This window comes from Methylobacterium sp. AC690, from assembly GCF_979256535.1.
In genome coordinates, this window is the sequence record NZ_CEEDOX010000012.1 from 109655 (window position 1) to 164347 (window position 54693).

Annotated in this window: 53 protein-coding genes, 1 tRNA gene and 4 pseudogenes (2 of these 58 only partly in view); 28 read left to right on the forward strand and 30 right to left on the reverse strand. The window is 66.0% G+C overall.

What is annotated here, in order from left to right; translation table 11 throughout:
• Positions 1-904, forward strand: a pseudogene (locus AC0IY1_RS15395) (chloride channel protein); it begins 842 nt to the left of the window's first position.
• A 225-nt stretch (positions 905-1129) separates the two neighbouring features.
• On the opposite strand, the gene AC0IY1_RS15400 reads toward AC0IY1_RS15395, so the two are convergent.
• The 3 genes from AC0IY1_RS15400 to AC0IY1_RS15410 form a co-directional block, all read right to left on the reverse strand.
• Complete coding sequence (locus tag AC0IY1_RS15400; protein WP_156394212.1) at positions 1130-1297, reverse strand: hypothetical protein; 168 nt, start codon at positions 1295-1297, stop codon at positions 1130-1132.
• A 552-nt stretch (positions 1298-1849) separates the two neighbouring features.
• Positions 1850-2506, reverse strand: a complete 657-nt coding sequence (locus tag AC0IY1_RS15405; protein ID WP_162242128.1) for a sensor histidine kinase — start codon at positions 2504-2506, stop codon at positions 1850-1852.
• 34 nt (positions 2507-2540) lie between these two features.
• Positions 2541-3290, reverse strand: coding sequence for a Crp/Fnr family transcriptional regulator (locus AC0IY1_RS15410; protein ID WP_056218041.1), 750 nt, complete (start codon positions 3288-3290; stop codon positions 2541-2543).
• 181 nt (positions 3291-3471) lie between these two features.
• Between AC0IY1_RS15410 and AC0IY1_RS15415 the strand changes: the two genes are divergently transcribed.
• Positions 3472-4563 (forward strand): IS630 family transposase, encoded by a 1092-nt coding sequence (locus AC0IY1_RS15415; RefSeq protein WP_471770623.1) that lies wholly within the window; start codon positions 3472-3474, stop codon positions 4561-4563.
• Between the two features lie 24 nt (positions 4564-4587).
• On the opposite strand, the gene AC0IY1_RS15420 is transcribed toward AC0IY1_RS15415, so the two are convergent.
• The 3 genes from AC0IY1_RS15420 to AC0IY1_RS15430 form a co-directional block, all read right to left on the reverse strand.
• Positions 4588-4953: a response regulator gene (locus AC0IY1_RS15420; RefSeq protein WP_471770625.1), complete on the reverse strand. Its 366-nt coding sequence runs from the start codon at positions 4951-4953 to the stop codon at positions 4588-4590.
• Positions 4950-6467: a sensor histidine kinase gene (locus tag AC0IY1_RS15425; RefSeq protein WP_056218038.1), complete on the reverse strand. Its 1518-nt coding sequence runs from the start codon at positions 6465-6467 to the stop codon at positions 4950-4952. The genes AC0IY1_RS15420 and AC0IY1_RS15425 overlap by 4 nt, the downstream gene beginning before the upstream one ends.
• A 400-nt stretch (positions 6468-6867) precedes the next feature.
• Positions 6868-7107 (reverse strand): DUF2188 domain-containing protein, encoded by a 240-nt coding sequence (locus AC0IY1_RS15430; protein ID WP_082504639.1) that lies wholly within the window; start codon positions 7105-7107, stop codon positions 6868-6870.
• Positions 7108-7512: 405 nt separating this feature from the next.
• On the opposite strand from AC0IY1_RS15430, the gene AC0IY1_RS15435 reads away from it, so the two are divergent.
• On the forward strand, positions 7513-8052 hold the full coding sequence (locus tag AC0IY1_RS15435) for a hypothetical protein (RefSeq protein WP_244479683.1): 540 nt from the start codon (positions 7513-7515) through the stop codon (positions 8050-8052).
• Positions 8053-8337: 285 nt separating this feature from the next.
• Positions 8338-8457, forward strand: a tRNA-OTHER gene (locus AC0IY1_RS15440).
• A gap of 206 nt (positions 8458-8663) precedes the next feature.
• On the opposite strand, the gene AC0IY1_RS15445 is transcribed toward AC0IY1_RS15440, so the two are convergent.
• A complete protein-coding gene (locus tag AC0IY1_RS15445; RefSeq protein WP_056218032.1) occupies positions 8664-9428 on the reverse strand; it encodes an abortive infection family protein in 765 nt (254 codons plus the stop codon).
• A 241-nt stretch (positions 9429-9669) separates the two neighbouring features.
• Between AC0IY1_RS15445 and AC0IY1_RS15450 the strand changes: the two genes are divergently transcribed.
• The 7 genes from AC0IY1_RS15450 to AC0IY1_RS15480 all read left to right on the forward strand — a co-directional run bounded on the left by AC0IY1_RS15450 (position 9670) and on the right by AC0IY1_RS15480 (position 19355).
• The gene (locus AC0IY1_RS15450) at positions 9670-10161 is read left to right on the forward strand and encodes a hypothetical protein (protein ID WP_056218030.1); all 492 of its coding nucleotides are present in this window, start codon (positions 9670-9672) and stop codon (positions 10159-10161) included.
• 545 nt (positions 10162-10706) lie between these two features.
• Positions 10707-11225, forward strand: coding sequence for a hypothetical protein (locus AC0IY1_RS15455; protein WP_056218027.1), 519 nt, complete (start codon positions 10707-10709; stop codon positions 11223-11225).
• A 104-nt stretch (positions 11226-11329) separates the two neighbouring features.
• Positions 11330-12937 (forward strand): AAA family ATPase, encoded by a 1608-nt coding sequence (locus AC0IY1_RS15460; RefSeq protein WP_056218022.1) that lies wholly within the window; start codon positions 11330-11332, stop codon positions 12935-12937.
• Between the two features lie 376 nt (positions 12938-13313).
• Positions 13314-13691 (forward strand): hypothetical protein, encoded by a 378-nt coding sequence (locus AC0IY1_RS15465; protein ID WP_056218019.1) that lies wholly within the window; start codon positions 13314-13316, stop codon positions 13689-13691.
• Positions 13664-14041 carry a hypothetical protein gene (locus tag AC0IY1_RS15470; RefSeq protein WP_056218015.1) on the forward strand — a complete coding sequence of 126 codons (378 nt, stop codon included), beginning with the start codon at positions 13664-13666 and terminating at the stop codon, positions 14039-14041. Before AC0IY1_RS15465 ends, AC0IY1_RS15470 begins: the two co-directional genes overlap by 28 nt.
• A gap of 608 nt (positions 14042-14649) precedes the next feature.
• On the forward strand, positions 14650-17616 hold the full coding sequence (locus tag AC0IY1_RS15475) for a PAS domain-containing protein (protein ID WP_471770630.1): 2967 nt from the start codon (positions 14650-14652) through the stop codon (positions 17614-17616).
• A 215-nt stretch (positions 17617-17831) separates the two neighbouring features.
• Positions 17832-19355: a sensor domain-containing diguanylate cyclase gene (locus AC0IY1_RS15480; protein ID WP_471770633.1), complete on the forward strand. Its 1524-nt coding sequence runs from the start codon at positions 17832-17834 to the stop codon at positions 19353-19355.
• Positions 19356-19407: 52 nt separating this feature from the next.
• Here the strand turns inward: AC0IY1_RS15480 and AC0IY1_RS15485 are convergent, their stop codons facing one another.
• Positions 19408-19554, reverse strand: coding sequence for a hypothetical protein (locus AC0IY1_RS15485; protein ID WP_471770635.1), 147 nt, complete (start codon positions 19552-19554; stop codon positions 19408-19410).
• A 398-nt stretch (positions 19555-19952) separates the two neighbouring features.
• On the opposite strand from AC0IY1_RS15485, the gene AC0IY1_RS15490 reads away from it, so the two are divergent.
• Genes AC0IY1_RS15490 through AC0IY1_RS15505 form a run of 4 tightly spaced genes read left to right on the forward strand, consistent with a single transcriptional unit; the run spans position 19953 to position 22499 of the window.
• Positions 19953-20297 carry an ArsR/SmtB family transcription factor gene (locus AC0IY1_RS15490; RefSeq protein WP_471770638.1) on the forward strand — a complete coding sequence of 115 codons (345 nt, stop codon included), beginning with the start codon at positions 19953-19955 and terminating at the stop codon, positions 20295-20297.
• Positions 20284-20730, forward strand: coding sequence for an SRPBCC family protein (locus AC0IY1_RS15495; protein WP_471770641.1), 447 nt, complete (start codon positions 20284-20286; stop codon positions 20728-20730). The genes AC0IY1_RS15490 and AC0IY1_RS15495 overlap by 14 nt, the downstream gene beginning before the upstream one ends.
• A 22-nt stretch (positions 20731-20752) precedes the next feature.
• Positions 20753-20989, forward strand: a complete 237-nt coding sequence (locus tag AC0IY1_RS15500; RefSeq protein ID WP_471770644.1) for a hypothetical protein — start codon at positions 20753-20755, stop codon at positions 20987-20989.
• 46 nt (positions 20990-21035) lie between these two features.
• The gene (locus tag AC0IY1_RS15505) at positions 21036-22499 is read left to right on the forward strand and encodes a sodium:solute symporter family protein (RefSeq protein ID WP_471770646.1); all 1464 of its coding nucleotides are present in this window, start codon (positions 21036-21038) and stop codon (positions 22497-22499) included.
• A 265-nt stretch (positions 22500-22764) separates the two neighbouring features.
• Here the strand turns inward: AC0IY1_RS15505 and AC0IY1_RS15510 are convergent, their stop codons facing one another.
• The 3 genes from AC0IY1_RS15510 to AC0IY1_RS15520 all read right to left on the reverse strand — a co-directional run bounded on the left by AC0IY1_RS15510 (position 22765) and on the right by AC0IY1_RS15520 (position 25125).
• A complete protein-coding gene (locus tag AC0IY1_RS15510; RefSeq protein ID WP_471770648.1) occupies positions 22765-23970 on the reverse strand; it encodes a winged helix-turn-helix domain-containing protein in 1206 nt (401 codons plus the stop codon).
• A gap of 350 nt (positions 23971-24320) precedes the next feature.
• Positions 24321-24689 carry an antibiotic biosynthesis monooxygenase family protein gene (locus AC0IY1_RS15515; protein WP_471770650.1) on the reverse strand — a complete coding sequence of 123 codons (369 nt, stop codon included), beginning with the start codon at positions 24687-24689 and terminating at the stop codon, positions 24321-24323.
• Position 24690: 1 nt separating this feature from the next.
• Complete coding sequence (locus tag AC0IY1_RS15520; RefSeq protein WP_471770652.1) at positions 24691-25125, reverse strand: MarR family winged helix-turn-helix transcriptional regulator; 435 nt, start codon at positions 25123-25125, stop codon at positions 24691-24693.
• A gap of 46 nt (positions 25126-25171) precedes the next feature.
• Between AC0IY1_RS15520 and AC0IY1_RS15525 the strand changes: the two genes are divergently transcribed.
• Positions 25172-25489, forward strand: a complete 318-nt coding sequence (locus tag AC0IY1_RS15525) for a metal-sensitive transcriptional regulator (RefSeq protein WP_471770654.1) — start codon at positions 25172-25174, stop codon at positions 25487-25489.
• Here the strand turns inward: AC0IY1_RS15525 and AC0IY1_RS15530 are convergent.
• From AC0IY1_RS15530 to AC0IY1_RS15545, 4 genes are all read right to left on the reverse strand, one after another.
• A complete protein-coding gene (locus AC0IY1_RS15530) occupies positions 25449-25979 on the reverse strand; it encodes a PDC sensor domain-containing protein (RefSeq protein WP_471770657.1) in 531 nt (176 codons plus the stop codon). The genes AC0IY1_RS15525 and AC0IY1_RS15530 overlap by 41 nt on opposite strands.
• Positions 25980-26128: 149 nt before the next feature.
• Positions 26129-27307 (reverse strand): zinc-dependent alcohol dehydrogenase, encoded by a 1179-nt coding sequence (locus AC0IY1_RS15535; protein ID WP_471770660.1) that lies wholly within the window; start codon positions 27305-27307, stop codon positions 26129-26131.
• A gap of 211 nt (positions 27308-27518) precedes the next feature.
• Positions 27519-28511 (reverse strand): patatin-like phospholipase family protein, encoded by a 993-nt coding sequence (locus AC0IY1_RS15540; RefSeq protein ID WP_471770662.1) that lies wholly within the window; start codon positions 28509-28511, stop codon positions 27519-27521.
• 363 nt (positions 28512-28874) lie between these two features.
• Positions 28875-29036 carry a hypothetical protein gene (locus AC0IY1_RS15545; protein WP_471770664.1) on the reverse strand — a complete coding sequence of 54 codons (162 nt, stop codon included), beginning with the start codon at positions 29034-29036 and terminating at the stop codon, positions 28875-28877.
• 185 nt (positions 29037-29221) lie between these two features.
• Here AC0IY1_RS15545 and AC0IY1_RS15550 point away from each other — a divergent pair.
• Positions 29222-29419 (forward strand): annotated as a pseudogene (locus tag AC0IY1_RS15550) (hybrid sensor histidine kinase/response regulator); the annotation flags it as partial.
• 173 nt (positions 29420-29592) lie between these two features.
• Here the strand turns inward: AC0IY1_RS15550 and AC0IY1_RS15555 are convergent.
• A pseudogene (locus tag AC0IY1_RS15555) lies at positions 29593-29937 on the reverse strand (outer membrane protein assembly factor BamB family protein); the annotation flags it as partial.
• Between the two features lie 152 nt (positions 29938-30089).
• On the opposite strand from AC0IY1_RS15555, the gene AC0IY1_RS15560 reads away from it, so the two are divergent.
• Genes AC0IY1_RS15560 through AC0IY1_RS15575 form a run of 4 tightly spaced genes read left to right on the forward strand, consistent with a single transcriptional unit; the run spans position 30090 to position 33836 of the window.
• Positions 30090-30587 carry a MarR family winged helix-turn-helix transcriptional regulator gene (locus AC0IY1_RS15560; protein WP_471770666.1) on the forward strand — a complete coding sequence of 166 codons (498 nt, stop codon included), beginning with the start codon at positions 30090-30092 and terminating at the stop codon, positions 30585-30587.
• Entirely contained in the window at positions 30584-32626 is a 2043-nt protein-coding gene (locus tag AC0IY1_RS15565) for an FUSC family protein (protein ID WP_471770668.1), read from the forward strand. The genes AC0IY1_RS15560 and AC0IY1_RS15565 overlap by 4 nt, the downstream gene beginning before the upstream one ends.
• On the forward strand, positions 32623-32832 hold the full coding sequence (locus tag AC0IY1_RS15570; RefSeq protein WP_056217607.1) for a DUF1656 domain-containing protein: 210 nt from the start codon (positions 32623-32625) through the stop codon (positions 32830-32832). The genes AC0IY1_RS15565 and AC0IY1_RS15570 overlap by 4 nt, the downstream gene beginning before the upstream one ends.
• Before the next feature lie 56 nt (positions 32833-32888).
• Positions 32889-33836 (forward strand): efflux RND transporter periplasmic adaptor subunit, encoded by a 948-nt coding sequence (locus tag AC0IY1_RS15575; RefSeq protein WP_471770671.1) that lies wholly within the window; start codon positions 32889-32891, stop codon positions 33834-33836.
• A 37-nt stretch (positions 33837-33873) separates the two neighbouring features.
• Here AC0IY1_RS15575 and rnk read toward each other — a convergent pair whose 3' ends face one another.
• Entirely contained in the window at positions 33874-34278 is a 405-nt protein-coding gene (gene rnk, locus AC0IY1_RS15580) for a nucleoside diphosphate kinase regulator (protein ID WP_471770674.1), read from the reverse strand.
• 1178 nt (positions 34279-35456) lie between these two features.
• Here rnk and AC0IY1_RS15585 point away from each other — a divergent pair.
• From AC0IY1_RS15585 to AC0IY1_RS15600, 4 genes are all read left to right on the forward strand, one after another.
• Positions 35457-36890 (forward strand): homospermidine synthase, encoded by a 1434-nt coding sequence (locus AC0IY1_RS15585; RefSeq protein ID WP_471770677.1) that lies wholly within the window; start codon positions 35457-35459, stop codon positions 36888-36890.
• 14 nt (positions 36891-36904) lie between these two features.
• Positions 36905-38167 carry a hydroxysqualene dehydroxylase HpnE gene (gene hpnE / locus AC0IY1_RS15590; RefSeq protein ID WP_471770680.1) on the forward strand — a complete coding sequence of 421 codons (1263 nt, stop codon included), beginning with the start codon at positions 36905-36907 and terminating at the stop codon, positions 38165-38167.
• A 328-nt stretch (positions 38168-38495) separates the two neighbouring features.
• Entirely contained in the window at positions 38496-39425 is a 930-nt protein-coding gene (locus tag AC0IY1_RS15595) for a universal stress protein (protein ID WP_471770682.1), read from the forward strand.
• A 218-nt stretch (positions 39426-39643) separates the two neighbouring features.
• Positions 39644-39802 carry a hypothetical protein gene (locus AC0IY1_RS15600; RefSeq protein ID WP_471770685.1) on the forward strand — a complete coding sequence of 53 codons (159 nt, stop codon included), beginning with the start codon at positions 39644-39646 and terminating at the stop codon, positions 39800-39802.
• Between the two features lie 89 nt (positions 39803-39891).
• Here the strand turns inward: AC0IY1_RS15600 and AC0IY1_RS15605 are convergent, their stop codons facing one another.
• Positions 39892-40977 (reverse strand): calcium:cation antiporter, encoded by a 1086-nt coding sequence (locus tag AC0IY1_RS15605; RefSeq protein WP_056217591.1) that lies wholly within the window; start codon positions 40975-40977, stop codon positions 39892-39894.
• A 404-nt stretch (positions 40978-41381) separates the two neighbouring features.
• Here AC0IY1_RS15605 and AC0IY1_RS15610 point away from each other — a divergent pair, with 404 nt between their 5' ends.
• Entirely contained in the window at positions 41382-42269 is an 888-nt protein-coding gene (locus AC0IY1_RS15610; protein ID WP_471770687.1) for a VOC family protein, read from the forward strand.
• A gap of 228 nt (positions 42270-42497) precedes the next feature.
• Here AC0IY1_RS15610 and AC0IY1_RS15615 read toward each other — a convergent pair whose 3' ends face one another.
• The 3 genes from AC0IY1_RS15615 to AC0IY1_RS15625 all read right to left on the reverse strand — a co-directional run bounded on the left by AC0IY1_RS15615 (position 42498) and on the right by AC0IY1_RS15625 (position 46593).
• Positions 42498-43880 (reverse strand): TadE/TadG family type IV pilus assembly protein, encoded by a 1383-nt coding sequence (locus AC0IY1_RS15615; protein ID WP_471770690.1) that lies wholly within the window; start codon positions 43878-43880, stop codon positions 42498-42500.
• An 878-nt stretch (positions 43881-44758) separates the two neighbouring features.
• On the reverse strand, positions 44759-45751 hold the full coding sequence (locus AC0IY1_RS15620; protein ID WP_471770692.1) for a zinc-dependent alcohol dehydrogenase family protein: 993 nt from the start codon (positions 45749-45751) through the stop codon (positions 44759-44761).
• 35 nt (positions 45752-45786) lie between these two features.
• Positions 45787-46593 carry an NADPH-dependent F420 reductase gene (locus AC0IY1_RS15625; protein ID WP_471770760.1) on the reverse strand — a complete coding sequence of 269 codons (807 nt, stop codon included), beginning with the start codon at positions 46591-46593 and terminating at the stop codon, positions 45787-45789.
• A 45-nt stretch (positions 46594-46638) separates the two neighbouring features.
• Here AC0IY1_RS15625 and AC0IY1_RS15630 point away from each other — a divergent pair, with 45 nt between their 5' ends.
• On the forward strand, positions 46639-47025 hold the full coding sequence (locus AC0IY1_RS15630; protein WP_471770693.1) for a winged helix-turn-helix transcriptional regulator: 387 nt from the start codon (positions 46639-46641) through the stop codon (positions 47023-47025).
• 336 nt (positions 47026-47361) lie between these two features.
• Positions 47362-47589, forward strand: a pseudogene (locus tag AC0IY1_RS15635) (LLM class flavin-dependent oxidoreductase); the annotation flags it as partial.
• A 296-nt stretch (positions 47590-47885) separates the two neighbouring features.
• Here the strand turns inward: AC0IY1_RS15635 and AC0IY1_RS15640 are convergent.
• The 9 genes in view from AC0IY1_RS15640 to AC0IY1_RS15680 are tightly spaced (at most 8 nt apart) and all read right to left on the reverse strand, a layout consistent with a single transcriptional unit that may run on beyond the window.
• Positions 47886-48524: a response regulator transcription factor gene (locus AC0IY1_RS15640; RefSeq protein ID WP_471770695.1), complete on the reverse strand. Its 639-nt coding sequence runs from the start codon at positions 48522-48524 to the stop codon at positions 47886-47888.
• Positions 48521-49051: a hypothetical protein gene (locus AC0IY1_RS15645; RefSeq protein WP_471770697.1), complete on the reverse strand. Its 531-nt coding sequence runs from the start codon at positions 49049-49051 to the stop codon at positions 48521-48523. The genes AC0IY1_RS15640 and AC0IY1_RS15645 overlap by 4 nt, the downstream gene beginning before the upstream one ends.
• Positions 49048-50004 carry a YncE family protein gene (locus AC0IY1_RS15650; protein WP_471770699.1) on the reverse strand — a complete coding sequence of 319 codons (957 nt, stop codon included), beginning with the start codon at positions 50002-50004 and terminating at the stop codon, positions 49048-49050. Before AC0IY1_RS15650 ends, AC0IY1_RS15645 begins: the two co-directional genes overlap by 4 nt.
• Positions 50001-50534, reverse strand: a complete 534-nt coding sequence (locus tag AC0IY1_RS15655) for an SRPBCC family protein (RefSeq protein ID WP_471770701.1) — start codon at positions 50532-50534, stop codon at positions 50001-50003. Before AC0IY1_RS15655 ends, AC0IY1_RS15650 begins: the two co-directional genes overlap by 4 nt.
• Positions 50535-50537: 3 nt before the next feature.
• Positions 50538-51527, reverse strand: a complete 990-nt coding sequence (locus AC0IY1_RS15660; protein WP_471770703.1) for a vWA domain-containing protein — start codon at positions 51525-51527, stop codon at positions 50538-50540.
• Positions 51524-52168 (reverse strand): MxaK protein, encoded by a 645-nt coding sequence (locus tag AC0IY1_RS15665; protein WP_471770704.1) that lies wholly within the window; start codon positions 52166-52168, stop codon positions 51524-51526. Before AC0IY1_RS15665 ends, AC0IY1_RS15660 begins: the two co-directional genes overlap by 4 nt.
• Positions 52165-53220: a vWA domain-containing protein gene (locus tag AC0IY1_RS15670; RefSeq protein WP_471770706.1), complete on the reverse strand. Its 1056-nt coding sequence runs from the start codon at positions 53218-53220 to the stop codon at positions 52165-52167. The genes AC0IY1_RS15665 and AC0IY1_RS15670 overlap by 4 nt, the downstream gene beginning before the upstream one ends.
• Positions 53217-54140, reverse strand: coding sequence for a nonribosomal peptide synthetase MxaA (locus AC0IY1_RS15675; protein ID WP_471770708.1), 924 nt, complete (start codon positions 54138-54140; stop codon positions 53217-53219). The genes AC0IY1_RS15670 and AC0IY1_RS15675 overlap by 4 nt, the downstream gene beginning before the upstream one ends.
• Positions 54141-54148: 8 nt before the next feature.
• On the reverse strand, positions 54149-54693 hold the 3' portion of the coding sequence (locus AC0IY1_RS15680) for a DUF58 domain-containing protein (RefSeq protein WP_471770710.1). It continues 310 nt past the right edge of the window; the window shows 545 of its 855 coding nt (coding positions 311-855); its start codon lies off the right edge, out of view; its stop codon occupies positions 54149-54151.

Sequence of the window (54693 nt, forward strand, 5' to 3'; positions counted from 1 at the left end):
TCTCCTGACCGGCGATCTCGCCGCCCGGGCCGTCCTAACGATCCTGGCCGTCAAGGCCGCGATCTGGCTGGTGGCCCTCTCGTCCGGCACGTCCGGAGGCGTGCTGGCACCCCTGCTCATCCTCGGCGGTGCCCTCGGCTGGGTCGTCGGTCTCGCCCTGCCCGGTACACCCGGCTTTTGGGCATTGCTGGGCATGGCCGCCATGCTGGGCGGCACCATGCGCGCGCCCCTGACCGGGGCGCTCTTCGCGGTGGAACTCACCGGCGACGTTCACATCCTGGCCCCGTTGCTGGCCGCCACCGTCGCGGCCTACGCGGTGACCGTGCTGCTGCTGAAGCGCTCGATCCTGACGGAGAAGATCGCCCGGCGCGGGCAGCACGTGACGCGCGAGTACGGGCTCGATCCCTACGAGCTGACGCGCGTGGGCGCGGTCATGACCCGCACGGTCGATGTGTTCGATGCGGAGCGGTCGATCGCCGACACCATGCGGGCGATCGAGACCGGGCCGCATCACGCCTACCCGGTCGTCGACGGGCAGGGACGCCCGGTGGGCCTGGTCACCCGCGGCGATGCCCTGCGCTGGACGGCGGAGGGCGGGCATGCCGGGCAGCGCCTCGGGTAGCGGGTCTCCGATGCCGCCCTGGCCGTCGTTCATCCGGAGGATGTCGTCGCCCGCGCCCTCGACATCATGATGGCTGCCGCGCAGGGCCGGGTTCCGGTAACGGATGCGGCGAGCGGCGCCCTGGTGGGCCTGCTCACCCGCAAGGATCTTCTGCAGGTCCGTGCCACGGTCGTTCAGTCCGAGCGGGAGCGCCGGGCCTTCCTCGGCCATCGCACTCTTCGGCACGCGAAGACCCGATACGCGCGAAAGCGTGCGCAAGCCGCAGCGCGGCCTGATAACTAAGTGCTCGCCACCACTTTATTTGCAGTTCTCGTTACGGGCTCGATACCTGGTCCAGTCTGCAGGCATGCGGTGAGATAGAAGTTAGTCTAGCTTTGTTTGGAGATCCCGATGTTATGGGTCACACGCCTTTTCGATGATGCTGATTGGACCGACATCCGCGCAACATTCGAGGACCAGTTCGAGGCGTTTGGCCGTCCACGGGACATGATGCTCGTGGCTGCCTGCTTAGGCGATGGAAGGCACCGCCTCTGCATTGGCGTACCAGAACCCGAGCTCTTGGCTACCTACTATGGCTTTGACCCGGTACTTCGCGCCCGCCTGCCGCCAGCACCAACCTTTCTGGTTGGGCACCAGGAAGTCTTTCAAGCCATGTTCCAATGTGGTGGCTGACATGATCGCGCGCATCGTGCACAGTAAAGGACTTCGTACGAATACAAGCTGGACAGCCCACCAACGCGCTGCTCTATCGGCGGATCACCACATCGGCACATGGGACTGACTGGCGAAAACGATCGCCTAAAAATTTTTCCGCCGTCGGCGCAGTCGTACCTACACGCCCCATTTAGCGAACGCGCTGACATTTAATCCAGCGTTGAGACCTAATCAGCCATGCTTGCGGACGCATAGGTGAGACACGTTTACTGTGTTCTAAATTTAGCGAGGTAAAACTTGGAGTGCATCCGCTATGCAGGCTCCTCACGCCTACAACGTTTTCCGGCGTAAGCAGCAATCAGCGCTGCGATGCGCTGTGCCTCAGGATCAGCCTGTGCCGACCTTCCTTCATGGCGGGGATTGGGAATTCGGAGGCACGATCAAGGGTCATGAGCCAACACCTGCCGGCTTCCGGCCAGAGGCTGCAAGCGACGCGGTGCGACTGAACGGCTTCTATCTATATCACGCGCTGCGAGCACAATGACCGCAACACCAACATTTCTTCATAGCCACCTAGACTGCGGATGGGTCCGTGTCGTGGAGAACGCGCTCGTTCAGCGGTAGCACCATACGAAAGCTCATACCGCTCGATGCGAAAGTGAAGCTCACCTGTGCCTTCAGATTGTGGGACAACATCTCCTGTAGGACCACTGTGCCAAAGCCACGACGAGATGGGGCTTGATCGTGCAGGACAACGCCACTCTCAACCCAATCGAACACAAGTTGGAGGCCTCCGAACTGCTCCTCAATCTGCCATGTCACCGCTAAGCGGCCTGACGGACTTGCCAAAGCTCCAAACTTGAGTGCGTTCGTTGCCAACTCATGCAGCGCCAACGCCAGTGGTTCAGCCGCTCGCAGATGCAGCCGTACTTCTGGACCTTCAACGCGCGCGCGCCCGTCCTGATAGGCGTGAACACTTGTGAGTTCGTCGGTTACGAGGTGGCCGAAATCAACCCCGGCCGTGGCGTTCTGAATGATGACGTTCTGCACCCGCGCTAGGGCAGCTAAGCGCCCGTCAAGATGCGCGGCATAGTCCTCCAAGTTCTCGCTGAGTTCGGCCGATCGCCGGGCAATGAGCCGTGTTGTTGCCAGGGTGCCACGCACCCGGTGCTGCAATTCAGCCAGCAAAGCCGCTTGCGCCTGAACGCTCAAGTCAGATCCCATCGTCATCGAAGCTCCAGGGTACTCTTGGGCCAAACCCATTTTAGGAGAGCTCAGGTTCGCCGGCGTCGAAGTCACGGCCTTCATAGTTAAGGTGCAGGTAGTTCGGGCTGAACAGCGAGGCGGCCTGCAGTGCGGCGAAGTCCGGGATCTGCAAATATCTACCTTTCAGCATGATCAGCCCAGTCCTGCGCAGTTCCTGCACCGTACGATTGGTATGTACGTTTGAGAGCCCGAGAACCTCGCCGAGCTCCCCTTGTGTCAGAGGCAAAGCATAGGAGTTCCCTTGCGTTAAGCCGATACCGCGCAGGCGCACAAACAGCTCGCACAGCAGATGGCCAAGTCGCTCGGTTGCGGTACGTTGGCCCAAGCTTACCGTCAATTCACGCTGGATCGCTGCGGTAACCAACGCGTTCCAGCACAAAGCCTTCCTAATGCGCGGATGTTCCTCCATGATTTGACCGAGCATAGGACGTGTAATTTCGGCTACGTTCACGGGCGAAAGCGCTGCGACGGAGTGGTCCATCTCACGCAAGGAATAAACGTGCTCATCGCACAAGTCGCCCGGCACAAAGAGCGAAATAACCTGGCGTCGGCCGTCATCGAGCTGCTTATAGCGGCAGGCCCAACCTTCCAAAATAAGGTTGATATGTAAAGGCGCGTCGCCCTCGCTGATGATGTCGGTTCGTGCTCCGAACCTGCGTTGCGCGCTGGCCGCGTTCTTCAGTGCCTGCTTGTCGCTAGCGGAGAGCTTGGTGAACTGCTCAAGCTTGCGGATCAGATGATGAGGCATGTGACCCTTTGCGAAGCGCGGACAGGGAGGATATCGACCAAAAACTTTAGGGTTTCTACCGGTGAGACATCCTGAAGCTGCTCTCGTTAGGCCAGAAGACTCTAGTAGTCTGAGTTAGAAGTTCTGTTGCAGATTTTGAGCTTGCACCTACGTGTGGGGGATGTCCGCACGGAGGTGACCGATGGCCCGTGGTCCAAAACCTGCTCCTCTCCATTTGACTGAGGACGAGCGCACGCGCCTAGCGGGGCTCATCCGCCGTCGCAATGTCGGCCAAGCCTTGGCTCAGCGCGCGCGGATCGTGCTGGCCTGCGCCGAGCCGGGATCGACCAACAGTGGCGTTGCCCGTGATCTCGGCGTCAGCCGGATGAGCGTCACGACGTGGCGCGCCCGTTTCCTCGCTCATCGCCTCGACGGCCTCGTCGACCTGCCCCGCTCCGGTGCGCCACGTGCCGTCACGGACACGGCCATCGAAGGGATGGTCACCCTCACGCTGGAGAGCCAGCCAGAGAACGCCACCCACTGGTCGACCCGCGCCATGGCCCGGCGGGTCGGCATGAGCCAGAGCATGGTCTCGCGAGTCTGGCGTGCCTTCGGGCTGCAGCCGCACAAGACCGACACCTTCAAGCTCTCGACCGATCCCGCCTTCGTCGACAAGGTCCGGGACGTGGTCGGCCTCTACATGGCTCCGCCGCATCGTGCCGTGGTGCTGTGCGTCGACGAGAAGCCGCAGATCCAAGCGCTGACGGGCACGGCCCCCGTGCTGCCGATGCGGCCCGGCCAGCCGGAGCGCCGAACTCACGATTATCGTCGCCAGGGTACGACCGACCTGTTCGCCGCCCTCGACGTCCAGGCCGGGACGGTGATCGGCCACTGCACAGGCCGGCACCGTTCGGTCGAGTTCCGCGACTTCCTCGATCAGATCGAGGCGGCCGTCCCAAGCGATCTCGACGTGCACCTCGTGCTCGACAACGCGGCCACCCACAAAACCAAGCTGATCCACGACTGGCTCGTGAAGCGTCCGCGTTGGCACCTTCATTTCACGCCGACGTCCGCATCATGGCTCAATCTCGTCGAGGGTTGGTTTGCCCTGCTCACCCGTCGACGTCTGCAGCGTGGTGCCTTCCAACAGACCAGCGATCTCGAAGCTGCGATCCACGCCTACATCGCTCAGACCAACGCCGATCCAAAGCCCTTCGTCTGGACCAAACCCGCTGATGCGATCCTCGCAAGCGTCGGACGCTTCTGTCAGAGAACTTCTAACTCAGACCACTAGCGCGGTCCAGACCTGTTCTCCCTGTCAGCTAAAGAGCGCGCCGATGATCTGCGCGGCGTCGACTGGTTTTTCGAAATGACGCACACCTGCATAGCAGGCCGGAAGCGCGGACTTCTCGTATCCGGTGGTGAACACGAATGGCATACCACGGATCTGCAGAGCGTCAGCCACGGGATAGCTCAGCCCATCGTGTAGGTTAATGTCGAGCACCACTGCCTCGAGATCGGTTGTGGCCGCAATCAACTCCAGGGCCTCTTCAATGCTCGGCACAGGCCCCAGCACCTCAGCTCCGACTTCCTCGAACGAGCGCTGCATGTCCTGCGCGATGAAGTAGTCGTCCTCGACGATCAGCACACGACGACCAGCCAATGGATTTGCTGCAGAGGTCATCGGCGCCGCGCCTTTGCACCCTCGGTGAGTGGGAGGTCGATGGAGCAACGCAGCTCCGTCTCTCCCAGCACGTAGCTGGTTCGAGCTTTGAGAGCATAGGGTAGCGCTTTCTCGATCAGCTCACGCCCATAACCATTCCGGATCGCGCTGCCCTCCTGGAGCCCGCTTATGCCCTCCTCCAACCACAGCAAGGACAGCCAAGGCTCTCCGCAATCTCCCCTATAAGTGTCCCAGCCTACCCAGAGCTCCCCCTGTGCGCTGGCCAAAGCCCCGTATTTGCGGGCATTGGTGGCCAACTCGTGCAGAGCCAATGCAAGCGTCTGCACACTAGCCTTGCGAAGTTTCACGGACGGACCTTCAAGCGTTACACGTCCGTGCATGCCGGCTCCGAGGGCGTCGAGTTCTGTCTGGATCAGCACCTGCAGGGTGATTGGCTCTTGATCCGAACGGGAGAGGAGACCCTGAACACGGGAGAGCGCGGCGAGCCGATCGTAGAACGGCTCACGAAACTGCTCGGTTGGGCCTGTCTGGGCCATCGTTTGCTGCGCAATTGCACGCACGACCGTGATGAGGTTGCGGGTGCGGTGCTGCAGCTCGTCGACCATTACGGCTTGCCGTTGCTGCGACTCATGCAGCTCCTGAATGTCGGTGACAGCTCCATAACACTGCGTGATCTGCCCTGCCGCATTACGAATGGGCTCAGCGCGGTCCAGGAACCAGCGGTATGCGCCATCGTTGCCGCGGATGCGGTACTCACAACTATACGGCTGCCCCTGTTTCATCGCTGATCGGAAGGCCGTGAGCGGCCGCTCGCGTTCGTCAGGGTGAATCACTTCCTGCCAACCATAGCCAAGGGCATCGGCTTCAGCTTGACCGGTGTAGGCATACCAGCGCTCGCTAAACCAACTAGCACGCCCTGAGGCGTCACCGCTCCAGAGGAAGCCGGGCACGAGGTTAGCCACAGCCCGAAATCGCTCCTCATTAAGCTGCAGCGCCGTTCCTGTTCGCTCAGCCCTCACACGCCGGAGCTCCATCTGAGCCATGGCTTGGCGCGCAAGCACCCCGAGGCTGTTAGCCTGCGCATCGGTGAGGCCGTCGGGCCGGGGATGGGTGTCGATCACACAGAGTGTGCCAAGTGCCACGCCTTCTGGCGTCTCAAGTGGCGCTCCAGCGTAGAAGCGTATGTGGGGCTCGCCCGCTACAAGGGGATTGTCGCGGGTTCTCGGATCGAGAGCCAGATCTGGGATGATGAGGAGTCCAGTCTGCATGAGAGCATGGCGGCAGACAGACTGCTCCAGAGGCGTCTGCGGACAGCCGAAACCGTGGCTTGCCTTGAACCACTGTCGGTCAGCCGCAACGAGGCTGATCAACGCAACAGGGGTCTCGCAGATCTGTGAGGCGAGGTGCGCAAGGTCGTCGAAGGCTGGCTCAGGGTCAGTGTCGAGGATGGCATAACGATCAAGTGCGATCAGGCGCCCGACTTCACCTTGGTCTGGTACACTCTGCCTTAACATGGGCGTTCTTCCAGAGCAGCTGCTTAGATCATACGCCAACCTGCACGGCCTTCATATAGGCCTTGAGACAAAGCTACGACGCGGCTCCATGTCCCCGCTGGGTACCGACCGACACCCGATTCCGAACGGGACCGGCAGCTTCGCAAGCCCGGAGTCCCAATGGCGCTTGCTCAAGCACGTCACATCAAAAACGACAGCACTTACCGAAAAAAGACATTGTGAATTACAAAGCGAAACAAGTTACCGAAATGACACCTGCTGGACAAGCGTTATATGACGTATTTAAGCTTTTCTAGAGCCTCCCCGCCTGGCACGCTCGTCTCGATTAGCTCGAATAACCGTCGCACCGCCTCGAACGGACAAAAAGCATTACCGCCGCGGCTAATCATAGGCAGCAAGATCAGTCCTCTACAGCTGTTTCAGGCCTATCGCTGCCGCGAGCAGTCTCATCGTGCCACCGATACTTCTCATCTTCGTAGCTGATCACCGTGTCTTTGTCGGGCGCGCGCTGCTCAGCAGCTGCACGTTCAGCGGCAACATGAGCATCACTACGGGTTGGGAACGTCTCGGAGAACACATCCGCAACCTTATAAGCCCAGCCTCCATCGTGCTCGACGACCTGGTACGTGACACGTGTCATAGCAGACCCTCGCTTCAGTATGAGGTTGAGCAGCACTTTGCTCTTCCAGTCCCGAGAGACGCAATCCCGTGCCCCGGAGTGATCACAGCATGGTCCGAACCATCTGCGCAAAGTGGCACTGATCAGCACTGCCAAGTGGTCCTCACGCCCCCATGCATCCACGCCCATGTTCGTCACCCGCTACAGATCAAAAAAAGCGAGGCAGAATACAAAATCCAGGCGCCAAAACACGGTTGCGCGCAATCAGCAATCGCATACTACAATCTAGCACGAGCGTATGAATAACATCTGATAATAACAGCATCACCACACAGGTTCTGCATAGTTCCGCTTGTCAATCAGTCTTTGATGTGAAAGGAAAGCCTTAGCCGGATGCGACAGCGAAGTCGCGGATGGAGGCACCCAATGTTCTTCGACGAGTACGAGTTCTCGCCGCCTGATCCCGGCTGGAACTATGAGCCTACGCGTGCCGACCTGCTGCAGAAGATTGCAGCTCCTGTCTACACCACCGATGCCGATGGTTGGCTAACTTACTACAACGATGCAGCCGCCGAGCTGTGGGGTCGCCGTCCGGTCCTTGGTGAAGAGCGCTGGTGCGGCGCCTGGCGCATCTATGACACTGACGGCACAGCACTGCGTCGTGAGAACTGGCCGCTAGCGGTCGCTTTCCGGCAGGGTCGTGCAGTGCGAGGTCTGCAAGTGCTGCTCGAACAACCCGGTGGCACGCGCGTACCGGTCATGCCGCATCCGACGCCGTTGCGTGACCGTTTCGGGAAGGTGGTGGCGGGCTCAAACGTCCTTGTAAGGATCACGCACCTGTCACACCGACGCCTTGCAGGAGCTCCTCCGCATAACAGAGAGCTACCAGAGACTTTTAAGCTGACGAGGGCCTCCACGCATGGCAGCGATCAGGCGCGAAACCACGCTGTACGAGACACGGTCTGAGGTGCAGCGGATGGATAGGAGCCACTCAGCTGTGGCGCAGGAGTTTGTAGAGATTCTGACACAACGTGCGCAGCGCAGTGGGATCTGCCCAGCGCGAAAGTTGCGCGTACACCATAAGCACTTCGATCAGATGGCCACGTTGCTTCCGGACCTGCACCTCCAGGCTGTTCTGGCTGAACTTGACCACCAGTCGGCAATACTGGAGCTGGATCTCGGATCAGAGCTCCAGCATCCGGTGAGCGCTTGATCTAGCTCGATGAGCGGGTAGGGCAGGGGCACCTGAGCAGCAGGTAGCACAGAGCTAGCGCAGCGCATCAGAGACGCGTGCGCGATCAATGACTTAGCCACGCTCGCGCGCAGATCATAATCCTTGTGTCGGCGGTTCAAATCCGTCCCTCGCTACCAACAATTCCAAGCACTTAGCTTGAAAGCCCTGGCCAGGACGCCGGGGCTTTTTCGTTGCCGGGGCGGAACTGGGGCGGCACCCTGGGGGTCCGACCACCGTGTCCCGGTCCAGGCAGCCGCCCCGGTGCGGCTCGCGGCCGCTCCCCGGTTTGTCCACAGGCCAGACTGCTACTGGTCACGTGTCCCGTTCCAGGCCACGCCGCGGATCAGTCCTTGCCCCGCTCCTGGTAGGTCTCGACGAGGAACGTCGCGATGGCGCCAGCCGCGTTGACCGCGAGGCTCGCGTGCCGGGGCGACGGCCGGACCCGGGGACGCTCCTCCGTCGGCGGGTCGTCGGCATGCGCGTCCGAGAACCGGTTTCGCAAGGTGCCGAGGCCGTTCACCAGGTTCATGGCGCCGCCGAGGATGGCCCTGATCGGCTCCTCCCGGTGCTGGTCCGGGGCGAGCTTCAGCCCGCGGGCGACGGCGCCGTACAGCTTCGGCAGGTCGTCCTTCGGGGCATAGGCGATCCCGAGCCCGTCGAGGATGTGCTTGCATACCGCCTCCAGCAGCGTGCGCGCGACCGTGATGGCGCCCTCGGGATCGGCGGTCCGGCGCGCCAGGGCCTTGGTCCAGACTGCATGTACGCCGTCGGCGTCGAACGAGGCGAGCGCGTCCCCTACGACGGCGTCCCCAGGAGCCCGGTTGCGCCCTTCGAGGTGGTCCATGACCGGTGCGAAGGCATCTCGGATGTAGGTCCGCCGCTCCTCGTACCGGTCAAGCCGAGGCTTGATGTGGGACCAGAACGCCCCGAGATCCCGGCAGGTCCGGACGAACTCAGGAAGCATCGGCTTGAGCTCGCCGTCGGCGAGGACCTCCCGGCGCAGGTACTCGTAGGCGTGTCCGTCGGGCGAGCCCCCGGTCGCCCGCGAGATGAGGATCCCCTCCATCATCGCGACCTGCTCGATGCGGGTCTCGGGTATGTCGTCCATTGGGTCCCCCAGTCTTGGGCCCGGGCTATCGTCGTGCCGCGAGGGGTGCACGTGCGCACTCACCATCTCTCCACCGCCGATGGATACCGTGACGGAGGTTGCCGGGCACTCAACGACCCTGTCGTCCCCTTACCAGGGGGTTAATCCACACCCCCCGACATTCTGAGATCCATTTTGCCAATCTCGAATTCGGCACGGGCACGGTGCCCTCCATTGGCTCGGGTGATCCCCGGGCCTCAACATGGAGGAGCACATCATGGAGAGGTACCAGGCCCGGCGACAAGCATGGGATCTGCTGACGGGCATCTACCAGGAGATGTCGCGATTCCACACACCAGAGGCGCGTGAGCTCCTGCCGTTGCTACCGGCTGCCCGCGAGCATCTCCTAAGTGGAGGTGAGAAGCCATGGCCGTTGCAGCATCCGGATGCTGTCGCCTACGACGACGAGGCCTGGAACGAGCTGCATCGTATCGTCGAGCCACTCGGGCTTCGGTCTTGGGACCCCCTCATTCGCGAGTGTGAGGACTACGTCGGCCGTGAGTTCACGCGGTCGAAGGAAGGCACATGGTGGAACACGGGAACATACCGTGCAGCTCACACAGCAGCCGCCTACGCCGCCGAAAAACTCTACGCGCACCTCGGTGTCGAGTGGCCCCCCGTCGGGATGGACCCGCCGCCGGGGACGCTCCCCGAGGGGTATCCCGAGGACGACGAGCAGCCCCGGTTCGCGTAGGCCCGCATCAGGTCCTCGTAGGACCGGACGCCCCGGCCCCAGACGAGGGGCTCCCGCATCGCGGCCGGTAACCTCGGCGCGGCGATGCGGACCGTCCGGGGCGGCTTCGGGGTCACCCTTCGCACGGGGGTTCCTCCCGGGGCGGCGTGGAGAACATCACCCGCGGGCGGAACAGGTTGACCCGCACGCCGTCGGCGCCAACGTCCACCCCGCCGACGAGGTACGGCCCCTCCAAGGGCACGTCACCCGGTTCTATGTGGATCGCTCGATTCATCTACGGGAACCCACTTGACGGAAAGGGCGCCGTCGATAATGTTTTGCATAACGCTAAGTCGCGGCGCCTCCAGCAATGGAGGGCAGACCTGCCAGCTTCGCACGAATGCCTGCTTGGGCTTCGGAAAGTCTCCTCCAGCGATGGAGGGCAACCCCGGCGGTCTGACTATTTTGTACGCAGAAGGTTCTCCTCCCGCCTGCGGGAGGGCAAACAAGGCCCCGGCATCGTGCCGGGGCCTTCTTCGTTTCGAGAGTGCGCGCTATGCCGGGGTATGCGCGTCGTCCTCTGCCCCGTTCCCAATCATCCCGATGCCGTCGGCCTCGTCGACGGCCTGCCCCTGACCTATGAGGGGCGCGTACCGCATGTCGGCGGCCGCCCCGTCGAGCACGCCGACATCGCCGAGGATCTCGCCGCCGCGGTCGAAGCCGCCGCGACCGTGCTCTGGGGCGGCGACCACACGAACAGCCTTGCCCGGGTGTCCGATCTCAACAGGAGGACCGTGACCCGCGACCGGTATGAGCGGAATGGCTTGCCAACGTGGTTGCTCCGCCTGCTCGGACGCGCCGCGGCGACGACGACCCCGCGGGCGACGGGCCACATGCTCCTCGCCGCATGCGAGCTCGTCGACCGGGGGCCGTACTCCAAGGGCAGCGTCGTCATGCGCACGTCGCCGGCGGACCGCGACGACCTCGGCGTTGTAGCCCGCCGCGACGTGGACGAAGCCCTGGCGCTGATCCTCGGCGCCCGAGACGCACGCGAGCGGCCAGTCGATAAAAATGAGGGGACCTGAATCGCCTCGCGTTAGGAATTCGTTGACGAGTTCTTAAGGAACCCCCGATAGGGTCCGCATACGTGCCCAAGGCTTTCGCCTGTGGCCGGTGGAAGGACACCCCGATGACTAGCAACGCCCGCCTCGGGCGCGCCACGGACCTGCGCGCGCTCCTGCTCGGTGAGGAGCCCTACGGCGGCTCTCCCCAGCGAGACATCTACGCTCTCCTCGCAGCGCAATACCGACCGCTTCTAACCGGCGACCGCGCCGATCTTCTGCTCGATTGCGGCGGCAACCGCGAATGGGCGGCGGTCATCCTCTCTATCTGGCACACGGTCTCCGACCGGCTGGGCCGCCAGGGGAAGTACGCCGACAAGTGGCTGGTGATCAGGCTGACTACCGCATGGCGCGAGGTCGCGCGGATGCTCGACCTGCGCCCTGCCACCGAGATCGACTTGTCCTACTCCGCCGGTGACACCGAGGAGGACGAGCTCCGCGACCGCCTCATCTGTCACCTCACGCGCTTCGGGCAGCCCGACGCCATCGCGGCGCTGCGCCCCATCGTGTGGCGGCACGCCCGGTCTTACGGGCCCGGCGAGGAGCGCCTGCTCTACGCCGCCATCGGGTCGCAAGTCACCGAGGGTGAGGTCTGGCGCCACGGCACGTGGGAAGCCAACGGGCCCTACCTCGATATCGTCGCCGATTGGGCGAAGGCCGGCGCGCAGGCGCTCCGGGGCCTGCCGGTCCAGGCGGCGGTCGCGGCTACGCAGCCCCCGCGTTCGGTCCCCTCGCACGTCCAGGCCATCCTGGATGCCCGGCAGGGCCCGGTCGACGACGGACCGAGCCTGATGGTGCTGGCGTCGACCGACCACCTGCCGGGGACAAAGGCCAGCTCCGACCGACCGAGCTCGGCCTCCACGCCCAAGGCTGAGTGGTCTCCCTTCGCCGGCCGGCGCTGGCCGCTCGTCCGCGTTGGGGACCTCACAGCGGCGCGGGCCGAGCTCGTTTCCGAGTTCCCGTATGCCGAGGGAATCGTCGATGCCGTCCTTCGCGACCTCGCGGGGCGGCCACACGTCCATGTGCGTCCGGTCCTGCTCGTCGGCCCCCCGGGCTCCGGCAAGACCCGGTTGGCGCGGCGGATCGCCGAGGTCTTGGGGCTTGGTTACCAGGTCTACAACGCGTCAGGGGCAGCGGACGCCAGCTTCCTCTCGACGAGCAGGCAGTGGTCTACAGGGCGCGCCTCGGTACCCATGCAGATGCTGAAGCGGCTTGGCTCGGCGGCTGGTCTCATCGTCATCGACGAGATCGACAAGGTGGGAACGGGCACGACCAACGGCTCGCTCCTGGATGGGCTCCTGCCGCTGTTGACGGACGATGCGCGGCGGTTCTTCGACACCTACGTCGAGGCCGAGGTCGATCTCAGCGGCGTCTCCTACATCGCGACGGCGAATGACGTCACCGGCCTTCGCCGGTCCCATCCCGCCCTCGTCGACAGGTTCCGCGTCTACGAGATGCCGTCGCCCCGGCGAGAGGACCTTCCCGTGCTGCTGCGCGGCGTCATGCGGGAGATCCGGCAGGAGCGCGGCCAAGACGAGAATTGGCTGGCCGACCTCGACGGCGAGGAGGCCGAGCTCGTCGAGGCCCACTTCACCGAGGGAGGCAGCGTCCGTGTCGTGCGGCGCCTCGTCGAAACCGTTCTGGCGGGCCGCGAGGCCCTGGCGACCCGGATGTGATGGAGGCGAACATGACGACCACGCATGCCCCCATCTTCGAGGCCTCCAGGCATTCTCTGCGAGGCCATCGCGTCGCCGGCACGGTTGACTACCGCATCGGTCCCGCGGTGGACGCCTACCTCGGGCACATTGCCCGGTGCGTGGCCGACAGGGAGGTGACGCTCTCGGAGGGCCTCGTACTGGCCAACGCCGCTGTGAAACTGGCGACGCGCTGCGTCCCCTTGCCAGAGGCGCGCATGGAGCCCCGGGCCGATTCGGCGCCGGCTCCGCCCGTCCCGGCGCAGGCCTTCCCCTCACGGGCAGACACGCTGGTCCGCGACGTCGATGGCGGCGGCGGTTCGTGGCGCCGCCCCCGCGAGCCGGTGGCGAGGCCGCGATGCCCGACGTGTACCGGAACCTGAACACGGCCTGCTGGAGCATCCGCGAGCGCGGCCGCGTCGTCGGGCACGCGGTCGCGCTCACGCTTCGGGACGTCCGGTTCGTCGTCTCGGCCGCCGGGTGCGCCCGCATCCGGGCCCGCCGCCAGCGCGAGGTAGTCGCCTGCGCGCGGGGCGTTCTCGTCGAATCCGCGGCGGTCCCGGCCGGCGCGCAGCGGGTCCGCTTCGACCCCTACCTCGCCTCCGCCTTCACCCTTCCGGACGGCTCTCCCATCGCTGCGGCCGCCCTCGTTGTGTTCCTCGCCGACGGCTCGTGCTGGGCCGCCCCCCCATGCCTCGGAGTGTCCCCATGCGTAGCCTCGTCGTCCTCGCGCTGATCAGCGCGGCCGCCCCCGCCGTCGCCGATGATGGCCCGTGGTCGGCCTCTTCCTGGTACCTCGGCACGACCGAGCGCCACGGTGACACCGTGCTGACGACTGCAATGTACGTCTCGCGCGGGCCAGGCCACGACGTCGTGGATCTCCACTGCACCCGGCAGGACCTCCGCACGAAGGCGGTCGCCCGGCGCCGAGGCCGGGCCGCCGCGCAGATGGCGCAGGGGCTGTGGTGCGGGGACGGGCAGGCCCTCGGCCGGTGGTGCGTCGACCTGCGCGAGGGCGCGCGCCTGACGTGGTACGGGCCGACGCCGTGCGCCTCGGGGCCGGCGCAGTTCGGCACCGGTGACTGACCAACGAAGAAGGCCGGCCCCGAGGAGGGAGCCGGCCCGAAACGTAGCGATGCGCGCTTGGCTACGGATTAGTGTCCCTGCGACGAGGGCGTGTCGCGGGCGCTGCAGCCCTGGGCAGCTTCGTGACACGGGCGTAGGCTCCCTGGCTTCCCATCCGTACAGAACGCCGTTCGCAGCCTGTTTATCGGAGCAAGCCGCCAAGTATGCGGAGATTGACCGAGTCGTGCACATATGCACCGCCGTCGGTCATGACGAGCTTCACATCCTTCAGGGCGCACCCGAATGTCGGCTCCTGACCTCAGGTGTCTGCCATTGGAGAAGGGTGTCTCGTTTCAGCGCCTGATGACCGACCTAGTCGAGGGCCACCTGGAGGTTGAGGCACGTAAGGCACCGGTGCGGCTCGCCGAAGTATCCTCGGGCGCCCGCGCTTTCACACAACCTGCACCCAATCCAGTCGGAGAGCGGACAGACGGGTCTTGACCTAGCTTCGTGACAGCGAGGGTTCTGGCCGCTGCCTGGAAGCGGACAATTGCCGCGCTGTTCGATGAGGTCGGGCGTGTTACGTCGCGAATGGCAATCCCCTGGTTTCGCCGTGCTAGCTAGCCTTGATGATGCAAACCGATTCACAGGCCGCCCCGGCCGAAGAGACGTGGTCCGAAACCCTTACAGAGGCTGATCTTCCCGCTTTCCGCGGCTCATTCTTCGCCCATGTCGGGACTGGCGAGACTTCCCAACGTTTCCGTTCGCATGACTGGACCGCCACCGCGCTCGGACATCCTGCGGATTGGCCCGCCAGCCTGCACGCCCTCGTCGACGTGATGCTCGGCGCCACCCAGCCGATGTTCATCGCCTGGGGCCCCGAACGGGTGCTGCTCTTCAACGACGGCTACGCCGAGATCCTCGGCTCCAAGCGAGGGAGCTCGCTAGGTCGTCCGTTCTTCGATGTCTGGCCCGAGATCCGGTCCGCCATCGAGCCGTTGATCGACCAAACCTTCGCCGGCGAGCCCGTCCACATGGACGACATCAGCTTGGTCCTTGAACGCAACGGGCGCGCCGCCGAGGCCCACTTCGCCTTCTCGTACACGCCCGTGCGGGACGCGGACGGCCACGTCTCGGGCATGTTCTGCCCCTGCACCGAGACCACGGCCCAGGTCCATGCCGAGCGGCGCAGGGCCTTCCGCCTCGCCTTGGAGGAACGCCTGCGCGCCCTGTCCGACCCCCGTGCGATCATGCAGGCCGCCGTCGATGCCCTCGGACCTCACCTGCGCGCTAGTCGGGTCGGCTACGGCGAGGTCCAGGAGGACGACGTCACCGTCACCTTCGAGACCAACTACGTCGCCGGGGTCGACCCCATCCTTGGGTCGTTCCCTCTGGACGGCTTCGGCAAGGCCGCAATCGAACGACAGAGACGCGGCGAGACGGTGTGGTCCGACGACGTCACGCTGGAGGCCATCTACGATCCCGCCACATGGGCTTCCGTCCAGGCCCGTGCCTTCGTCTCGGTGCCGCTGGTGCGCGAGGGCCGGCTACGCGCCACGCTCTACGTCAATCACACGGAGCCGCATTCCTGGTCGCCCGAGGAGATCACCCTCGTCGAGGGCGTTGCAGCACGGACCTGGGACGCCTTGAACCGCGCCCGTGCCGAGGCGGAGCTACGGCAACTCAATGAGACGCTGGAGCAGCGCGTCACCGAACGCACGGCCGAACGCGACCGGCTATGGCGGAATTCGCAGGACCTGCTGGTCGTGATCGACCACGCCGGCGTCTTCCAGGAGGTCAGCCCGGCCGTCACGAAGATCCTTGGCTGGGCGCCCGAGGAGATGCTCGGTCATCCCGTCTTCGACTTCGTCCATCCGGAGGACCACCCGAAGACCGACGGGGCTCTGGAGCATGCCAGGCACGACGAGCTTCCGGTCATCCTCAACCGTTACCGGCACAAGGACGGCGGGTACCGCTGGCTGTCCTGGGTGGCGGCCCCGGAAGGCGACCAGATCTACGCCACCGCCCGCCACGTCACCGCCGAGAAGCAGGCGGCGGAAGCGCTTGCCCGGGCACAGGTTCGGCTCCGGACCCTGTTCGAGACCAGCTTCCAGTTCCAGGCGCTGCTCGATGTCGAGGGGACCCTCGTCGACGCGAACACCGTCGCGCTCGAATTCATCGCCGCGTCCCGCGAAACGGTGATGGGACGGCCGTTCTTGTCGGCCCCTTGGTTCACCGCAACCCCCGGCATGCCGGAAACCATGCGCAGGGCCGTCGAGGCGGCTGCGCAGGGAACCGGATACCGGGAGGAGGTCACGCTAAACCTGGCATCAGGGGCACGTACCCTCGACCTATCCCTACGGCCGATCCGCGACGAGGACGGACAAATCGTCGGGATCGTGCCCGAGGCCTTGGACCTGACCGACCGGCGCCGGACCGAGGAGGCGCTGCGGCAGGCCCAGAAGATGGAGGCGGTGGGCCAGCTCACCGGCGGGCTGGCGCACGACTTCAACAACCTGCTCACCGGCATCTCCGGCAGCCTGGAGATGCTGCAGACCCGCATGGCGCAGGGGCGCCTGACCGACCTCGACAAGTACATTAACGCCGCCCAGGGCGCCGCCAGGCGCGCCGCGGCCTTGACCCATCGTCTGCTCGCCTTCTCTCGCCGCCAGACCCTCGATCCCAAGCCGACGAACGTGAATGCGCTCGTCGGCGGGATGGAGGACCTGGTGCGCCGTACGGTCGGTCCGTCCGTGGCCATCGAGGTGGTCGGGGCGGCGGGCCTGTGGCCGGCCCTAGTGGATCCCAACCAGCTTGAGAACGCGCTGCTCAACCTCTGCATCAATGCCCGTGACGCGATGCCCGACGGCGGCCGCATCACCATCGAGACCGCCAACAAGTGGCTCGACCCCCACGCGGCACAGGAACGTGACGTCCCCCCGGGGCAGTACCTGTCCCTTTGCGTGACCGATACCGGCACCGGCATGACCCCTGAGGTCATTGCCCGGGCCTTCGACCCGTTCTTCACCACCAAGCCCCTCGGGCATGGCACCGGCCTGGGGTTGTCGATGATCCACGGCTTCGTGCGCCAGTCCGGCGGGCAGGTGCGGATCTATTCCGAGGTCGGCGAGGGCACGACGGTCTGCCTGTACCTGCCGCGCCACTACGGCGAGGCCGAGGAGGCCGACGTGCTGGCGGGTCTGAGCGAGGCTCCTCGGGCCGATCAGGGCCAAACGGTCCTCATCGTTGACGACGAACCCACCATCCGCATGCTGGTCACCGAGGTCCTGCAGGAGCTTGGCTATACGGCCATCGAGGCCGCCGACGGACCTTCCGCACTAAGGGTCCTACAATCGAACGTGCGGCTCGACCTCCTCGTCACCGACGTTGGCCTGCCGGGCGGGATGAACGGTCGACAGGTCGCCGATGCCGGCCGCGCGGTCCGTCCCGATCTGAAGGTGCTGTTCATTACCGGCTACGCCGAGAACGCCGTCGTCGGGAACGGGCATCTCGACCCTGGCATGGCCGTCCTGACCAAGCCCTTCGTGATGGAGACGCTCGCCAGCCGCATCCGCGAACTCATCGAGAAGCCTTGATCCACCGCGGGCACTCGAACGGTCATGGGACGGGCTCGCCGCCATGCGCGGATCGGACCGGGCTGTCCTACAGAGGCCAAGTTTCGGTGATCAGGGACAGGAATCGTTAGCCACGGATGGTTTCGCCGAGCCTTTTATCGGTCCGGTCAAACCCGCGTTAGGCCTGTGCATGCCAGATACCAAGAAACGAAAAGCATGCTTGGGAAAGGCCATCGATGTCACTGCCGCCTCGTCTCGCGCGACGGCTGCGCTCCGCCAGCACGTGGATCGCGCTCGGCATCCTCGCGCCCCTTGGCATGCTCGTCATCTCGGGCCTCATGCTGCTCGACCTGCGGCAGGACGCCTGGGACAAGGCCGAGCAGACCTCGCGCAACCTCCTGCAGGTCATCGAACGCGACGTCGCCCGCAACGTCGAGATCATCGACCTCACGCTCCAGGCCGTGCAGGACAACCTGAGGACGCCGGGCCTGGCGCAGCTCGACGCGCCCATGCGCCAGCTCGTCCTGTTCGACCGCGCCGCGAGCGCGCGTGACCTCGGCGTCATGTTCGTCCTCGACGAGAACGGCGAGGTGGTGGACGACGCCGGGGCCGTTCCGCCGCGCAAGGGCAACTACGCCGACCGCGACTACTTCCAGGCCCACAAGGCGAACCGCTATCTCGGCCTCTATGTCGGACGGCCCATCGTTTCGCGCCTGACCGGCGAGCGCATGGTCAACTTCAGCCGGCGTATCGACAAGCCCGACGGCTCTTTCGGCGGGTTGGTCCTGGGCAGCCTCAAGCTCTCCTACTTCGGGCGCCTCTTCGACCAGATCGGCCTCGGCCGGGACGGTGCGATCAACCTCTACCTCAAGGACGGCACGCGCATCACCCGCCATCCCTACCTGGAGGCCGACGTCGGCGTGAACATCGCCGGCTCCCGAACCTTCGACCGCTTCGCCCGCGAGGGAACGGGTACGTTCGTCGAGACCTCTGTTCGTGACGGCGTGAAGCGGCTCTACACCTTCACCCGCGTCGGCGAGCTGCCGCTGATCCTCAACGTGGCGCTGTCCGTCGACGAGGTCGAGGCCGGCTGGCGGGTCAAGGCCGTGGTGATCGGCAGCGTCGTGCTGGTCCTGTGCGGGCTGACCGTCGCCCTGTCCCTGCTGTTCGGTCGAGAGATCCGACGCCGTGCCGCGATGCAGGCCGAACTCGCCCGGCTCTCGGAGACCGACACGCTGACCGGCCTGGCGAACCGTCGGCGCTTCGAGGAGACGTACGCCCGCGCCTGCGCGGATGCCGTCCGGTCAGGCAAGCCGCTTTCGCTGCTGGTCGTCGATGCGGACCACTTCAAGCGCTACAACGACCGCTACGGCCACGCCATCGGCGACGAGGTGCTGAAGGGGCTTGCCCGGGGCCTGACCGCATGCGTGCACCGCCCCTCGGATCTCGTCTGCCGGGTCGGCGGCGAGGAGTTCGTTCTCCTGCTGCCCGACACAGACGAGGCCGGCGCCCTGCGCGTCGCGGCCGAGGTGCATGCCCAGGTGAGGACGGTGGCGGTCGGATCCGTCGGAATCGGTGCCGGCGCCGTCACGGTCAGCATCGGCCTGGCATCGGGTATCGCCGATGCCGCCGACCTCTACGGCCATGCGGACGCGGCCCTCTACGAGGCCAAGGCCGGAGGTCGCAACCAGACCCGTTGCGCCGCGTCCGCCGGCGCGCGGTCGGCCGAAAGGCAGCCGTTTCGTATCGTCGGGGGCTGAGCGAGCCCGGACCTCTCATGATGGCTCGCGTCCAACGTCCTCGCCGCCTTCGTCAGGCCGGGCGGTCCGCGGCCGGTGCCTCGGCCTTGAGCCCACGTTCCGCCATGAGCCGCAACCCGGCGTCGAACTGTTCAGGCCGATGGTTGCGGTCCCGGATGTCGTAGGCTCGCTCCCGGATGCGCTCGAAGCGCTCGGCCAAGGTTGTGAGCGGCAGTGGTGCCCCTCGACGCGCTGAACCTGACCAACACACAAGGCCGCCCGGATCACCTGCTTCCACAACTCGCGCCTGCCCAGCGAGGCGGCGGACGGCGTGGCCGAACGGCACTTCCACCCTTTCGAGCCGACTACGGTCCGGTTGACCCTGGCGCGCAGGTCCTGGGATTTGCGAATGGCCGATGACGAGGACGGCGATAAGAGGCAGCTACGTCGCAGTCGGATCGTAACCCGTATGCCTGCTCTACGGCCCGGTTGGGTGAACGGCGGCCCGTCCGCGTCCGTGCAATGAAGCTACCGGAGCAGGCTTCGCTCCTCCGGCCGCGCACACGATCCCACGCTGGCCTCTTGCTCTCGCCAGACCGATCTGCGATCATTAACCACATGGTTGAGCATTTTGCTGCGTCCTTGGATAGGGTCTTTCATGCCCTCGCGGATCGAACCCGCAGGGCCATGGTCGATCAACTCGCGTCCGGTGAGCGCACAGTTTCGGAACTTGCCGCGCCGCACGCCATGTCGCTGGCGGCTGCCTCCAAGCACGTCCGCGTTCTCGAAGATGCGGGCCTTCTGAGCCGCGCAATCGAAGGTCGGGTGCATCGCTGCTCGCTTGAGCGTCAGCCTCTTGTTCAGGCGCTCTCCTGGCTGCGCACCTACACGGCCTTCTGGAACGAGCGGCTCGATGCTCTCGACGATCTGCTGAACGCCGAGGACGACGATGACCGACACTGAGCCCGCCGTCGTCCTCGTCCGGACGTTTCGGGCAACCTGCGACAAGCTCTATCAGGCCTGGACCGACCCGGTGATGATCCAGCGCTGGCTCGCGCCTGGCCGGAACGTCGTCGAGCAGGCCGAGACCGACCTTCGGGTAGGTGGTCGCTTCCGGTTGCAGACCCGGGGGCCTGAAGGAGCCGTACATCGCATCAGCGGCTGCTACCGAGAGCTCGAACCCGGCCGGCGCATCGTCCAGACTTGGACGTACGACGGCCCCCTCGACCTTTCATGTGGGGAGGAGACCCTGCTGCAGATCGAATTCAAACCGCAAGAAGACGGCACCAGCGAGATGCGCCTGACCCATAGGCGGATCGCCCGTGCGGACGTCCGCGAGGCCTATGCGGAGGATTGGCCGAGCTGCTTCGACAAGCTCGACCCCGTGCTTCACTGAACGACAAAAACGAGGAAACGCCATGTTGAAACAAGGCTCACCTGCGCCGCTCCGGCGCGGGATCGTCAAACTGTGGTTCGCGCTCGACGCCATCGTTGCGCTGGCCCCGCCGCTCTACTGGGCGGCCGACGGCCGCACGACCCCGATCGCCGGGATCCCGACCGCGCTGTTCTACTTCTTGGCTGTCAGTCTCTGCATCACAGTAAGCCTGATCGCCGCCTATCTGCTCGACGCGGCCGACGAGGGGAGCGCGGCATGATCATCACCTTCGGCTCCCTCGCCCTCTTTTTCGCCAGCTGGTCTGGGTGCTTCAGCGCAACCGTACCGTTGACCAGTCCTTCACCGACTATGCTGTCGGCGGCCGCTCGTTCGGCGCGCGCTATCAGGCGATGTCATTCCTCAATACCTGGTACCCCGGCTCGATGTTCACCGCCTTCGGCGCGCTCTCGGTCACAGCTGGGGTGATGTCGTTCTACGTCCTGTCCTACTCGCTCCTGACCGTGGTGCTGCTGTTCGTGCTCGCCCGGCCTGTCTGGATCTGGGGCAGGGCCTACGATTTGAGGACCCAGGGTGACCTGTTCGCTTTGCGCTACGGCTCACACCATATCCGCACGGTGGCTGCCTTGATCGGCATCGTATCGGGCCTGCCCTGGCTGGTCCTGGGCATGCAGGCGCTCGGCAACCTGTTCCAGGCCATGTCGCTCGGCACGCTGTCGTTCTCGACCGCGGTGGTGGTCGGCGTGCTCGTAATCGCCCTGCGTCAGGTCTGGACGGTGCGTATGGGTATGCGCGGTGTCGTCATCTCCGACTACCTGCAGGGCATCGTCGCGTATATCGGCGGCGGCCTGATGCTCGTCGGCTTGATCGTCTGGCTCGTCGTGGCCCGGGGCAGCACGCTCGCAACGCTCGACCCGAAGATGTTCGCGATCCCGAGTTTCGGCTCGAAAGAAGGCCCGCTCTATCTGTTCGCGCTGATGTTCACCGGTGCGCTTGGGGGCTGGTGCTGGCCATACATCTTCGTGCGCCTGTTCACGGCGGACGGCGTGCAGAGCCTGAAAAAGTCGGCTGCCCTCGCTGTGCCGCTGACCTTCCTGTTCGGGGTCGCGCTGCTGATCTTCGGAATGCTCGCCTCGAAGGTGCCCGAAGCCGTCGCCAAGCCCGACGACGTCTGGTTCATCATTTCCGAGCAGGCCGGCGGCCTTCTGCTACTGGGCCTGGCCGGCGTCGTGCTGCTGGCCGCCTCGATGGGGCATACGGACGGCAACATCCAGGCCTACGGTGCGCAACTCGCCAACGACCTCGTCGGCAACTACGTCCAGCTCGAACAGCGGCAGATGATCCTCATCGCCAAGCTCGGCATGCTGCTGCTGACCCTGCTCGCGTCGTGGCTCGCCACCCTGACGCTGCCGGCGCTGTTCTCCCTTGCGGTGCTAGCTTACCAAGGCATCATCCAGCTCTCGGTGCCGCAGTTTTTCGGCATCTTCTGGAAGCGTGGAAACCGGCAGGGCGCGTTCGCCGGCATGATCCTGGGCTTCGTCACGGCAGTGGGGCTGGAGTTCGCCTTTGGCGGCCACTTGCCCTTCGGCTACGGCCTGACCTCCGGCTGCTTCGGCTTGGCCGTCAATCTGCTCGTCTACGTCGCCTGCGCCTATCTGCTCCCGCACTCGTCCGAGGAACGGCAGCGGGTCGAGGAGCTGTTCGACGTCGTGCGGGCCAGCAGAGCGAGGCCGGCAGGGGCAAACCCTCAGGCTCGGCCGGCTCCGGTCTGAGGACGTGTAGGATGAACAGCTTCTGCACGCCGGAACTACGGGCGCTGCAGAACCGCTTCGGCACGCGCCGGCCGGCGGACACGCAGGAGCGCGCAAGCGTGAGCGAACGGCTCTCGGATGCCGCTCAGGCCTTCATGGCGGAACGCGACCTGCTGTTCCTGTCGACCGTCGATGCCACCGGCCAGCCAAACGTCTCCTGCATCGGCGGTGCGCCCTGTCTCATCCGGATTGCCGGAGATGACCTGTTGCTGCCATGCTACGATGGCTACGGCATGGACCCCTCGATGGCCAACGTCATGCCCAGCGCGAAGGCAAGGCCCGACAACCCGAGCCATGAGGCCATCAGGCCCATCTCCTCCGTCAGCCGTTCGACCGTGCATCCGGGCGCATCTGGCTCGACGTGCATCTGCTGGACGATCAGCACGCCGGCTTTGCGGTCCGCCTTCAGGTCCACGCGCGCGACGAGGGCGCCGTCGAGCAGGAAGGGCAGGACGTAATAGCCGTGCTCGCGCTTGTGGGCCGGGGTGTAGATTTCCAGCCGGTAGCGGAACCCGAACAATCTCTCGGTGCGGGGGCGGTGCCAGACAAGCGGGTCGAACGGCGACAGCAGGGCCTGGCCCTCGATCCTCCTGCCGGCATAGGCGTCCTTGTGCAGATAGGCCTGTTGCCGCCAGCCGCGTACGCGCACGGGGATGACGGTCCCGTCCTCGACCAACTGCTGGAGCGGCGTTCGCACGTCCGGCGCCGGGATGCGGTAATAGTCGCGCAAGTCCTCCGCGGTCGCGATCCCGAGCGCCTGCGCCGAACGCGCGAGAAGCATCCGCCGCGCATCGACGCCCGCCGGGGTGGGCCGTTCCAGGACCGCCCGGGGCAGCACACGCTCGGGCAGGTCATACACCCGCTCGAAGCTACCTCGGCGGTGCGTCGCAGCCACAAGGCCCGCCCAGAACAGCCATTCGAGCGCGTACTTTGCGTCGCTCCAGATCCACATGCCCTTGGACGTGCCGCGGCCCGTCACATCCGAGGCGGCCAGCGGTCCTTCCGCCTGGATGCGGTCGAGCAGGGCCTCGGCCTCGGCCCGCTTTTCACCTGCATAGAGTTCCAGCTGGCGCCAGATACCCTTGCCCCGGAGTGCGCGGGCCATGCGCCAGCGCAGAAGTGGGTGACAGTCGACCGGTAGGATCGACGCCTCATGCCCCCAATACTCGAAATAGCGTCTGGGCCGCTTCGCCACGAGCGCATCGAGGGAGGCGGGGTCGTACGACCCCAGGCGGGAAAACACGGGGAGGTAGTGGGCGCGGGCGAGGACGTTGACGCTGTCGATCTGGAGCAACCCGAGCCCTTCGATGGACCTTCGCAACTGCGGGGCACCGACGGCCTTTTCACGGGACAGGGCGTTGAAGCCCTGCGCCGTAAGGGCGATGCGACGGGCCTCGGAAACGGAGAGCTCCGGCTTCGGGGCGCCTCTCATGCGACCGCGCGGATGAAGGCTCGCAGGTCAGGGCGTATCGGATCGCGTCCTTCGCCGGTGGAAAACACGCGCAACCTCATGCAAGATCAGCCTTGTTCTTTGTCTCACGACCTTCGTGTGCAAGCTTATATGCGGCACCCATGACCGCCTCGCCCATGTCCCGCGGACGATTCCTCTCGGACCGAACGAATCCGATAACGCGGATCACGAGGTAGCGTGCCCATGCCTTGAAGCCCGGCTCTCAGGCGGGCTTGGCCGGATCGGACGCGGGGCCTCAGGCCTCCGGTGGTGCAAATCCGACGCTTGGTACCCACTCGCGTGACCCGCAGAGGCCGGGGTGCGGTCGTCGCTCAAGCGACGCAGATGCCGGGAACCTCGACCTTGCGGAATAGGTGCGGGCTTACCGTTGCGCTCTCCGGGTAGTCGCTCAGCCGCGCCCGGAACTCGGGGTTGGCGAAGGCGGTCCTGAAATGGGCGACCGATTGCCAGACAGCGTAATTCAGGAACGTGCCGCTTCCTGCGATGCCACGATGGAGTTGGGTCGAGATGAACCCCGGCTGGGCTTTCATGATGGCAGCATCGGCACCCCACGAGGTCAGGAAGCGGTCGATGTCCTCGGCAGGAATGACGAACGTGTTGATCAGGACCACTGGCCCTTCCTCGCTCCTGAGTTGATCGGCCAGCGTGACGGCGCGATCCATCTCGACGAATTTCGGCATCTCAGGTCTCCTTGATCTTGGTGGTGACCGCAGGCGCGATGGAACCCGCAAGGCGACGCTGCATCTCGCGCAGCAGCTCTCCGGCAGCCTCGATCTCTTCGGGTGACAGGTCGACCGCAAGGGCTTCGGCCCATCGTCCTTGCCGTTCGCTCGCGGCGCGGTAAGCGTCTTCACCCTGCTCCGTCATGGTGACGAGCATGGCGCGGCGGTGGTGCGGGTTCGGTTCGAGGCGGACGAAACCGTCCGCTCGCATCTCGTCCACGGTGCGCTGCACCGCCTGCCGGGTCAGGCCCATGTTGCGGGCGATGTGAGCCACCGGCAGGGGCACGGGCGAGAGCGCGATGGCACCAAGCACCTGCCAGCGGGCGCTGGTCAGCCCGAGGTCACCGACGAGGGCGTCCCCAGCGACGAGCAGGTCGCCGTTGAGACGGAACACCTCGATTACAGTCCAGTGCGGCCTAGCCCAGGTTAGGATGCGTGTCGTGACCGAGAGCAGGCTCATCGACGGACGGCTTGAGCTGCGGCGCAGCGACGAGGACAAGAAACCGCTGCTCAGGCGCCTCGCCAAGATCGAGGGTCAGGTGCGGGGCTTGCGCACCATGATCGAGGAGGATCGCTACTGCCTCGACGAGGTCCAGCAGATCAACGCGGTCACCGCGGCCCTTCGCGAGGTCGCGCTGCTGATCATCAGCCAGCATGTGGCGCAAGGCGTTCAGCTCGCCGTTCGCGAGCAGGAGAGCGACGGTGCCTTCGAGGACGTCATGCGCGTGCTGACGGCGGCGATGCGCATGCGCGACTGACTTGCCCGCAAGCTCGGTCAACCTTCACCGGACCCTGCGCTCGCCAGCGGCCGGACACGGCGATGCACCACGGCTTGATCGGGTGGGCCCTACGTAGCGTTCGCACCTCTTGGAAGTACCGGCGGTCGGCGACCGTGTAGGCCCCGGGCTTGGAGCCCAGGGTGTTGCAGACGATCCTACCATCCGCATCCGTCACGCCGAAGAAGAAGGCGCCGGGCACCTGCCCGAGTAGGGACCTTAGGTAGGCGGTGCAGGCCTCCGAGTTCTTGTTCCGGATCTCGGGGACGCCGGCGAGGATGACGAGGGTCTGCCTCGCGCTCCGCCCGAACTGCCCGAGGTCGGACGCTATCGCGCGGGCCGCCCGTAGGGCCTCGCCGCGCAGGACCTCGCCACGTGCGTCCCGCAGCGCGTATTCATTGTAGCCTTGGATGGCGAGTGCGGGCACCAGGGCGAGTGCCACCAGACCGGCAATGCGTTTCGTCAGTGACATCGAGGCTTCGGCCGTGCTCCTCGTCGGCCTCCGCGCACGGTGTTGGAGGCCGTCGGTCGTTCTTCGCAAGAGGCGGGGGGGGGGGGGAACAGTTTCGATCATCCCGACGACCGCCACGGTCGCCGGGAAAAGCTCTTGCTGGACGAACACTACCCGTGCGGCTTGAACACGACCTTGGTGCAGTTGTCCTTCTTGTCCCGGAACATGTCGTACAGCGCCGGGCCGTCCTCCAGGTTGGTGGAGCGATGGCTGATGATGAAGGATGGGTCGATGTCGCCCTTCTGGATACGCTCCATCAGCGGCTTCATGTAACGGACCATGTGGGTCTGGCCTGTCTTCAGGGTCAGGCCCTTGTTCATCAGGATGCCGAGGGCGACGGGCCCGACGGGGCCGGCAAACACGCCCGGCATCGAGACGTTGCCGCCGGGACGGCAGGCCAGGATCGCCTGGTTGAGGGCGAAGGGCCGCTCCAGGCTGACAGTGTGCTCCATGATGGCCGAAGAGACCTTCTGGAGCGTCGTGTCCGCACCGTGGGATTCCATGCCGACCGCCTCGATGACCGAGTCCGGACCGAGACCGTGAGTCATCTCCATGAGCGTGTCCTGCACGTTCTCCTTGGACAGGTCGATGGTCTCGGCGCCGGCTTCCCGGGCGAGCGCAAGGCGCTCGGGCACGCTGTCGATGGCAATCACGCGCTTGGCGCCCAGCATCAGGCAGCACTTGACTGCGAGCACGCCGACCGGACCGCAGCCCCAGATCGCCACGGTGTCCTCGGGGCCGATGTCGCAGTGCTCGGCAGCCTGGTAGGCGGTGGGGAAGATGTCGCTGAGGAACAGGACCTGCTCGTCCGTGAGGTCCTCGGGCACGACGATGGGGCCGACATCGGCATAGGGCACCCGCAGGTACTCGGCTTGGCCGCCGGCGAAGCCACCCGTGATGTGCGAGAAGCCGAACAGGCCGGCCAGAGGATAGCCGTAGGTCTCGGCCTGGAGCTTGCCATTGGGATTGGTGCGCTCGCAGCAGCTCCAGTTGCCCCACTTGCACTGGCGACACTCGCCGCAGCAGATGGTGAAGGGCACCACAATGCGGTCGCCGACCTTGAGCTTCTGGTTGTCGCGCCCGACCTCGATGACCTCGCCCATGGTCTCGTGTCCCAGGACGTCGCCGCACTCCATCGTGGGCATGAAGCCGCCCATGAGGTGCAGGTCCGAGCCGCAGATCGCGCAGGCGGTCACCTTGATGATGACGTCACGCCCGTGCTCGATCTTCGGGTCCGGCACGGTCTCGCACGAGATCTTGCCCCGGCTCTGCCACGTGAGTGCTTTCATCCTGTCGACGCTCCTGGTTCGAGGTGTTTCGGCACAGATGACCCCCGCCGCTTCCACCAGGGAGGTAATGTTCGTCACGCTCACGTGATCCAGCGGACGAGGAATTAACTTCCACGCCGAACGTGCAGCCGAGGAAATACGCCGTGCTGAAAAGCGGACCGCGATGGCGTTCTTCCCGGTCCCCGCGGGACCACACGCCATGCGTAGGTCGTCAGACCGCCTCGTAGACGAAGCGCCGACCGTCGGGAGTCCGGCCTGCCAGACTTGCCAGGGCCCGGGTCATGTCCCGCCCGCCTGCCGCCCATCGGTCCCGGATCGAGGACGGCGAGAAGTCGAAGCTCTTGGCCGAGAGCTGGTCGGCTGCCGCCTTGTAGACGACATGCAGCAACGTCGCCGCTGGCCCGTCCGGCTCCAGTCGCTGTCTCAGCGCGTACTCCCGCTCAAGGGCCGAGATGGCCCGGCGGCCCGCACTGGCGAAGATGAGGTCGTTGGCCCGTTCCAGCACGGCATCGAGCGAGCCTGGGCGGGGGGCCTGCAGGTTGAAGAGGTCCGAGGCGATGCAGAGTAGGTCGCGCGCCGGCTCATGCGCGAAGATCGGGTCCAGGGGCAGGTTGTTGGTGTAGCCAAGATCGCACAGCAACCGCCCGTCGATCTCGACCGGTGGGAAGGCTGGAAGCAGAGAAGTGCTTGCCAGGACGTGCTCGGGCCGGACCGTCTCGTGCGCCGTATCGAAGTACACCTCCTCGCCTGACGCGACATCGACGCAGCCTATCGTCACGCGGGTATCGCCCCCATTCAGACGCTCGAAATCGACGTACCGCTTGATGCTCGTCAGCAGGGGCGCGTGATCGAACATCGCGACGTCGTTCGGCACCCCGGGCAGCGCCGACCATAGGCCGGGCCAGCGGTGCTGGAAGATGTTGGGCCGTCCCCAAGCGAGCGTCATCAGGGCGTGCAGCCCGTTGTAGACCTGCCGCGGCTTGAGCATGGCGGAGACGCTAGGGGCCGTGTGCTGGGTCGCCTCGCTCCAGAAGCGGCGGAGTTGGGGGATCCTATCCTCGGGAGCGTTCCCGGCGACGATGGCGGCCGTGACGGCCCCCATGGAGGCGCCCACGATCCGACCCGGTCGGATGCCGCGCTCGTGCAGGACCTCGTAGACGCCCGCGTGGTAGGCGCCGAGCGCGTTGCCGCCGCTCAGGACCAAGGCGATGTCGCACCTGGCCAACGCAGCGATGGCGTCCGGACCGCCTCTCACCGGGTCGTACGCGGAGGTGTTTCCATCCCCAACACTCGGTGGGCGGTCCGCTGAGGCGTGGTCGTTCTGGTTCGGTGACAAGCGCGAAGGAGCCTTGATGTTCGTGTGAGGGCCCATCCGGGCTGGGGGAAGGCCATGCGGGCCTGTTCGAGGTCGACGGCTTCGGAACCGAGACGCCTCGTGCCGCGTGATGTTCCGCGAAGCCAGCCACCTCACCTCAGGGGTCGCAACGTTTCACGCCTTGTCCGTCCGGTAGGGACCTGCGGAAAGGCCCGAGGATCGGCAGGGGTGCCTTGCCTTCCGAGGTTAGTCCTAGAGGCGGCGGCGGACGTCCCTCAGAACCGCCAGGGCATCCATGTCGGCCCAGAGCTCTTGCACCGCCTCCGAGGTGTTGAATCCCGTGCTCGCCAAGAGCAGGATCGTGGCAGTCCGGGCGGAGGTGGAGGCTTCCGCCTCGGCGATGCGGGCGCTCACCTCCGCAAGCCAGGTGGCCCGTCGAGAACTGGATATCATTGCCGGATACACGGTCATCCGTCGCCTCCCGTCCCTCGACGCAGGTCCGAGATCCCGTCGCGAAGGGTCCATGAAGGGTGTGACCATACAAGCGATTTAGACTTCGGGTCCAATCGCTCCCTTCGCGTTGGCTCGCGGGCCGGCGTATGAACGGGTCGCAGTTGGCGGTCGAGGCGCAGCGCCTGCGTCCCGGCCTGAAGGTCCTGCTGACCTCCGGCTACGTTGCCAACCTCGACGAGGGCCAGGTCATCGGCAAGGGTGAGCTCACCATCCTGAACAAGCCGTATCGGCGCGACGAGCTAGCCCGCTCGCTGCGTCACGTCCTGACCGGCGGGATGGGGTGATCCCCTTCCATCCGGCCAACGCAACGACCCCGTGCAAGGAAGTGGAAGCGGGCGTTCGTCACGCTGTCGTTCCAGTGGCGAGTTCGCGCCAGCCTTATACGGACCTCCATCTCGGCAATCCGAAGGCAGGCGGCACAAAAGCTCATCTTCTAAGTGCGGATTTAGCCCAAGCCTCACTCCGGAAGGGTGAAGACCAAGAGCGCATCGCCGGTGCCGAACCCGGACGTCTTGGTGAATGAGGAACCGTCCGCCGCGACAGCCACGTATTGTTTTCCATCAATGGAATAGGTCATCGCAGGACCGCTGATTTCGGCTCCGCATTGGAATCGCCAGAGGATTTCGCCCGTCCTTGCATCGTGAGCATCGGAATGGCCGTCCTCCTCACCGGAGAAGACGAGGCCCCCCGCCGTAGCCAGCGTGCCTCCCGAGAGACGGCTTGCGGCACGCACCGACCAGGCGATGCGATCGCCGTCCGCGAGGTCGACGGCGGTTAGGGTGCCGAAGGAGGGCTCGGCCTGAACTCCGCAGACTGTCCCAAATCATCTGACGACGGACAACCGATGAAATCGCACGGTTCCATCGGCGTCGAATTGCAACCTAATAGGTAGATCGCTATTTGTGAGAACGCGATCCGCCGCCGAGCGTTTCCATAGGACCGCAAGGGGGTAACGTGGCCACGAAGGACCTACGCCAGCTGCATCGGGACTACACGCACGCCCTTCTCCTTGCGGGGAGACAGTGGCGGCGCGTCGCCAACGCGGCGGCGGAGATGCATGGGATCTCGGATGCGACGGCGCTGCCGCTGGTGCTGATCGGGCGTATGGAAGCCGATCCGCGCCAGAATGCCTTGGCCGAGGCGGTGGGCATCGAGGGCCCGTCGCTGGTCCGCCTTCTCGACCAGTTGGAGAAGGCGGGCTTGGTCCTGCGCAAGGAAGATCCGCTCGACCGCCGTGCCAAGGTGCTCAGCCTCACGCCGGCCGGCCAGAAGGTCGTTACGAAGCTGGAGGCCGATCTCACACGGTTGCGGGAGACGGTGTTCGCCGATGTGAGCGCCGCCGACCTGGAAGCCAGCATGCGGGTGTTCACGGCCATCCAGAACCACGGGCGCAACCCTTTTGGCGTCGATGACCTGAGAACAGAGGCAGCCCCCGAGGAGGCGGCCGAATGACCGTTCCCGGCTGGCGCGACTGGGCCTTCTCGCTGAAGACCTTCGGGGCCGGCATGCTGGCCCTGTTCCTGGCGTTCTGGATCGACCTGCCGAACCCCTACTGGGCACTCGGCACCGTCTACATCACCAGTCAGGTGCTCGCCGGCGCGACCCGTTCGAAGGCCCTCTACCGAGTGCTCGGGACGTTGCTCGGGGCGGTCGTGTCGGTCGCCCTCGTACCGAACCTCGTCAATTCGCCGGAACTCCTGACCCTGGCCATCGCGCTCTGGGTCGCGGCGTGCCTGTACTTCTCCCTTCTCGACCGAACACCACGCAGCTACCTCATGATGCTCGGCGGCTACACGGCGGCTTTGATCGGATTCCCGGCCGTCGGCGATCCCGGGACGATGTTCGACACCGCCGTGGCGCGGGCCGAGGAGATTACCCTCGGCATCATCTGCGCTGGCCTCATGAACACGGTCGTGCTGCCGCAGTCCGTGGCGCCCGTCATCACCGGCCGGCTCGACCTGTGGCTGCGCGATGCGCGTGCCTGGGTCATCGGCGTCCTCGGGGGCGCCCGCACGGGGGCGGACACGCAAGCAACCCGGTTGAAGCTGGCCTCGGACGCGGTCGCGTTCGACGCCCTGGCCACGCCGCTGCGCTACGACATGACGGGCGCGGAGCGCTCGGCCGATTCCATGGCAACCCTGCGCCAGCACATGCTGATGTTCCTGCCCATCGCCTCCGCGATCTCGGACCGCATCGAAACGCTGGAACGCGCGCGGGCCCTGCCGCAGCGCCTGCGCACCCTCCTCGACGACATGGCCGCGTGGCTCGCCTCGGGCACGACGGAGCGCGCCGAGGCCGAACGGTTGAAGGCCGAAGCGGACGCCATCGAACCAGGGCTCGGCGCGGGGCCGTCCTGGGACGCCCTCGTTCTGGCGAGCCTCCTGGCCCGGCTGCGCGACTTCATCGACCTGCGCCAGGACGCCCGCATCCTGCAGCGGCATATCGCAAACGGTACCCCGGTCACCGAGGACCTCACGTTCCGATACACCGCCGCGGCGCGGACTATCCGCCACCGCGACCACGGCATGGCGCTTCTCTCGGCCGTGGGCGTGTTCATCACCATCCTGGTCACCTGCGCGATCTGGATCGCGACCGGATGGCCGCACGGCTCGGCCGCCCCGATGATGGCGGCGGTAGGCTGCAGCTTCTTCGCCGCCCAGGACGACCCCGCGCCGTTCATCGTCAGCTTCGCCAACTCGGCGATCTTGGGTGCCGTCGGGGCGGGGGCCTACCTGTTCGCGATCCTGCCCCTCGCGACCACGTTCGAGATGCTGGTCCTGGCTCTGGCCCCGGCTCTCCTGCTCTGCGGGGTCTTTATGGCCCAGCCTAAGACCGCGCCGCTGGCCATGGGCGCGGCGGTCAACGGCTCGGCCATGATCGCCATCCAAGGCAGCTACAGCGCCGACTTCGCCGCCTTCACCAACTCGTCCGTCGCGGTCATCCTCGGGATGTGGGTGGCGGCCATTGTCACGCGCCTCGTCCGCTCGGTCGGCGCCGGCTGGTCGGCGCGGCGCCTGCGAGCCGTCAACCGCGGCGCCCTCGCTCGGGCAGCCAAGCGCCAGGGGGCGCAGAACGGTCTCGAACTCGCTGCCTTGATGCTCGACCGGGTCGGCTTGATCGCGCCGCGGCTGGCCGCCCTGCCATCCGACGATGCAGAGTGGACCGCCGACCTCCTCGCCGAGGTCCGGGTCGGCATCAACGTGGTGGAACTGCGACGCGACCGCCGGCAACTCTCGAACACGGCGCGGGAGGCGGTCGAGCGGCTCCTCGCCGCCCTGTGCCGTCACTTTAATGGCAAGGCCGACGACCCATCGCCCGAGCTTCTCGATACCATCGACGCAGCGCTCGACGCGGTCTCCGCCGATGCCGGGTCCCCGGCGGGCCGCGCCGCGCTCATGGGCCTCGTCGGCATCCGACGCGGGGTGTTCCCCGATGCCCGGCCCTACCTCTCGACCCTGCCTTCGTACACGCAACCGGAGCGAGCGGCATGACGGGTGAACTCGACCTCTACGGCGTCTTCGTGCCAAGCCTCGCGGCCTGGATGCTGACAGCCTTCATAATCAGCCTCCCGCTGCGTTGGGGTCTCGCCTGGATCGGCTTCTACCACCTCGTCTGGCACCGCCCCCTGTTCGACCTCGCGCTGTACGTCGTGCTCCTAGGCGCCGTCGTCTCGTTGGCGGTGCCGCTCACCTCGTGAGCCGCATATCCGTCCAGCCGTCCCGCCCGTCTCGACCTGTCACTCCGGAATCACCCATGCCTCGATTCCTCGCTCCCTCATTCCGCCTCCTCGTCACGCTAGGGATGGTCGCCGCGGCCGTCGTGGTCGGCTTGGCGCTATGGGACTACTACATGGAGGCGCCTTGGACTCGGGACGGGCGCGTGCGCGCCGACGTGGTACAGGTGGCGCCGGACGTCTCCGGCCTCGTCACCGAGGTGCTCATCGCCGACAACCAAGTGGTGAAGCGGGGCGACGTGCTGTTCCGAATCGACCCCGACCGCTTCGCCCTGGCGCTTCGCCAGGCCGAGGCCATGGTCGAGGGAAAGAAGGCAACCGCCGCGCAGGCCGCAGCCGACTACGCCCGCTACCTGAAGCTGAGCGACGCCGCCGCGTCCCAGCAGAGGGTCGAGGCCGCCCAGGCCGCCGACCTGGAAGCCAAGGCGGCCTATGGCCAAGCGACGGCGGATCGGGACTTGGCCAAGCTCAACCTCGAACGCTCCGCAGTGAAGGCCTCGGTCAACGGGCGCATCACCAACATGGGCCTGCGCCCCGGCACCTACGTCTCGACGGGGCGGGGGGTGATGGCGCTGATCGACGGCGATACCCTGCGGGTCGAGGGCTACTTCGAGGAGACCAAGCTCCCGCGCATCCATGTGGGCGACAAGGCGAGCGTTCGCCTGATGGGCGAGGCGGGGACGCTCACCGGCCATGTGGAGAGCTTCGCGGGCGGCATCGAGGACCGCGAGCGCACGGCCGGCTCCAGCCTGCTCGCCAGCGTCAACCCGACTTTCGCCTGGGTCCGGCTCGCCCAGCGCATTCCGGTGCGGATCAAGCTCGATGCGGTCATCGACGAGGTTCGGCTTGTCTCAGGCCGGACGGCGACGGTCGCGGTCGAACCCAAGGACGAGACGGCCCGATTCGACCTGTTCGGGTTCTGGCGCAGGCCTTCGGCTCCTTCACTTCCGGACGGCAACGAACGCTGACTGGAGAAAGGCTCCGGATCTCCAGGGGCCGACCCTGCTAGACGAGTTCAGGGACCTTCACGTCAAGGATCGTCAGTCGCTTCACCGTTCCCGTGCGGGTTTGCCAGTCCATCGATTGACCGAGGGTCAATCCAATCAGGGCCGCCCCGATGGGCGTCAGAACGGACACTCTCCCCTGCTCGATGTCCGCCTCGCCCGGGTAAACAAGTGTCACGGTTTGAACCTTGCCCGTCGTGTCGTCCCTGAACTCGACCCGGCCCCCCATCTGGACGAGGCCGGACACGCACGCCCTGTCGCCGACGATTTTTGCCCGGTCCACCTCATCGGCGAGGAAGGAGGCAACCTCGGGCACACGGTCGGCGGCGAACGAAGCCAGCCTCGCCAGCCGTTCATGGTCGTCCTTCGTCATCTTGATGTGCGGCTTCGTCATTTTTTGCGACATGATCGTATAGTCCTTGCTGGTATTCCAAGTTGGGGCGATCAGGCGGCGCTTGGTGGCAGATCGTCGTCTTCGCCAAGACGAGCGGCGTCAGACCGATTGTCACCAGGCCCAGACTGCGGCCTTGAGTAATTCATTCGCGAGAACGGTATTACGGTGCGTACCAGCGGGACCACATTGTGCGCTGTTTGCGCCCCCCTCTCCTCATCGCAAACGTCCCGGGGGCCGGTTGCAAGGTTGGGTGTCGGGTCGGGCTTGGAAGTGTCCATGACTTCTACTCCCGCAAGGACGTGCCCACCGCTGATCCGACAGCAGGTCACGACGCAGGTAAGCCAACAGGCTAGCCTTATAAACTGCTACCCGTCGGTGAAACACTTGATGATTTTGGTTGGTCCTGGCGTAGGCCAGCACGCAATCCCCGAGCGGTCAGTGCACGCAGGCACCTCCGGCTCGGGGCTACTCGCCCGCGATAAGTCTCCCTGCCCGAAGCAGGTCCCGATGGGGAGGCCAAGAATTGCGCATGATCTTTTCATCCTTACGGATGTCGACCTGCTTGTCAATTGCCGGCCGCCGCACCTTCCAGCACAGGAATTCGGTGACACGGGATAGCGTTCATTGACACCCGTACGGCTTAGCCTATGCTGCGCGCCATCATGTCGAACCTTCTACGGAGCATTCGCCTCTTGGGGCGTGCGGGCAGCCTGCAAGCAGGCTCCTAAGCCCTGGTGCCTGGCCAGCCTTTCAAGGCGCGGCCCGTTCCAGGGTTAGATCTCCGACGCATCTTCGGTACTCGCGGGCGCTGATTCCAAGCAGGCTGCGCCTAAAGCCGCAAGACCTCTCTCCCACGAGCGGTCCTACGGTTCGATGCCGGGATGAGCGCGACCCAGCCGTTTCCATTATTTGCCGCTACTTCTCAAGGACGGTCCTCCAGAGGGATCGCATCCTTGTGCCTGGAATGTCGGGGCCTTTGGGCTTCGGATCCTCGCGTGGAAACGCGGGGCGGCCTCACGCCGTGTCCCACGCTTCCAAGACGCGTCCATGATCTGATGAAGATGCACCGAATGGTCGATTGAAGTCGAACGACCACGCCGCTCATCCTTACCATTTTCGCTTTGCGCGGGGACGTCGAAGCGTTCGCAGGTGAAGCTTCGACGGTGCACATTTATGAAGGAACCAAAGCAATGACCGAACCCATATGGCCCGTCCACGGACGCATCACCGGCCCCATCGTTATGATCGGCTTCGGCTCCATCGGGCGCGGCACGCTCCCGCTGATCGAGCGTCACTTCGAGTATGACAAGGCCCGCTTCACGGTCATCGACCCCTCCAACGCGCACAAGTCCCTGGCCGATCAGCACGGCCTGCGCTTCGAGCAGGTCGCTCTGACCAAGGAAAACTATCGCGAGGTGCTGACCCCTCTGCTCACCGAGGGCGGCGGCCAAGGGTACTGTGTGAATGTCTCCGTCGACACCTCGTCGCGGGCTATCATGGAGCTCTGCCGCGAGCTCGGCGCTTTCTACATCGACACCGTGGCCGAGCCCTGGCCGGGCTTCTACTTCGACAAGAACAAGAGCCAGGGTGACCGCACCAACTACGCTTTGCGCCAGGAGATCCTGGATGCCGGCGCCGCTTCCCCCGGCGGCACCACCGCCGTGTCGTGCTGCGGCGCCAATCCCGGCATGGTCTCGTGGTTCGTCAAGCAGGCGCTGCTCAACATCGCGCGCGACCTCGACCTGAAGACCCCTGAGCCGAAAGACCGCGCCGGCTGGGCCGCCCTCATGCGCGAGGTCGGCGTGAAGGGCGTGCACATCGCCGAGCGCGACACCCAGCGTGCGAAGTCGGCCAAGCCCATGGGCGTCTTCGTCAACACCTGGTCGGTGGAAGGCTTCGTCTCCGAGGGCAACCAGCCGGCCGAGTTGGGCTGGGGCACCCACGAGACCTGGATGCCGGAGAACGCCCGCGAGCAGGAGAAGGGCTCGCGCTGCGCTATCTACCTGCTCCAGCCCGGCGCCGACACCCGCGTGCGCTCCTGGACGCCGACCGCCCAGTCGCAGTTCGGCTTCCTCGTCACCCACAGCGAGGCCGTGTCGATCTCCGACTACTACACCGTGCTGGAAGGTGAGCGCGCCGCCTACCGACCGACCTGCCACTACGCCTACCACCCCGCCAATGACGCGGTGCTCTCGCTTAACGAGATGTTCGGCAGCGGCAAGGTGCAGGAGCGGCACCACATCCTCGACGAGACCGAGATCGTGGACGGCATCGACGAGCTCGGCGTGCTCCTCTACGGCCACGCCAGGAACGCCTACTGGTACGGCTCGCAGCTCTCCATCGAGGAGACCCGCCGCATCGCCCCATACCAGAACGCCACCGGCCTGCAGGTGACCTCGGCGGTACTCGCCGGCATGGTCTGGGCCCTGGAGAACCCAGAGGCCGGCATCGTCGAGGCCGACGAGATGGACTTCCGCCGCTGCCTCGAAGTGCAGATGCCGTATCTTGGCCCCGTGATCAGCGTCTACACCGATTGGACCCCACTCGCTGGCCGCCCGGGCCTCTTCCCCGAGGACATCGACACCAGCGATCCCTGGCAGTTCCGCAACGTGCTCGTACGATAACGGAAGGGTACGAGATGACGGGCGTCGTTCACGTCGTGGGCGCGGGGCTGTCGGGGCTCTCCGCCGCCGTGCGTCTCGCGGATGCCGGGCGTACGGTGATCGTCCACGAGGCCGCCGGCCATGCCGGTGGCCGCTGCAGGTCCTATCACGACCCGCAACTCGGGATGACCATCGACAACGGCAACCACCTTGTCCTGTCGGGCAACGAGGCGACATCCGCCTTTCTGGATCGCATCGGCGGCCGCGGGGCGGTCGCCATGGACGCGCTTGCCGAGTTTCCCTTCATTGACCTCGCCGCAGGCGAGCGCTGGACCTTGCGCCTCAACCAAGGGCGCGTGCCGTGGTGGATTCTCGATCCCGCCCGACGTGTTCCAGGCACCCAGGCCACCGATTACGCAGCGATCCTCCGCCTCCTATCGGCAAGACCGGGCGCGAAGGTCTCGGATGTCCTTTCTTGCGAAGGGGCACTCTACGAGCGGCTTTGGCGCCCCGTCCTCCTGGCAGCGTTGAACATCGACCCGAGGGATGCCGATGCGATCCTTGCCGCACAGGTCCTGCGCGAGACCTTCGGCGAGGGCGGAAATGCTTGCCGGCCAATCATTGCCCAGGCCGGTCTCTCGGAGGCTTTCGTCGAGCCGGCATTGCGCTGCTTGAAGGAGCACAGGGCCGTGGTCCGCTACAACCGCAGCCTGCACCGCCTCGCGTATGAAGGAGGCCACGTCGCCGGCCTAGTCTTCGGCGACGGCTCGATGCCGTTGCGGCTACGGGACCAGGTCATCCTCGCGCTTCCTCCCAAGGCCACGGCCGAGGCTGTCCCGGGGTTGAAGGTCCCGGCGGACCACCGTGGGATCACGAACGTCCATTTCGGCGCGAGCGCTCCAGCCGACCTGCCGCGGCTGACAGGTGTGGTGAACGGGCTGTCCGACTGGATCTTCGCCTACCCGGACCGGATTTCGGTGACGGTCAGCGGAACCGACCTGGACGGCATGAGCCGACAGGAACTTGCGCATCGGACCTGGACCGAGGTGTCCTACGTCACCGGCAGGTACATGACGGGCCTGTCGGACAACCCTCCGCCTTGGCAGGTCGTCCGCGAGAAACGCGCGACCTTTGCGGCAACGCCGGAGGCGGCACGGCTACGCCCTCCGACGCGAACGGAATTTCGGAATCTTCTCATCGCCGGCGACTGGACGGACACCGGTCTGCCCGCCTGCATCGAGGGAGCCATTCGGTCGGGCGATAAAGCAGCTCGTAAAGCGATGGAAGTTATTGGCTAAGCGGTTGCTGTTTTTCGACCACGCCCTGAACAAAAACTTGATTAAACGGCAAGATTGATTATCTATCTAAGTGCCATGTTTATTATCGATCATTTTCTAAATAAACGAGCCGGCCGCCTCGTCTCAGGCCGCTAAGCCCCGAAGCCGGAGAGCGGCGAACGCTCGACGCTCGGGGTGGATGATCATCCATACAGAACAGCCCGACAACCAATGATGGCTTCTCGGCTGCCGCCAAGGCGGCCTGATCTCGCGCGAGCGGGGAAGTGCGTGTCGGGTCGCCAATCCGCTCAAACTATTGTCGCAGTCCTCGCTCCCAGGAGAAGGTTTCATGCGTATTCTCGTAGCCACTGACTTCTCGCCCCGCTCCCAAAGGGCGGTGCGGCGTGCGGGCATCCTGGCCGCCCGAAGCGGTGGGACGGTCATGCTGATGCACGTCGTGGACGGTCCGGGCTCACGGGAAACCTCCCAGGACATCCGCGAGGCCCAGCGGATGACGGTCGAGCAGATCGCCGTGGTGCCGGAACTCTACCGTATCCGATGCGATCCGCTCGTCGTCCGGGGCCGTCCCTCCGACGAGATCCAGGATGCGGCGGTTGTTCACGATGTCGACCTGATCGTGGTCGGCTCCCCGCACCGGACGCGCACCCGCTATACGGGGCGTACCCTCCGGAACCTGATCCGAAACGCCCCATGCCCCATCCTTGTCGCAAGGCGCTCTAGCGCATCTCTCTACGCCAGGGTTTTGATCCCGGTCGACTTTTCGGACGCATCCTTGCGGGCGCTCCAGAGTGCGGGGTCGCTCAAGCTCCTGGACCGTGCGCACGTCACAGTCCTGCATGCCTTCGAGGCACCGGGGAAGTCCAAGTTGTCCGGGTTCGGGGTCGGGCGCGACCAGATCGACAGCTACGTCGAGGGTTGCCGCTCCAGGTGCGCGGAGGATGTCGAGGCGCTTCTCGCGAGCGGCGGCCTTGTCGACCGGGATTGGTCGAGGCGGATTGAGGAGGGCTCCCCGCAAGAGGCAATCGCTCGTCTTGCCGAGAGGTTTCCCGCAGATTTGCTCGTGCTCGGCACGCATGCCCGCACGGGGTTCAGGAAGGCGCTGCTCGGAAGCGTCACCGACGATATCCTCTCCACTGGAGGCGCGGACGTCCTGGTGGTCCCCCCGCATGCTTCCGGACGTTGTCGGCAGCCTCGGCCACCTATGCATGCCGGATGGTCCGAGATCGCGCAGGCCGCCCCCAGGCTCGTGCTTGGGTAGGGGGCGGCGGCCGGCGTATCTACGCCCACGAAGCCGCACCATGGCGGCGCATGGAGGAGTGGCGCGCTGGCCGCCGCCATGCATCCGGTCCCTATATGACCGCGACGATGGACTTCTGCCAGGATGGATGAGGATGCCGGTGCGTTCTGCGGAAGCAGGGGCGCCGCTTTAGGATTGGTGGCGAGGGCAGTCGCCGTGACGCGCCGGGAAGGGGATCGATGAGGATCATCGCCGCACGGGCCTTGGCCATCACGATCATGCTGCTGGTGCTAGGTACGGCACGCTGGCTGGAGCAACTCGGCACGGCCTTCGTGGTCGAGGGGTGCCTCGTCGCTGCCATCGCAGCCACCGCGGTCGTGGCGCTCGCGCGCTGGTGAGCTTGCAGATGGCAAGGGGCGGGCCTTCGGCAAGCTCACCAGGAGGGGCCATGGATGCGGAAGCCAGGGGCCGCCATCCTGCAGGACCCTCAAGGCATCACGGCGAAGAACAGGAACGAGGCGAAGATCACGAGGTGCACGATGCCCTGAAGCACGGTCGTGCGTCCGATGCCAAGGGTAATGACGGCGACGAGGAGGGTGAGGGCCAGAAGCACCTGATCCTTCGGTCCGAGCCCCAGGGTGAGCGGTTGGCCGGTGAGCACGGAGACCAAGGCGACCGCCGGAATCGTCAGGCCGATGGATGCCAATGCCGAACCAAGTGCGAGATTCATGCTGGTCTGGAGCCGGTTGGCGCGCGCCGCACGCACGGCCGCAAGTCCTTCGGGCATCAGGACGAGCATCGCGATGACGATGCCGGTCACCGCCTTGGGGATCCCGAGCCCGTCGATGCTCCACTCCAATGTGGGCGTAAGCACCTTGGCAAGCCCCACTACTCCCACGAGGCAGACGAGAAGCAGGCCAAAGCTCGACAGGGCCAATCCGCCCGACGGTGGCGCTGCATGCTCCTTCTCATCGCCTGTGCCACTCTCCGGCAAAAAATAGTCCCGGTGGCGTACGGTCTGTACGAAGACGAACGAGCCGTAGAGGACCAGGGAGGCCACCGCGGCGAACAGGAGCTGGGGCACCGTGAAGACCGGTCCGGCGGTGCTCACGAAGTTCGGCAGGACCAGGGTTAGGGTGACGAGGGCAGCTAGAACCGCGAGGGCTGCGAGCGCGCCATGAAGCCGGAAGCCCTGCACGCGGTGGCGGACACCGCCCGAGAGCAGGCAGAGGCCGACAAGTCCGTTACAGATGATCATCACGGCTGCGAAGACGGTGTCGCGCGCAAGCTCCGCCTTGCCGCTGCCGCCGCCGAGCATGACCGAGACGATGAGCGCGACCTCGATCACGGTGACCGCGAGCGCGAGCACGAGGGTGCCGAACGGTTCGCCAACTCGGTGAGCGACGACTTCCGCGTGGAAGACCGCGGCGAACACGGTCGCGACGAGAACGATGCCGGCTGCGCCGAGCAGGACGACGGGCGGCTCCGTCATGAAAGCCGCCCCGAGAAGCACCAGGGCCAGGACGGGCCAAGTCCAACTCCACCACGGCATCCCGGCTTGTGGCACATGCATGGTTCGTTACCTTCTTTACGTCTGAAATCGCCCGGCGCGCGGAGTGCGTGACGGGGACCATTGCGCGGCGTCTCCGCCGAACGCTACCGTGCCAGCAACCTATTCGGCGAAAAGGAGCGAGACCAATCCGGGTCGTTCGGGCAGGCGTGGAGCAGGGTGCGTTCGGCCCCCAACTCTTTGCCGAAGCGGCGGCAATCGTCGGCGGGGCACGGGCCCCCACCCGGTGCCAGGGGAAGTCCGTTGGGCTCGTCATCCGCACGGTTCGCCGATTTAGACCGCCGGCATCCCTTGCAACTGACCGGTTGCCAAGTGGCTCGTTAAAGCATCGACCGCATTGTCGTCCCGGAGGCTCGCTCTACAGCACAGTCATATGACCTGGAGGCCGCCGTTCTAGGAGGCGTAACATGACAGATCCGGCACCCAGCCTCGTAACCGACGTCCCGGATTCTATCCTTGCCGGGGCACCCTACCGCATCGGTGCGGTGACCCTGGTCGCGCAAGGCCTCGGTGCACTCGCGCGGTTCTACCAGGACGTAATCGGACTTAACGCGGTTTCACGGGAGCCTGGTACGGTGCGGCTTGGCGTGGGGGACACAGTTCTCCTCGTGCTTCGAGGCGAACCGGAAGCCCGCTTGTGGACGCCTCATGAGGCGGGGCTTTTCCATACTGCGTTCCTGCTCCCGAGCCGTGCCGATCTCGGGGCGTGGCTCGAACATGCGGAGAGGCTCGGCATCGCGCTCACGGGCGGCGCCGACCACCTCGTCAGCGAGGCGGTCTACCTCTCGGACCCGGAAGGCAACGGCATCGAGATCTACGTCGACCGTCCCGCATCAGCGTGGCGGCATGCGCCGGACGGCTCAGTCGTGATGCGCAACGAACGCCTCGACCATGCCGGGCTCGTCCATGCCGCCGAGCGTCCTTGGTCCGGAATGCCGCCAGGCTCCTGCGTCGGCCACGTCCACCTCCAGGTCGGCGACCTCGAAGCCACCGAGCGCTTCTATGCCGGCCTGCTCGGCTTCGACGTCATGTGCCGCTATCCGGGCGCCTTGTTCCTTGGATCGGGCGGCTACCATCACCAGCTCGCCGGCAACATATGGAACAGCCGTGGCGCCCCAGTGCGCACCGAGGGGACGACAGGCCTCGCGGCGGTGACCCTGGTCGCCGACGGTGAGACATTGGCATCGACACGGAGCCGCTGCGGGAACGCCGGCGCGTTCTTCGTGGAGGACGGTGACCCACTCGTCCTGCGTGATCCGTGGGGGACATGCCTTCGGCTCGTCCTAAGGCAATGACGCTGCTGCTCCGAACGTTCATAACGGGTGGATTTCTGCCGGTCCGCTTCCGAGCGGCGCAGGTGTCGAAACGGACATCGCTGTTCCGCCCGTTCTCGACCCTTTGCAGAGCCTGGGAAGTTCCGCTTTCAGGCTGCGTGACGAAGTCGAGCATACGACCGGATCATATGGCTTTCTGCCCGGCTCCTTCTGAGCCGACGCTTGGCACCGCAGAGGCGCCCTCTGGGCCTACTGCGTCAGCACCGTGTCTGCAGAACTCGGACCGACACCAGTCGGCACGGGCACGTCACTGGAGCCATAGCGAGCGTTCAGCATCAGGTTGGGGCCGTCGTACAGGTTGATCATCCGGGCGATGATCACCGTATAGGCGGATTGGTCGGCGACAGCCTTCTTGCTATCGATGATCAGGCGCCCGACCGGCAGGTAGATCGTGCCGAGCAGGGTTCGCGCGTCGTCGCTGATGATGCGATACTCGCGCAGCGCCGTGATGCCGCCAGGGGCCGGTTTTGCCTTGCCCTTCCCGCTTGCGGGGGCGAGCGACACCGGCGCAGGGGGAGCCAGGCGGTCCTCGAAGAACAGCAGGCCCGACATCAGGCCATCCTTCGGGGCGGTGAGGCTGACCGAGCTGTTGTCATCGAACAGAAGCCCGCCGCGCGCACCCGTGAAATAGAAAGCGGTGTTGACCCCTTTGAGCGAGGCGTTTTTGTCCACGACCAGAGGGCCGTCCTTCATGATGTAGATACCCGGCAGCAGGGTCACGTCGGCCTTCTTCGTGAGGTGCAGGCCACCGCAGTAAGTGCCCGGGCTGAGGGTCGTCGACCCGCTAACGACGTTCACGCCGTAGGCCGGGTCGTCGATGCCGTCGACGAGCTTCTTCGGATCGGCGAACGGAAGATCGATGCAGGCTCCCGGGGTTGGTCCCTGTCGGTCGATAAGGGGGTCGCGTAGGGGCGGACAACTCGTGGCCGGCGGCGGCGTGAAGTTGGCTCCGGTGCCGGAGTAACCGCCGGCGGAGCAGGTGGAGAGTGCCTTGGCCACCGCCATGTTCTCGCCCTGGATGCCGGCAGGGCTGCGCGAGTTCGAGTAGAGCGAGCAATCCGTGGCTGTGACCCGGGCGGCGCTCTCCAAATGGAAGGCGCCGTCGGAAGCGGGATCGAGCGCCAGCAGGCATAGGCGTGTTGTCCCGGCGAGCTTGGCCGTCGACTGGACCGCGACCTCGACAGTCGGCATGTTGAGGATCTTGCCGAAGGTGAGTGGGATGACCTCGGACGCGGTCACCCTCACGCCGGTGTGGTTGGCGAGCACCGTGGCCGTCACCTGCGGGGTCCGCCCGCTGCCATTGCGGGCTTGGGCCTGCGCCATACCCTGGGCGGTGCGGATGGCGGCCGCATCGTCGGCATTGGCGAGCTTGAACTGATTGACGCCCGCGATGCTCGCGCTGTCGACCGCCCGCTGGAGTTCGTTGCGGCGCATGGATAGGGCTGCATAGTCCATGGCAGCAGCGCTCAACCCGGTCAGGATCGGGAACATAAGAGCGACAAGAACGAGCACGCCACCGCTCTCGTCCGCGCGAAATCGTAGGGGGAGCCGGGCGGCCGTGAGCGTTCTCATGCGGCCATCTTGCGCGGGCAAGTTACGAATCTTCTGACCTGAATTATTAAAACCTCCCGCACGCAGACGATTATACGACTAAGGTTAAAACAAATCTTCTGCGGTTAAGTGGCTAATCTACAAATCTAGATCGAAAATGGGCTCTGTTGCAACTTGGATTCGCCTGGACCGATACGGTAGGGCTAGAAAGTTGAAACCCTACTGCGACGAGTGCCGACGGCCTTGTACGAATTGTCAGATGCAACATGAGTCGCTTCAGATACCGAAGCAGATTTAGGAGCAACCTTTCCAACCTGTTCGATGATAAGGCCGGCAAAGTGTCCTCGTCGCCAAGCCAGCTTAACGCGGCATACGAAGTCTTTCCCCACAACCTTCAGCATGAACCTTTCTGGCAGTTCGTAGGAAGCCGGGACACCGATCTTTGCGCCCGTCTTCGAGACATCTTTCACAGTGCAAGGGATCTCAGTCCCTTCGGACGTTCTGATGAGCCCGATCCAGTTCGTCTCATTGCGCGGTGCGCGCTCCCCAAACGATGGCGCATCCCCCTCAGCTCTCATTTGTAGATCCTGAGACATGTTCGATCACCAGGGTACCGGTACCCTCAGGATCTTGGACCCGGGCGATTAAGAAGTCTGATGGATGGGCTGCGAGGAAGCGAACTTCCGCTTCTGGGTACGAGGTGAGCGAGCTTGTACGGCGCGGGTGGGCCGTAGGCAGAACGTCCGCTTCAGGGCGAAGGGTCAGGGTCTGCTCCCCACCCGTTGCAGAAGCCGGGAACGTCCGCTGCTGGGCAGATTGGCCCGCAAGTAGACGCTGCGTCAGACGATCGCCGTCAGGTGATGTGATGCCGGACTCTGGAGAGCCCGGCATCCTCGCCATTAACTAAGCGTCAGGACGATCTTGCCGATCTGCTCGTTGGACTCAAGGAATTGGGTCGCTTCCTGGATCTGGTCGAACGGGAAGGCCCGCGACACCAATGGATTGAGCTTACCGCTTTCCAGTCCCTCAAGGATGAAGGCCTTCGCACGTGCAAGCGCCTCATCGTCGCTGACGATCTCGGTGTAGAGGTATCCCTTCAGCGTCAGGCTCTTGCCGAGCACGGCGAACTGCGGGAATGGCCCCTCGTCCGGGCTGAGGGCGCCATACTCCAGGAGGATGCCGCCCACGGCCATGACTTCGGCAAACTGCGCGATGGCAGGACCACCGATCGGATCGAACACCACGCGGGCCCCCTTGCCGCCGGTGATTTCCTTTACGCGCGCCGCCAGGTCGCCCCCGTCCGTGGCGATCACATGATGCGCGCCGGCATCGAGCAGCGCCTGCGCCTTGGCGTTCGTGCGGGTGGTCGCGATCACCGTTGCCCCGACGCTGCGGGCGATCTGGAACGCAGCGATGCCGACGCTGCTCGACGCAGCCGACACGATGACGAAATCGCCGGCGGTGAGTTTCGCCTGATCGATCAGAGCACCCCAGGCTGTGACGTACTGCATCCAGGATGCGGCTTCCTTCTCGAACGAAAGGGCAGCCGGATGCATCACGACGTAGCGGGCGGGAATGTTGATGACCTCGCCGTAGGTGGGCCAACGCGACATATCGAGCGTCGGGATGACGCTGACGGCGTCGCCTTCAGCGAACCCGGACACGTCGCGGCCCGTCGCTTTGACCGTACCTGCTGCTTCGTAGCCGAGCTGCGAGGGGAAGTTCGCTTCCTGCAGGTAAGCGCCCTTGCGGAACATCACCTCCGCACGGTTGAGGCCGATTGCTCGAACCGCAATCTGCACTTCATCGGCGGCAGGCCCGGGAACCTCGATGTCCTCGATGCGCAGCACATCTGCGGAGCCATATTCGTGAAAGCGTACAACGCGGGTCATAGGTCGTTTCCTTTCGTGAATGCCCAGGTCGGGCGTCAAAGGCAGATCGCACGCGCTACGCGAACGCCGAACTCGGCATCTGGATTGGTCTTGCCGTCACCGACGCGCTCCTGAACCACCGCAACCACGAGGTCGCGCCGCTTGGGCAAGCGAGCCGCCTCGGCCGCGGCGAGCGCGCCCGGCATCTCCTCCCGCGTCAGATCCGTGCAGTAGCCCGGCGCACCAGGTTGCTGGCGCCAGGACTCTGCCAGGGACCCCGCATCGAAGGCGTCGAAGCCGGTCTCCCCAACCAAACGCATGCCCACGCGACGATCTTCCTCGCGGTCGGCTGCAACCGGAATGGCGATGCGTCCTGGGGTACCGGATGGGGCGCCCTTCTCAGCCAGCGAGCCTGAACCAATGGCATTCCAGGCCTTGACGATGGGTCGGTCTAGTTGCTCGGAGACCCACAGGCTCTCGACCTGGCCGGCCTCGATGGCGTCGATGGTCCCATCGCGCATCGGGTAGTAGTTCGAGGTGTCGATGATGACGGTCTTGTCGGATACCGCCCGGATCAGAGCGGCGATCTTCTGAATGCCGGTCGGCGGGATGGAGAGGATGACGACGTCGACATTCGCGACGGCCTCCTGTGCCGTGACGGCGCGGGCGCCCGACGACAGCACGTCGGCCCCGATGGTCTCCGGGCCGCGTGAGTTGGCGACCTTCACATCGTGTCCGGCTGCGCTGAGCTTCGTGGCCAGGGACTTGCCGATGTGTCCGATGCCGATGATGCCGATCTTCATGCCGTGTTCCCTGACGTCGTCAGTTGCGGTGCAGCGGGAACTATGGGTAGGTAGAAGGATCAGCAAGAACCTACCAAAAGGTGGGTAGCTTACCTGGAGGTAAGTATGAGTGCGGGGCGCGATTGGTTCTGCGAAGACCCGAAGCAGCAGCTCGTGTGGGCCGCGGCGACCAGCGAGACCCTGCGGGTGCTGGAGGGCAAGTGGAAGATCGTCATCATCGTCCAGCTCTTCGCCGCGAAGGTGCCGCTACGGTTCTCGGAGCTGGAGAAGCGGATCGAGGGCGTGAATCAGAAGATGTTGATCCAGCAGCTCAAGGAGCTGGAGAAGGACGGCATCGTCACTCGGACGGTCTACCCCCAGGTGCCGCCAAAGGTTGAGTATGCGCTCAGCGAGATGGGCGTTGCGCTTGGGCCATCCATCGAGGCGCTGATCGACTGGGCCTTCGCACGCCGGGAGGCGATGGGCGTCGCGTCCGCAGACGTCGCCGGCTGATGCATTTGGGTCGGTATCCGCCTGTCTGTTCTAAGACCGTACCGGGTGGGGACCCGTCCGTCCGCTCTACGACCGGGATGGGTGGATAGTTGCCCGGCTGCTTTCGGGTGCCGAGTTGAGAAAGCGGACGCTTGCTTCGGAGACATCGAGAGGTGGCTGGCAAAGAGCCGGAAGCCTTCTGCCTTCGTCATGACATGGCGACCGAGCTCTTCACCACGTCTCGGCGGAAGCCCGCGCCGGGATGGCTCGCGTTGAGGATCGGGGCGCTGCGCGGGAACAGCTTTTCGCGCAGCGCGCCCTCTTCGTAGCAAGCTCGCGAGGCGGAGCGCGAGCACGCGCGCCGATGCGGCCAGCGTGATGTTCGCCAAGACCGACGCGGCGGCCTCCCGCCACGTCGGGATTAACGGCGGCACGGCGGCTGGCCTCGTCGGCAGCTACGACACTGTCTCAGACCGCATCCGCACCTTCCATGCCGCCGGCATCGAGCTCTTCATGCTGCAATTCCAGCCGTTCGAGGCCGAGATGCGGCGCTTCGCCGAGCAGGGCATGCCTTGGGTGCGCTGAGGTTCAGGCGCTGGTATGAGCCGTTGGTGGGCGGCAGTGCCACCAGCATGGCTGCGACGAAGACTCTTATCGGCAGCGCCCACTGACGAGGCCGCCAAGGAAGGCTCGCGACGAAGGCCCGACAGGCCTTGCCGCTATTAAATAGGCCTTCCCGATAGTGGCTGGTCGACGGAAGGTCGAAGACAGCCGCGAGGGTCGAGCGGGGCAGGTGACGAGCCGGGGCGTCGTGTGAGCCGAGATGATGGCGTCTTATCTACTCGCGATCTTGCAGCTCGATTGTTCGAGTAGCTTTTAATTTATCTAATGGCCCCTATCGAAAAGCTGATCAGCTCGGCGAAACTGTGTATTCCAGATTTCCGGCGGATCGCCGAAATGATGTTGACGACGGTCTTGTACTTCATCGACAGCTTGTCGGCGATCGTCTGGTAGGAGTTTCCCTCCTTGATCAGGGTGAGGACTTGCAGCTCGCGCTCCGTGAGATTCACGGCGGTCGAGCGGTGGGCGGTGGCGTTGAGCATGGCCACTCGCAGGGCGAGGTCGTGATCGAGGTAGCTTCCGCCGCTGCGCACTTGGTCGAACGCCCTGAGGAATTCCGCAGCCGGCGCATCCTTGAGGACATAGCCGCTCGCTCCGCTTTCCAACGCGCGTGCCACGATGGTGGGATCGTCGTGCATGCTGAAGGCGAGGATCCGTGTCCGACGCTCCAGATCGCGGATGCGCCGGATCAGGGACAGGCCCGAAACGCCATGGTCGCCGAAGGTGAGGTCCGCAATCACCATGCCCGGACGTTGCCGGTAGAAGGCCCGGTAGGCCTCCACGATGGTGGTCGCCTCGTGGATCGTGTCGATGCCGACATCCTCCATGAGGGTGCGAAAGCCCCTCAGGATTACGGGGTGGTCGTCTGCGATGAGAATACTCGTCGGCTGCGCCCTCATGGCGTGGTCGCCGGTGCGGCGGGTTGCGCGGCGTAGCGCTCGGTCAGGCGCGCGAGGGTCTGTGCCCTGTCCAATCCCTGCTGCCGAAGGTTGTAGTAGTGCTGGCACAGCTCGCCGTAGAGCTGCTTGCGGTGGGTCGGGGCCGCGGCCTCCTCTAGACCGTCGAGAAGGTCTACATAGGTCTCCGGCGCGTCGGCCTCGGCGAGCATCTGCCCGAGTTGCACCGTGCGGTTGGCGATCATGCGGGGATCTTCGATGAAGGTCTCGGCGGCCCGTGCCAGGCTGTGACGCAGGTGGTCGCTGCGGACGTGTACGCCGGCCGCCGGCTGTCCGGGCTCGCGCCGGGCAAGCCAGAGCGCCGGCTCCATGCCGTCGGTGGGCGATAGCCAAGCCGGTACCTCAGCATCGGACTTCGTCGCCACCACCGTCGCCTCCTGCGCGGGCTCGCCGCCGTCGCAGGCGGCCACGCCCAGGGCCAGCACAAGGAGCAGGGGCAGTGCCGGCGCAGAAACGGTAGCGTGCCTCATCGGCCGACTCCGGGGGGAACCGCAAGGCTGCGTGGACCCTCGGGTACGGCGATCCGGTGGGTCTCGCGCAGCGTCGTCAGATCGATGACGGAGACGGAATCGGAGAACCAGTTGGCGACGTAGGCCCGGTGGCCGGCTACCGCCACGCCCTCCGGGTAGCGCCCGACCGGCACGGCGGCGACCATCGCGCCGCTGACCGCATCGACGACGACCAGGGTTCCGGCCCGCTGGTCGGTGACGAGGATCCGAGCGCCGTCCGGGCTCACGGCCACCCCGTATGGCATGCCGCCCACCGCGAAGGTCGCGACGGTCCGGCGGTCGGCGGTGTCGATGACGCTCACGGTGCCGCCACGCACGTTGGCCACGTAGAGCCTGTCGCCGGCCGGGCTCAGCGTCAGCGCGAACGGCGCCTCACCCACAGGAATCGTCGCGACACGCGCCATCGCGGTGGTGTCGACGACGCTGACCTGCCGGCTTTCCCGGTCGGCTACATACAGCGTGCCTCGGCCGTCGAGAACGAGGGCGGCCGGTTCGCGGCCGACCGGCACCGTCCCCTCCAATTTGCCGCTTTCGGCAGAGAGCCGCATCACCCGGTTGCCGGCCCAGTCACCGACGTAGAGCTGCGCGCCATCGGCCGAGATCGCAATGCCGAAGGGCTGTCCGGACACTGGATAGGTCCGCCGGATCGACCCGCCGGGTTCATCGACGAGCGTGACCTGGCCCGTATCCGGATGGGTGAGGTAGAGTTGCCCCCCGGGACCCGCCGCTATCTGGGCCGGGCCGCGCCCAACCCCGAGGGGCGCGCCGCCCGACGTGGATCCAGGCGCCAGAGCGACCAGGGTTCCGGCGCCCTGGCTCGCGACGTAGACGGTCTGTGCTCCGGCCATACAGGGCGCGAGGCCGAGAATCAGGCCGACCCAGATGCCTCGTCCAATCACCGGGGCCCCCATCATGGAGCGGCGTTCCCCTCGACCTTCGCCTTCAAACCCTTCAGACCATCTGCGAAGTAGCGGTTCATGGCAGTGCGGCCGGCCTCGTCGCTGAGGTCCTCCGGCGGCTCGTTGCCGGTATCGCCCCGATAGAAGCGGCCGAGCCACTCGACCCGGGAGCCGTCGCCCTCGGGGGACACCGTAAGGGTGGCCGAGTAGGACGAGACCGGAAGCGCCTTCAAATCAGGATCGGACAGGCGGTAGGAATAGCTCCGCCCGGTGGCACTCATCTCGTCGAGCCCTTCGTTCAGGATGCCACCCGCCCTGAGCGTGACCTTCCGCTGGCCGCCGGATCCATTGCCGCCGCTGCCCTCGCTCCTGGCGACATCCGGGTGCCAGGACCCAATGCCCGCGAACTCGCCGACCACCTTCCAGACGGCATCCGGCTTGGCAGCGATGACGATGCTCTGGTCGACTTTCTGCGGCGTCGGGCCGTGGGCGAGGGCCGCCCCGGAGATGAAGATCAGGACGAGAGCGAGAACTCCGAGACGCATCGATCAGGCCTTTTTCCAAGTTGGGAATCCGCGGGCGCGGAGCAGGGGTGTGAGGAAGGCGGCGAGCAACAGCAGCAGGGCAGCCGCTCCCAGAACGGGGCGCGGGTCGAAGCGGCCCGGAACCGGGCGTGGCGTCGCGGCGCCCCTGAGCGGCGCGCTGAGGCCGTGCGGTCCGTCGAGCGGCGCGTAAACGAGGCCGGTCTCGCCGGCGAGGGTGCGCATGTAGGATTCCCGCACCGAGGACAGATGCTCGGTGCCGCTGGCAGCGACCGCGCCGAAGGGGGCATTGCGCGGATTGTAGCCCTCGCGCTGCGCGGCATCGGCCGGCGGCGGGCCGAAACGGTTCTCCTGCTGGACGTCTCCGGCACCGTAGAAGCCGGTCTCGCGGCCCCGGTCATCATAGCGCGGGATCGGTGACAGACCGGGTGCACCCGCCCCCACGATGAGGCCACGCACGCCGCCGGGTCGGCCCTCAAAGGCGGGTCCACCCCGGCTCGGCAGCGGCGGAGCCTCCTGCCCGTCGGTGATGAAAACGAGGTCAGTGCCGAGTTCCCCCGCCATGGCGATGCTGCGGAACAGCCCCGCCGAGATCCGACTGTCGCCCTCCCAGGCCATGCGCCAGTCGATCCCTGCGAGGGCTCCATCAATCGGCGCAAAACCAGCGCAAGTCTCGATGGGCGTGAACAGGAGAAAGGGTCGGCGCTCGGTGAAGAGGCCGAGGGCGAACCGCGATCCGCACGGCAGGCCGGCGACGAGGTCGCGCAGCGCCACCTTCGCGGTGTCGAGTCGACTCGTCGGAACTCCGTCGGCGCCGACGTAGTCGCGGACGTTCATGCTGCCGGTGATGTCGACGATCGCCAGGACCGAGACACCGTCGCGGGCGAACGGAACCGGACGCGCGACAAGGGCCAGGGCCACCAGCACGAGGGCTCCGGCGAGGAGGCGCAGGCGTCCATCCGACAGGTTCCGCAGGATCAGTCTGGGAAGGGTCACGGCTCGCCCCGCGGCTGGCCCGGAATGTCGGTCCAGATCTTCTTCGGTTCGGCCTTCAGTTCGTCCCCGGACTTGCGATCGAACTCCGGAAAGTCGCGCAGGAGGCGCGAGGCGACGTCGAAGTTGAACTTCGCATCCCAGAAATCCGGCCGAGCCTGGAGGGCGCGCCGGTATTCCTGGCGCGCCAGGGTGATGCGGGGTCCGGCGGGGTCGAGGTCGCCGCGCTCGAGGTGGTCGAAGGCCTGACGCAGATGGGCATTGGCGAGGGCGAAGCGGGCACGGGCGGCGCGCTCGACAGCGCCCTGCCGTTCGAGGGCATCGACGAGAGGCTCGATCGCCTCCACGGCGCCGCGTCGGGCGAGGTGCTGGACACGGGCCAGGAGAAGAGCCGGAGCGGCCCCGATCGGAACCACGACGTCCTGGCCGGCGGAGAGCGCCCGGATGGCGGCATTGTCGCGCGCGATCCGCCGAGCGCCGTAGCTACAGCCCAGCGCAGCTATACCAAACAGGATCGGCAGCAGGACGAGGAGGCGCGGGCGCAACCGCTGCCAGCCCTCGCGCAGGTCCGTGCGATGCGTGCGGTTGCGGTGCCGGAGGGAGGGTGGCGCTGTGCGCCACGGCAGGATCGTGGTCGTCGTCATGCGGCGTGCCTTGCGGGATCGGATGCGATGGCGAGGACCGGGGCGGCCGACCTGCGGGTTCGCCGGAGGTCCGCCTCGCCCAGCTTGGCCGCGACGAGGACCACGAGTCCGGCGAGGCTGGCGGCGTAGGCGAACCCTGCCAGATCTCGGCGGGGACGCTGCTCGGTGTAGGGGATCGGGTCGCGCTCCAGCCGCTCGATCTGGGCGATCGCCTCGGCCACTGCCTCCGCACCCTCGGCCTCGAAGGCACGGTAGGGCGTCCGCAAACTCTTGAAGAACAGGTCGAGGTGGCGCTCGGGCGCCGCCTGCGGGGTGTCCTCGCCCGCCGGCCGATCGGAGATGGAGGGCGAGCCCTTCGTGCGCAGGAAGAGCCAGTAGAGGTTCGGCCGCAAGCGGGTGAACGCGGCGCGCAGGGTGTCCTGCACGCGCGGGTCGATCACGGCCGCTCCGTCCGAGACCAGCAGAAGCGCCCGGGAGGTGGCGGGGCTGGCCGGCCCGAACTGAGACAGCGCCATGGCGAGGCCGCGGGCGATGTTGGTGTAGTCGAGGCCCGGCCGGTCTATGGCCGCGATGGCCGCCCGGACCGCCGCGTGCCGGTCGGTCATGGGAATCACCAGCATCGGCGCCGTCGAGAACGCCGTGACCGCGAACTGGTCGTGTGCTCGGCTGCCCACGAAAGCAGCGAGCAGTCGGCGCGAGGCGGCGGCCTTCGATTCCTCGGCGCCGGAGGGCTGCCGTCCGGCAAAGGTCTCGTTCATGCTGCCCGAACGGTCGATCAGGATCGAGACCTGGACGCCGATCCCGGTCCGCGTGAGGGTCTCGCCCCGGCGGTAGGGACCGGCCAGGGCGAGGATCAGGCCCGCGATAGCGACGATTCCGGCCACGCGCAGGAGGGCGCCGATCGCCCGCGACGGGCCGTCGGGCGGGGCCGCCGCCAGGGCGGCCACGGGGACCCGGCGCTGGGCCGAGGTCAGGAGCGGCAGCAGGGCGAGAGGTAGGAGCCAGAGCAGCGCCGGATGGTCGGCGGAGAAGCGGGCGAGCGCATCGATCATGCGGTGCGCTCCGCGTGCGCGAGGCGCCGCGCGAGAGCGGCGAGATCGGCCAGGGCGAACGCGCCGAGCTCCGGCTCCGGGCCGGGACCGAAGAAGGTCCGGCGGGAAGCCGCGAAGAACCGGGCCAGGTCCAGCCCCTCCGGCGCGTAGGCCGGATGGGTCTTCAGGAAATCGTCGAGATCATCGGCGAGCAGCCGACGGCCGGCTGCCGTATCGAGGCCGACATGGAGTGCCAGCAGGGCGTCACGGTAATGGGGTGTCGGGTCCGGCCGGCGTGCCAGAGATCGGATCCGGCGGGCCGCGAGGGCGAATGGACGGCCGCGCCGGGTCCTGAACGGCCACCAGGTCCGATCCCGAGCGAGTCCCACGAGGGCCAGGAGGGCAAGGGTGGCGGAGCCGGCGGCGCCGAGGAGCAGGGGCCGCGGATCGCCGGGGCTGACCTTCCCGTCGGGACGCATGTAGTCGCGCGGGTCGTCCCGGGCGGGCGGCTGGACTTCGCGCAGCGGCGAGACGTTGAACGACCAGGCCGGCACCGCGGCCTTGACGGTGGTGGCGCCGTGATCGCTCTCGCTCACGAAGGTGACGGTGAAGCCCGGGATCTCCAGGGCGCGGGCATCGAGGGCGGCGTAGAAGGTCTGATAGGTGAGGCCGAGGCGCACGCGCTGGGCGTCGCCGTATACCGACGCGGTCGCGTCGAGGTCGCGCAGGTCGAGCCAGTAGGTGAGCGCCCCGGGCTTCGGCAGCGACGCGGCCTGGAGTCGGAAGCCCGGCTCGACCACGAGGTCGACTTCGGCTCGGACCAGGTCCCCGAGGAAGTAGCCGAACGGGCGCGGCGTGCGGACCTCGACGGAGCGGACCTGGGCCCCGGCCGGGCCGGACAGGAGCGGGGCGAGGATCAGGGCGAGGCAGCGGATACGCATGGTCCGCCTCAGGCGCCGAGGAGGTGGCGACTGACCGCGTCGGGATCGAAGCGGCCGGCGAGACGGAAGGGCGGGCGGCCATGGGCCGTCGCGAGGCGCCGCAGGGTCTCGATCCGGGCGGCTTCGCGGGCGATCCAGCGCCGGCGCAGGGCGGGTCGCATGAAGACCAGCCGGCGCCCGGCGCCTTCGAGATCGTCGAGTTCGAGGAGGCCCCAGTCCGGCAGGCCCTCCGCCTCGGCGGCGTCGCCGAGAAGCACCGGGACCAGGTCGTGCCGGCCCAAGGCGGCGAAGACCTCGGTGATCAGCGCCTCCGGCCACCGGAAGTCGGAGAGCAGGAACACGATCTTCGGCCGGCCGGCGAGGCGGCGGGTCGCCCCCACCATGCCGGCGGCGCCGTGGCCGGTGCAGGCGGCGTCCGCGAGGCGCCGCGCCACCTCGGCGGCCCGGGTCGGGGCGCGGCTGGGCGCCAGGAACACGTCGTCCCGCACCCTCTCGTCACAGCCGATGAGACCGAAGGCATCGCCGATCCGCGTGGCCGAGGCGGCGAGGCCGA

Coding starts and splice junctions, on each gene's coding strand:
- AC0IY1_RS15400 (WP_156394212.1), bottom strand. CDS start 1,297: ATGTCAGCCACCACATTGGAACATGGCTTGAAAGACTTCCTGGTGCCC.
- AC0IY1_RS15405 (WP_162242128.1), bottom strand. CDS start 2,506: ATGACGATGGGATCTGACTTGAGCGTTCAGGCGCAAGCGGCTTTGCTG.
- AC0IY1_RS15410 (WP_056218041.1), bottom strand. CDS start 3,290: ATGCCTCATCATCTGATCCGCAAGCTTGAGCAGTTCACCAAGCTCTCC.
- AC0IY1_RS15415 (WP_471770623.1), top strand. CDS start 3,472: ATGGCCCGTGGTCCAAAACCTGCTCCTCTCCATTTGACTGAGGACGAG.
- AC0IY1_RS15420 (WP_471770625.1), bottom strand. CDS start 4,953: ATGACCTCTGCAGCAAATCCATTGGCTGGTCGTCGTGTGCTGATCGTC.
- AC0IY1_RS15425 (WP_056218038.1), bottom strand. CDS start 6,467: ATGTTAAGGCAGAGTGTACCAGACCAAGGTGAAGTCGGGCGCCTGATC.
- AC0IY1_RS15430 (WP_082504639.1), bottom strand. CDS start 7,107: ATGACACGTGTCACGTACCAGGTCGTCGAGCACGATGGAGGCTGGGCT.
- AC0IY1_RS15435 (WP_244479683.1), top strand. CDS start 7,513: ATGTTCTTCGACGAGTACGAGTTCTCGCCGCCTGATCCCGGCTGGAAC.
- AC0IY1_RS15445 (WP_056218032.1), bottom strand. CDS start 9,428: ATGGACGACATACCCGAGACCCGCATCGAGCAGGTCGCGATGATGGAG.
- AC0IY1_RS15450 (WP_056218030.1), top strand. CDS start 9,670: ATGGAGGAGCACATCATGGAGAGGTACCAGGCCCGGCGACAAGCATGG.
- AC0IY1_RS15455 (WP_056218027.1), top strand. CDS start 10,707: ATGCGCGTCGTCCTCTGCCCCGTTCCCAATCATCCCGATGCCGTCGGC.
- AC0IY1_RS15460 (WP_056218022.1), top strand. CDS start 11,330: ATGACTAGCAACGCCCGCCTCGGGCGCGCCACGGACCTGCGCGCGCTC.
- AC0IY1_RS15465 (WP_056218019.1), top strand. CDS start 13,314: ATGCCCGACGTGTACCGGAACCTGAACACGGCCTGCTGGAGCATCCGC.
- AC0IY1_RS15470 (WP_056218015.1), top strand. CDS start 13,664: ATGCGTAGCCTCGTCGTCCTCGCGCTGATCAGCGCGGCCGCCCCCGCC.
- AC0IY1_RS15475 (WP_471770630.1), top strand. CDS start 14,650: ATGATGCAAACCGATTCACAGGCCGCCCCGGCCGAAGAGACGTGGTCC.
- AC0IY1_RS15480 (WP_471770633.1), top strand. CDS start 17,832: ATGTCACTGCCGCCTCGTCTCGCGCGACGGCTGCGCTCCGCCAGCACG.
- AC0IY1_RS15490 (WP_471770638.1), top strand. CDS start 19,953: ATGGTTGAGCATTTTGCTGCGTCCTTGGATAGGGTCTTTCATGCCCTC.
- AC0IY1_RS15495 (WP_471770641.1), top strand. CDS start 20,284: ATGACCGACACTGAGCCCGCCGTCGTCCTCGTCCGGACGTTTCGGGCA.
- AC0IY1_RS15500 (WP_471770644.1), top strand. CDS start 20,753: ATGTTGAAACAAGGCTCACCTGCGCCGCTCCGGCGCGGGATCGTCAAA.
- AC0IY1_RS15510 (WP_471770648.1), bottom strand. CDS start 23,970: ATGAGAGGCGCCCCGAAGCCGGAGCTCTCCGTTTCCGAGGCCCGTCGC.
- AC0IY1_RS15515 (WP_471770650.1), bottom strand. CDS start 24,689: ATGCCGAAATTCGTCGAGATGGATCGCGCCGTCACGCTGGCCGATCAA.
- AC0IY1_RS15530 (WP_471770657.1), bottom strand. CDS start 25,979: ATGTCACTGACGAAACGCATTGCCGGTCTGGTGGCACTCGCCCTGGTG.
- AC0IY1_RS15535 (WP_471770660.1), bottom strand. CDS start 27,307: ATGAAAGCACTCACGTGGCAGAGCCGGGGCAAGATCTCGTGCGAGACC.
- AC0IY1_RS15565 (WP_471770668.1), top strand. CDS start 30,584: ATGACCGTTCCCGGCTGGCGCGACTGGGCCTTCTCGCTGAAGACCTTC.
- AC0IY1_RS15570 (WP_056217607.1), top strand. CDS start 32,623: ATGACGGGTGAACTCGACCTCTACGGCGTCTTCGTGCCAAGCCTCGCG.
- AC0IY1_RS15575 (WP_471770671.1), top strand. CDS start 32,889: ATGCCTCGATTCCTCGCTCCCTCATTCCGCCTCCTCGTCACGCTAGGG.
- rnk (WP_471770674.1), bottom strand. CDS start 34,278: ATGTCGCAAAAAATGACGAAGCCGCACATCAAGATGACGAAGGACGAC.
- AC0IY1_RS15585 (WP_471770677.1), top strand. CDS start 35,457: ATGACCGAACCCATATGGCCCGTCCACGGACGCATCACCGGCCCCATC.
- hpnE (WP_471770680.1), top strand. CDS start 36,905: ATGACGGGCGTCGTTCACGTCGTGGGCGCGGGGCTGTCGGGGCTCTCC.
- AC0IY1_RS15595 (WP_471770682.1), top strand. CDS start 38,496: ATGCGTATTCTCGTAGCCACTGACTTCTCGCCCCGCTCCCAAAGGGCG.
- AC0IY1_RS15600 (WP_471770685.1), top strand. CDS start 39,644: ATGAGGATCATCGCCGCACGGGCCTTGGCCATCACGATCATGCTGCTG.
- AC0IY1_RS15605 (WP_056217591.1), bottom strand. CDS start 40,977: ATGCATGTGCCACAAGCCGGGATGCCGTGGTGGAGTTGGACTTGGCCC.
- AC0IY1_RS15610 (WP_471770687.1), top strand. CDS start 41,382: ATGACAGATCCGGCACCCAGCCTCGTAACCGACGTCCCGGATTCTATC.
- AC0IY1_RS15615 (WP_471770690.1), bottom strand. CDS start 43,880: ATGAGAACGCTCACGGCCGCCCGGCTCCCCCTACGATTTCGCGCGGAC.
- AC0IY1_RS15620 (WP_471770692.1), bottom strand. CDS start 45,751: ATGACCCGCGTTGTACGCTTTCACGAATATGGCTCCGCAGATGTGCTG.
- AC0IY1_RS15630 (WP_471770693.1), top strand. CDS start 46,639: ATGAGTGCGGGGCGCGATTGGTTCTGCGAAGACCCGAAGCAGCAGCTC.
- AC0IY1_RS15640 (WP_471770695.1), bottom strand. CDS start 48,524: ATGAGGGCGCAGCCGACGAGTATTCTCATCGCAGACGACCACCCCGTA.
- AC0IY1_RS15645 (WP_471770697.1), bottom strand. CDS start 49,051: ATGAGGCACGCTACCGTTTCTGCGCCGGCACTGCCCCTGCTCCTTGTG.
- AC0IY1_RS15650 (WP_471770699.1), bottom strand. CDS start 50,004: ATGATGGGGGCCCCGGTGATTGGACGAGGCATCTGGGTCGGCCTGATT.
- AC0IY1_RS15655 (WP_471770701.1), bottom strand. CDS start 50,534: ATGCGTCTCGGAGTTCTCGCTCTCGTCCTGATCTTCATCTCCGGGGCG.
- AC0IY1_RS15665 (WP_471770704.1), bottom strand. CDS start 52,168: ATGACGACGACCACGATCCTGCCGTGGCGCACAGCGCCACCCTCCCTC.
- AC0IY1_RS15670 (WP_471770706.1), bottom strand. CDS start 53,220: ATGATCGATGCGCTCGCCCGCTTCTCCGCCGACCATCCGGCGCTGCTC.
- AC0IY1_RS15675 (WP_471770708.1), bottom strand. CDS start 54,140: ATGCGTATCCGCTGCCTCGCCCTGATCCTCGCCCCGCTCCTGTCCGGC.